This window comes from Rhodovulum steppense (genome assembly GCF_004339675.1).
GTDB lineage: Bacteria > Pseudomonadota > Alphaproteobacteria > Rhodobacterales > Rhodobacteraceae > Rhodovulum > Rhodovulum steppense.
Genome location: NZ_SLVM01000024.1, coordinates 1 through 51,638, shown reverse-complemented (window position 1 = coordinate 51,638; position 51,638 = coordinate 1). Strand labels below are relative to the sequence as shown.

Below are 51,638 nucleotides of genomic sequence, written 5' to 3'. Positions count from 1 at the left end.
CTCCGCGCATAAGGGACGTCGTTACCGACGTCGCTATGCACGTGTCTTAGGCCATCAAGCCCCACGCAGGCAGGCGGTGGCAATCGGGCGGTTACAAGGGGCTTGAAAGGCGGGCGCCCCCGCGCATGCGGGAATTCGAGGCAAGAAGGCTCAGAAGGGCAGGTTTGATGGATCGGGACGAGTCGAGCAAAAGTCGGCCTACAATGCCCGCGCCCCCTGGAATGACCGACTCGGAGACATCTTCCATGTCTGCGGCACGGGGCAATGCCAAGGCAGGGGCTGAGCGGCCCGATCCTGGGACCTCGCCGGGATGCGTTCTGGATGACGCCGACATCACGCCGCATCTTCTTGACCATCAGACCCGAGAACTTGCGAACGCACTTGCTACTGCGGAAATCGAGAGCGAGTACTATCGGGGCCTCTTCGAAACGGCTCCGCTGCCAGTCCTTGTTCTGGACCGCTCAGGCGTCATACGCCGGGCCAACCTCACGGCAGAACGTGTTTTCGGTGTCCGCGACCCTGCCCCGCTCGTCAACCGTTCGATCTACCGCCTGATCGATACCGATTCGGCAAACGGGCTTCACCAGTACCTCTCCGGAGGCGCGAGGCTGACCACCAGCCCGCGCGATACGCTGCGGCAGCACTTCATGATCGACATCTTGCCAAAGGGAAACGGCACTGCCCATCTCACGATGGAGGCTCACCTAGCCTGGCTTCCAATCATCTCGTCGGACGTCGGAGACGTTCAGATGCTGCTCGTTGACCGCACGAAAGCCGCCGAGCGGGAAAAACAGCAAATGTTGAGTGAAGCCTTTCTCAAGGAAGCCTCATCGTTGATGCATGCCTTCGATCGCGAAGGAGAACTTACTTTCGCAAACGCCATGACCGAGGCACATACGCAAGGGATTGAATCGGATATTCGCAAGGTGCGCAGCAGGTTCAACGGCCTTCTTGGCTCGCGCGCGATGGATATAGAGGTCCTGACCTCGGGTCGGCCCTGTTTTGCGCCGGGCATTCACGTCACGCCTTCTGGAGAAAGACGCAATGTCATCATCGGAAAGTTCCCGATCCGCGACGAGAGCGGCTCCCATGTAGCCGTCGGCGGAATTTCGACAGACATTACGGAATTGGTAGAGCCAAAATCCGATCTCGAAAGGGTCTTCAATCAAGTCACGGCCAGTGCCGGACGAGACCCGCTGACGCGTTTGCTGAACCGTACAGGGTTCATGGAACAAATCAATGAAGAGATAAGACGTGCAGAAGCCAGCGGATCGGAACTTTTCCTGAGCTTCATCGACATTGACGGCTTCAAGGAAACGAACGACGTCATGGGACACGAGGTAGGCGACGCCCTGCTTTGTGCCATTGCACGGCGCATGGAAGACGCAATCGGAGAAACGGGCCATGTAGCGCGTTTTGGCGGCGACGAGTTCGTTCTTCTTCTGGCCAACCGCACTGTTAATGAGGCCGAGGCCTGTCTGGAGTGTGTCCTTGATGGCATTCGCATGCCATATGAAGTAGCGGGGACACAAATTATCCTTACATGCAGCGTCGGGCTCAGCACCTTTCCCCGTGATGGCACGAGTGCGGAAGAACTCTTGCGGGCAGCCGATCTCGCGCTTTACGCCTCCAAAGCGGGAGGTCGCGACCGTATCACGCAATGCAGCGATGCTTTACGAACCGACAGTGAGAGGCGGTTAAGGATCCTCAGCTCACTCCGCAAGGCGCTATCCGAAGATAGTTTCCGGCTCGTATTCCAGCCAAAGGTCGATCTCCACAACAGTCGGAGGATTGTCGGTGCAGAAGCTCTTCTGAGGTGGAAAGATCCGCTTCTCGGCGAAGTCGCGCCACTGGAATTTGTGCCGCTCGCAGAGCTAAACGGGCTGAGCAACGCGCTGGATCTGCGCGTCCTGAAGCTCTTCGTGGAACAGCAGAAAAGCCTTTTTTCAAGAGGCGTCTTCCTGCCGATATCGGTAAATATTTCGGCGCGATCTCTTTATGCGGCAAACTTTGTAAAAACGGTTATTTCATTTCTTGATTTTAACGGAATACCAACAAAGTATCTGATCATGGAGATAACCGAAACATCACTTTTGCGCTTTTCGTCCGATATAATCGAGCGCCTCGGGCAGCTTTCTTCCGCGGGCATCCGCCTCTCGATCGACGATTTTGGAATGGGGTATGCATCGCTTTTGTATCTTCAGAAAATGAACACGAGCGAACTCAAGATAGATCGCAGCTTCGTCGCGAATCTCGGAATTGGTGAAACGCAAACGGAACGGATTGTGCAGGCAATTCTTATTATGGGTCGAGGTCTTGACATCGATGTCGTCGCAGAGGGAATAGAAACAGAGACGCAGAGGGAATGGCTTGTGAATAACGGATGCGCAGTCGGACAAGGCTTCCTTTTCAAGAGGCCACAAGAGCGCAAAAGTTTCGAGAGGCTGCTGATATAGGGAAAATGTCCCTGGAAATACGCATCGATCGCCCGAATTTTATATCATCTTGCCCTCCCGCTCCGGGGTTTGGCAGCTCGCCTTGGAAAGCCTGCAGGCGATTTATGGCATCTGCCCTGAACAACTCCAGCTACTTGCTCTTTTTCGTCGCATCACACAGACTGAAAGCGGTGTGCTGGATTTGCATCGGAAAGCCCCCTAAAATCGAAGCACAAGAATGCGAAAAAACTTTCTCGACTTTCCTGCGCTGCGCAATTCCTAATCTATTGGAGGATGGCTTTGAGCCTTCAGGAGCTCTTCAATTGCAGCCTTTACGGCATTGAGCCCTTCTTCCTCGGCAAGATAGTAGCAAAGCAGCAATGATCTTCGTTCAAGAATCATGTTCTTGTCGGACGCTGCGCTTTGGCAATTTTGCTTCGACTCCGTCAACTCGAAAAAATCCTTTGCACTGACGGGCTAACTGGTGACTGGAAACACAGCAACAGCGCCCCCACCGAAGAAAATTAAAGCAATGCGGTCATTGTAGCCCAATATTGGCGGCCGGTAAAGCCCCCAGTTCGTCTGCATGAATTTCGGCGGACGACCTCAATTATCTTGTATCGATGCTCCTCATTTCTTCCTCAAATGCAATAATCAGGCCATTAATCGCTATCCTGAGTTTCGGATCCTGTGTCTCTTTGATGGTTTCCTTGGCCTGCCGATATAGCTCTTCAAGTATAGCCGTCGCGGGGGTGCCTTGCATGTGGTGGCTCCTTGATATGGCCGCTGGCGTCTGTCGCAGACCGGTCGAACGCGACCGTATACTTAACACATCCGTCGCTCCATTCGCTTGTTTGGTTTTCCCAGATTCGCGTAGTCCATCAGTCCGTAACCCATTGAAATATATAACTTGACCCCGCACGATTCATCGTCAACTGACGTTGGAGCCAGGGCGCAGCTTTGTGCGCTTGGGGTTCCCGTACCTGGACGGACGTGGAGGTGATCGCCTGTGGCAGGTTTTGAGTGCCGCCGCGCCTCTCCTGCTGCGCTACGTTGTTCGGGCCGAACGCCACCAGGAGCCAAGGGGCAGCGACAAGCTGTATGCCCTGCACGAGCCCGCGGTCGACTGCATCTCGAAAGGCGAGGCCCGCATCCGGTACGAGTTCGGCTGCAAGGTCGGCTTGGCCACCACGCTCGACAGGGGCTTCGTGTTTGGCATGTGGTCCCCGCCGGGCAATCGCTCGATGATGGCCACACCCCTAGGAGGCCATTGAGCAGGTGCCGATCCTGACGGGTCGCACACACGCCCAAGCTAGCTGTTGTCGACCGCGACTATCGCGGACATGGCATCACCAGCACCCGCCGAGGCCAGACGCCGTCGCTGACCAGACTCCTCCGGCGACGAAGCGCCATCGAGCCGGAGACCAGGCACATGAAGACCGGCGGACGCCTCGCTCGCTGCCCCCTCAAGGGCACCATCAGCGATGCCATCTTCGCCGTCCTCTACGGCTGCCGCCAGAACATCCACAAGATCCTCGCCCACCTGAGAGCGCTTCTTCCCTCCGTCGTCACCCTCGTCCTGGCGTTGCTCCAGCAGGAGAAATTTCGGCAATACAGCCCCCCGGCCGCCGGACCGCGCTGTTCAGGCTGAACCAGCTACCCTTCGCGCCTGCGGGATGCGCAGCTCGCCCGACTCCAGCGCGGGTCTGCCAATCCATGTCACGGTAGCCGGTTACAGCGGGGCCAAACGCGGAGCCCTCCCGCCATAGGTCGTGCCCGTCACGGAATTGACACTCAGGTCCATCAGGCGCTCGACCGCAAACCGATCATCTCATGCAAATCAGCGTCAGGGATTCTCTCGACGAGGTTGCGCGGCTTCATTATGATCGGTGATCATCGGTGAAATCTCCGAGCCGGTTCAAACCTTAACCGGAGAAAGATGTTAAGCCATTCGGATCACTCGACGTAAGGTTGAGCTTCCAATGGATCTTTCCATGTGCTAGCCGTCTCCTTGGAGTTAGCGGTGATCGTGAGTGCGTTGAAGGCCGCATGTAGAGCGATGAGACCATTGTGAATGGGATACTTGTTGCGCGGCAAGCAGGTGCTCGGGTCGGCAGATGGGCGCCGGACAACGAGCAGATACTACGGTTGAAGACGAGGAGCTTCCGATCTTGGAGGTTGGATCAGATAACAAGTGGGCGCTGCCGTTCCTGGAGTTTCTTCAAAACGCTTCGAATATGGAAGAACTGCAGCTTTCTGCCCAACGGCTCCGAGACGACCTGTCTGTGCTTCATGTTGTTTATCATTGGGTGAACAGTGCGGGGCGGCGTTTTGGGGTGGGAACGTATAGCACGGCCTGGGTTGATCGATATTTAGATCGTAACTACGTTCATATTGACCCGGTAATAGCTGGATGCGCTCAGCGCAGCGGGATCACAAACTGGAAAGAATTCGACTGGTCGAGCAAGACTTCAAGAGATTTTCTTACAGACGCCCTTCAGCATGGCGTTGGAAACCAAGGCCTTTCCATTCCAATACACGGGCCCAGTGCGAGGTTTTCAATACTTACCATAAATGATTATTGTGATGACATGGAGTGGGAGGAGTTTACTCAAACCAATGGACGCCCCCTTACTCTCATCGCGCATGAAATAGATCGAAAAGCACAGGAGTTGGACGGTGGTTACGGGCCTTCCCGCATAGTGCCTCTCTCTCCTCGAGAATTGAGCGTCTTGACTCTTCTTGCGCAGGGACAAAGCCGAGCACAAGCCGCAGCTGAACTCGACATTTCGCAACACACTCTACGCGTATATATCGAGACAGCCCGAAATAAACTCGGCGCAACGAACACCACGCACGCCGTTGCCCGCGCCTTGCGAAACGGCCTTATCGTGCTTTAGGAGAGCGTGATGGTAACGGAGTATCGTAGACATTCCGGCCATCCATGAACTGACCACGGGTACAAATTTCGACCAAGCGCCCGGACATAAAAGACGAGATAGGCGATTGGTTCGCCAGAGATCAACCCATATTCATGATTCCCGAAAGGCCCGGTCGAAATATATCGCCAGCGGACGCATGAGATAGGACAAGGCCGTACGCTCGCTGGTTTTCAAGAATGTCTCGACCGGCATGCCAGGTAGAAGCCTGAGATCTGGACGGGTGGCCAGGATCGAAATGTCGGGTTCTATAATTACCTCGTAGTATGTGGCCCGCGTTGCCGCATCGGTCAGGGCGTCGGGCGAGACCCGCAGCACCTTACCGTCGAATTGTGGCGTGATACGGCTGTCGAATGTAGTCAGCTGCAGCGACACCATCTGCCCTGGGAACACCTGATCGACATCCGTGGTCTCTATTCTTGCTGAAATCAGTAACCCCTGATCGCCAGGCACCACATACATCATTGGTTCGGCTGCTTTCACAACCGAACTGATCGCGAACACGGTGGATCCGAGCACAATGCCATCGGCTGGGCTGCGCACGTCCAGCCGCGCGAGTTGCTCGGTAAGGCTCAGGCGTCGCTCACGCAATTCGATCTCGGAATATTGTAAGTCGCGCAGTTGGCTGATGGCATCTTCGCGACGGTTCTCTTTCAGACGTAAACCTTTGATCGCCTGTTCCGATATACGAGCACGCAACTCCGCGGCCTGTGATGTGAGCCGACCGATATCACCTTCCAGGCCGGCCTGGTTGCGCTGCAGTTCGAGGACCTGCCCTACCGGAATAAGGTTCTGCTCATATAATGTCATCTTGCTTGTCAGTTCGCGCTCTATAAGGGTGAGCTGCTTGTTCAGTGCTGTGACTTGAGCGCTCGTGCCCTGAATCTGCTTCTCGATCTGCACTGCCTGCTCGTGTAGTTGTTCCGTCTCTTGGACGAGGGCGAGCCTGCGCGCCACGAACAGGCTCTCCTGGCCTTCTATTTGGCCCTGAGTCCAAAACAGATCGAGATGAGAAAACTCTTCAGGAACCTGCAAGACCATTTTTTCAGCGCCATCACGCTCTGCTTCGAGCCGGACTTTGCGGGCGTGGAGTTCCATCAGCTGTTGTTCGATGATGGCGAGTTCCGAACGAATGAAGGTTCCATCCAGACGAACCACGACATCGCCAGCTTTTACTTTGTCGCCCTCCTTCGCCAGAATCTCGCCCACAACACCTCCGTGGGGATGCTGGACCACCTGACGTTCTGACTCGACCTTGATTGTCCCGGAAGCGATGATGGCCCCCGAGATATTGGCGGTTGCGCCCCAAACCCCGACCCCGCCGACGAGCAGAAACATGGCTATTGCGCCAAGGGCAAGAGGTAGTTTGGCGGAAGGCATGTCGGAGTTATTCACGCCGCAGCTCCTTCCGGCAGAGTTTCTTGTTTCGGAAGAATGGGTTTTTTGGGTTCATAGGAATTACGCCCGGGAGGTTGGACCATTTTGTCTCGCGGACCGAATGCTTTCTGACTACCCTGATCCAGCACCAGAAGGTTATCGCACACTGCGATAGCGGAAGGCCTGTGCGTCATGATCAACACCGATTTCCCCGCTGCTTTCATGTCGGCCACCACGTTGTTCAGTGCCTCGGATCCGGCGGCGTCGAGGGCTGAGTTTGGTTCATCAAGGACCAAGAGAACCGGGTCATGGTAGAGTGCCCGGGCTAGCGCCAGCCGTTGGCGCTGACCGCCCGATAGCAGCCGGTCACCCTCTTGAAGCAAGGTGTCATACCCTTTCGGCAGTTTGAGCACGATTTCGTGGGCCCGAGCGAGCTGAGCTGCCTTTATGACACGCGTGGTGTCGGGCTGCTGCGCCATGTGTGCGATGTTCTCTGCCACCGTGCCGTCAAAGAAGCGCACATCCTGGGGCAGACAGCCTATCAGCCGACCAAGCCGTTCTGCCCCGTACTGATCCAGCGTAGCACCCCCTAACCGTACATCTCCAGTCGATGCCGGGCACAGGCCCTGGATCACGCTTGCAAGACTGCTTTTTCCCGCTCCAGAGTTGCCGATGACCCCAAGAACTTCGCCTGGATTGATGTGGAAACTGATACCTTGAAGAATAGGCGGCGAGCCCGGAGCGCCCCGCAGACCGACATTGGAGATCACCAGCCTGGCGTCAGGCTCGGGCAGTTCAATCGGTGCATTTCGCGTTGGTATCATTTCGAGAAATGCGTTCAGCGTTTTCCAGCCCGAGCGCGCTCTCTGGATCATCGCCCACTGGCCCAGAACCTGTTCGACAGGTGCTAGCGCGCGCCCCAGCAGAATGGAACCTGCAATCATCGCACCCGCGGTCATCTCGTGTTTCAGAACCAGCCAAGCACCAAGAGCCAGCATGGCGGATTGCAGATACAGACGAAACGCTTTGGTAAAGCTCGTAAAGGTTCCTGTCTTGTCGTTTGCAACGAGGCTCTCTTGACCGGCGCGGCCCATAAGTCTCTGCCAACGGTCGGTCATGGCCCTGGTCATCCCCTGCGACCAGACCAGTGCGGCACTCTCCTCAGCTTGCCGGGCAAGCCGTTGAGCCTGCGTTGAAAGCCCCTGTGCCCCTTCGAGGGACTTCCTGGTCAAGACCCGGTTGAGCAACGTAACGGTCAACAAGATGAATGCGCCCGCCAGCGCCAGCCAACCCAGGGAAGGGTGGAAAAGAAATATGGCGAAAAGAAAGAATGGCGTCCACGGCATGTCGAAAATCGCCAAAAGAGCCGGAGAACTGAAAAGGCTGCGCACGGCGTCCAAATCCTGCAAGGCGCCATCACCCGGACCGCGCCCCCTGCGCAGAGCGGCACGCTCGATGAAAGCTGCGAAAATACGTTGACCCATTGATGCCTGAAGCCGAACGCCGATCCGCGCCATTACCCGGCCACGCGAAAACTCCAGAATCCAGTAAAAGAAGTAAAGCGCCGAGACCAGGATCAGAAGCGCTACCAGGGTTTCCTCGGATCGAGACCCCAGAACCCGATCGTAGACCTGCAACATGAAAAGTGGCCCTGTCAGCATCAGGAGATTAGTGAAGACGCTAAAAGCCATTATTGCGAGCAGCAGTTTGCTGCTGTGTGCGCTTGCCAAGGTGAATTCGTGCTGTCCGGACTGACTTTTCATTGGAGATCCCCTGGCAGGTCTGGAGTGAACGCGCGCAAGGGTGAGACCCGAAGCCACCCGAGGCATGCCGCACGACACGCGAAGTCTGAAGGAAATTGGCAAACAAATCGTAACCGCAGGCCGAGTTGGGGCATCCCGACATGTCGGCTTTGACTCCGCGGCCGCGTCCCACATGAAACGCCCTGTCGGGGGGCGACCGGCCGTGGCTCGGATGTGGCTGCACGAGCTGCGCTACCAGGCCGAGACCCAGGGCAATCGCATATGGGCTCAGGTTTCCGCTAAGCCTTTGAGAACGTTTCGGAGGAAGTCATCGTCCCAGCCTGCTCTCTTGAGCTTGATGGAAAGAGAGCCCTTTGACGTGTCCCTGCGCATGACATCGAGAGCGCGGCGGCGCAGGATGGCGATGTTGCCCGGACCGTTATCCTTTCGGTTGCGCGCGGCATCTTCGCGGAACGACACGTCCAACTGCCAGTGCAGGCTGTTCTCGATGGCCCAGTGGGCGCGTACGGTCGCGAGCAGGACCTCTGGCGTCGGCACCCAGGACAGCGCAAAGTACCTCGTCTCCGAGGTTGTGCCGTCGGTCGTCTTGCGGGTGGCCTCTACCCGGCCAAAGGCCTTCAGGCCCGGGAATTCGTGATGTTCAGCCAAGCCCTTGCTGGATACGACAACCGACTTTCGGGTCTCGGTCCGACCGTGGCCGACGTCCTCGGCAACGGCGCTGGGGTGCGCATCCGGCTGTGGGCCGAAGCAGGCCCGGGCATCGGACAGGAGCGAGTCCTGGTTGGCCTTGAGCGCCAGGCACCAGTCGCCACCGCCGACGTTGATCTCCGCAACCGTGCGGCGATTGCAGTGCAGGGCATCGGCGGTCACCATCTTTCCCTTGAGCGCGATCAGGCCGAGCGCTTCGATCGCGGCCTCCAGTTCCGAGCCCCGATCGGCCGGCACGCTGGCCAGCGTCAGGCGCAGCCGCGCCGCGTAGGCCGAGACCATCATCCGGGTCCGCACGCTCTCGCCCGCATCGCGGGCACCGCGCAGGGCCTTGCCGTCAACGGCAATCACATCGCCGTCCTGAAGGAGAGCCGCGACATCGGCCAGCACGCGCCCGAAGGCCGCGTCGAGCGCCTTCGGATCGATCATCCGGAACACGACCGAGAAGGTGTCATGCGACGGCACCGCGTGCTTGAGCTTGAGGAAGTGCCTGAAAACGCTTTCCTTTGCGCGCCCGAAGGCCGCCATCTCGGCGCAGGAGGTTGCGCCGCAAAGCACCGACACGAAGGCGATGACGAGCAGCTCGCCAAGGTCATGTCGGGCGTTCTCGGCGCGGGGATCGGGGACATCTTCGAAGCACTGAGCCTGCAAACACCCATCTGAAACGGCCATGTTGTGGCAAAAGCGGGTATCCCGCTTCAACAATATCAATCGTTTACGCGTTTAGCTGTTGAAGTTGGGCGGCGTCGATGCCTTCGCGTACGACGAGGTTCTGCTCCTGATCTCGCTACGCGCCTATGAGGTCATGCACATCGCCCGCCGCGCCATGGCGGCTGGCACCGGGGCTGGAGCCTGCACCGCCTGCGCGAACGCGTGCTGCGCGCCGACGCCCGGCTGAACCTGTCCCCGGCCGCCGTATGATGCTCGCATCGTCTGCCGTCGCCGCACCGTTCCGGAGAATCCTCTGGCCCAGGATCAACGCCTTGCACTGGTCCGGCCCCTGAGCCGGACCGCCTCCACCCCGACCCGATCGTCCGCCGGACGCTCCAGCAACCGCTCCCGCATGGCTGACCCTCGGAGCCAACACCCGCCCGGGAGTCGTATCGCCACCAGAACACAAGCCAGAGAAGACCGCCCTCACGCCCAGCCGAGCGGCGGCCCCCCAAACCGCCCGAAAGCAGCACCTTGGTTCCAATGCCAGCCCGCCGGTGAATATCGCGGGATCACGCAGGAGCAGTACGAAAATTGCTCGACCCACGGCTTGATTTCCAGATCACAAATGTCCAATAACAAAAGAAGATGAGCAATGGCAGGGTAGCGTGGATGAGGTCCGGCAGTCCGGGGGAGATGAGACGGAAAGCCGATACTGCGGGCAGAACGAATGCATGAGCAACATAAATTGCGAGAGGATTGCGTCCTGTATGCTCAAGAAAAAATGAGAAAAATGGAATTCGTACTCTGTCGAAACAGGCGATTATTGCAAACATCACACCGCAAACGGCGAAAAGATACCAAATTTGTGGCGGCGCATCATAGCCGCTGTGCAGTTCAGCCAGGCTCCGCCACCCAACAATTCTGCCAATACTAAGAGATAACAGTAATAATACGACACCGGACACAAGAAGTGTCGGGCCCACGTCGCGATCAGAAGACTTTATTTTTCTAATGTGCCACCCGAAGGCAACAAGCATGAGTGCCAATCCAAAGTTTACAAAGAACGCATATTTCCCGGAAACCAAAAAAAGCCTCAAAAGTTCTGTTGTGGTTTTGCCTTGGTACGACCATGCATCATATCCGAGATAGGTTCCAAAAAAAACCGCCATTCCGCCAATAATGATCGGGAATATATAGGGAGAGCGGGCAATCGGCGCAATTAATAGTCCGGCGGCAAAAATAGCCAGGCTATAGAAGAGCAGCACGCCATAGGTATTGAGTATTATATTGAGTGGTATTGAATCCCCCCAGTGTTCTGCTGACAGCATCGTGGTTACATAACTCGGAAAAGATACCACAATTGCTGCGAGCAGGACAAATCCCGATCTCCGAATCAATTTTGCGCGCACCTCCGCAGGACCAATCTCTGCTTTTGATACGTAGGCAAACGCAAGTGTGAAGCCGAAAATCGCAATAAATGTAGGAGTTGCGAACCGTCCGATGAGCAGAAAGACATCCAGTAATAGGCCTTCAAGCCCTAAACGCTCCCAGACCCCCGGCCCAAAGTGCGCCATAATCATTGCAGCAATCGCTAAGCCGCGCGTCTGGTCTATGGCGACAAATCTCACAGGGCAAGTCTCCATGTTTCCGGTGCATATACCGACTGGTCGAAAATTTGGCGTACGCGCTCAACTGCTTTCGTATCTTGTGTCCCCGAAACGCCTGATTCGTCCATTTTTTCTGTGATGCGATCAAGCGCGCGACCCACGGAAACCTCGCCCAGTGCGTGGTGCCTTTAGCAATCCGACAGTTTCCGAAAATGGACTGTAGCCAGATCCACTTCGTACTACTAGTTGGCTCTCTAATCTTGAATTTCAGGTGAGAGGCATTGTATTCTGGACGAGTGTTCACCGTCAAGGACGCCTTACGCTGGCGTAACCGCGTTCGCTAGGATCAGGACTTCGGTAACGGGGCGATCTGGGTCAAGCCCTTTTGGTCGAACGATGTCAGCCGCCGATAGCGGTCCGGAAGAGATCCATCTTTCGTCGACGTGCTTCGCGCATGCCTTCGTCTGAGATCACCCCGGGTGCATGCTTCGGTCCATGGTCGGCGCGTTGGCCGCCAACATGATGCTGCTCACAATGCAATTCCGATCTGCCCATCTGAACTGGTGAACTGGTCCCCGTTTCGACCGGGCACTAGGCATAGCCATGGAGGTTTGGGCATATGTCTGCCACCGGCACCGGGGCTGGAGCCTGCACCGCCTGCGCGAACGCGTGCTGCGCGCCGACGCCCGGCTGAACCTGTCCGGCCGCCGTATGATGCTCGCATCGTCTGCCGTCGCCGCACCGTTCCGGAGAATCCTCTGGCCCAGGATCAACGCCTTGCACTGGTCCGGCCCCTGAGCCGGACCGCCTCCAGCCCGACCCGATCGTCCGCCGGACGCTCCAGCAACCGCCCCCGCATGGCTGACCCTCGGAGCCAACACCCGCCCGGGAGTCGTATCGCCACCAGAACACAAGCCAGAGACGACCGCCCTCACGCCCAGCCGAGCGGCGGCCCCCCAAACCGCCCGAAAGCAGCACCTTGGCTCCGATGCCAGCCCGCCGGTGAATATCGCGGGATCACACCACGATCATGCGGCCTGGCGGCGGAAGACGGAGAGCCCGAATAAAGCCGAAGCAAGTAATGCAAGCGCAGGCGGAACAGGAACTGAAGGCATACTGAGACTCGTAATCGTGAAATCTGCACCATACCCTGAATAGTCACAAAAATAGTCTACGATCGGCGTGCAGCCAGGTTCAGCGAAGGGACTATAGTTACCAGCTTCACCGAAATAGGACATCTTCCGTTCATGAAGGTTAAACCAAATGCTTGACGTCGGGTTTGTTGAGAAAATCTCACCCGCAAAAAAATCATCTCCGGACATAAAGCAATCGTAGTCCCAGCTGCCAATGCGACATTCCGAGCTTATAATGCCATAATTCGGAAAATCGAATCTGAACAGCGCAGAAATTTCATCGCCAGGCTGGAGAGGACCAAAGGGGCCTCCAGCCGAAAAACCCTCTGGATAGCAATCTTCACCAAATCGGCAGAGTTCCTGAACCCAATCCTCGTCATCATGCTCCGAAGGCGTCCAGACCAGTTCCGAAACGTAAGCACGTTCGAGACGCAGTACCAGTTCATAGGTCATCGTGGCAGCCGAGACAGGGCTCAACGAGAGTCCTAGAAAAGCCCCTGAAAATCCAATCAAAACGGGGAAAGAACGACTTTGGGCTTGAACCATCACCATGCTGTATACTCCATTCAAAGCACTCGCCACTAAGGTGCGCGCAGCAAGCCGATTCGCGCAAGTTTTCCCACTTCCGGTGCATCCACGTTCTTCAGGGTGCTCTACCCCCAACCTGAACAAGTGCTCACTTGGCTTCCCTCGGCGAACTGCGTTTGCGGCGCGCCGTGAACGGCTCCATGAGGCGCAGCCCAGTGTGATCGCTTTCGTGATGATGGCCACCGGGGTCGATGCCTGGGCACCGTTGTCGAGGTTCACAAGCGAAGTGCGTTTGGGAAATCGCGCTCACTGTGCTAGCGTCATGATGTTGCAGGTACCTTGCAACTGGATGAGGGGGATCATCTCATGACGACATTTGTGAAGGCAACGGCTCTCGCCGCAGTGGCCGCGGTGGGCCTGGCGGGCGCGGCTTCGGCGGCGACCTTCAGCGTTCTGGATTGGAGCGAACAAGGCACGGAGAACAAGGCAGGGATCGACTTTGCCGTGGGTTATGGGGCACACACACCCATTGGGGCCAGCTGGGACAAACCTGACGTGGTGATCAACGTGCCGCCCGGAAATGACCCGGGCGACTTCCAATCTCCGTTCAACAGCAACGGATTGACGGAGACGGTTGACTACTTCTCGACTCAGCCGGGCGGCGGTCCCGGTCTGGGTGCGGTTTCGCCCGTTACCTTGAGCTTTACCGAGGTGCAGCAGGCCTTCACCATGCTCTGGGGATCGATCGACAGCTACAACTCGGTGACGTTCAAGCTTGGCGGCTCCGACGTCTACACGCTGGGCGGCAACGCCGTTGCCGGCGCGATCGGTCTTGATCCGGCGACGAACTACGAGGTGGTTGCACTGGTCAAGTTCCTCGATTTCGAGAGCGGCTTCGATTCGATCACCTTCGCTTCGACTTCGGCCGCACTCGAGTTCGCCCTCGCGCCGATCCCGCTTCCGGCGGCCGGATGGCTGCTGCTGGCTGGCCTCGGCGGGCTTGGCGTGGTTGCGCGGCGCAAGAAAGCGTAGACTGGTCGATGAACCCGTCGTAACGGCGGCCTGAAGGCCGCCGTTTTGGTTTCTGGTGTACGTCCCCGCCCTCGGTTCCAGGAAGACGTGCATCGAGCATGGCCGGTATCGCCCGGCGTTGCGCGCACCGGCGTCAGCTGCAGCGCGGATCCGTCGCCCCGAAAGAAATCAATCCGCGGGCTCCCGCTCCACCGGCCTGGGGTCGATCAGCAACGCCAGCACCCACCCAACGACGAAACCGCCCAGATGGGTTTCCCAGGCCAGTTGCCCGTGCATGGCCCACCAGAGTACCACGTTCAGCCCCACCAGCAGCAGCACAACGCGCGCTACCGGCCAGAGCCGCTCACGATGGGTGAAGCGGTCGACATAGGCCCAGGCGAGAATTCCCCCCACCAGCCCGAACAGCGCCCCCGAGGCACCGACCATGGGACGCAAGCCCGAGGCAAGAAGCGCAAAACCTGCCGCGCCGCCCAGGATCGAGCCGGTATAGAGCAGTACGAAGCCGCTCGCCCCGACCCGGTCCAGCACCGCGCGCCCCAGCGACCAGAGCGTGATCATGTTCACCACAAGATGCGCGAGCCCGCCATGCAGGAAGCCATAGGTCAGGAACATCGCATAAGGTTGCGCGGGATAGTTCGGCTTCCAGCCCTTCAGCAGCCCAGGCCAGAAGCCGCCGTAATCATAGGCGATCTGGCGCAGCCGGGGGGGCTCGATCAGCCCCTTGTCGGCCAGCCACAGGGCCAGTTCGATCCCGCTGCAGGCCAGGATCAGCCCGAACAGAAGAAGGCTACCGCGGCTCAGAACCGCCACTGGACCCTCTTCTCGAGGCCGATGAAGACCTCGTCGGAATGCGTGCGGGAGGTCCCTTCCTTCTGGGACACCGTATGGCTGTAGCCGCCCAGCATGTCCCAGTCCCCGGCCAGCGCGTGGCGATAGACCAGATCGAGGCTGGTCTTGCGGGTATCCGCCCCGGCGCCCGAGCCCAGGAAGTCGGTGTCGCGTAGCCGGATGCCGGTCTGCAGGCTGGACAGCGGCGTCAATTCCCGCCGCCAGGACAGGCCGATCTGGCTGTTGAGCGCCTCTTCTCCGTCGGAATCGGTGGTGAAGGCCTGGTCCAGCGTGATCCCGAAGGATCCCCGGGGCAGATCCTGCGTCCAGGCGAGGCTGACCAGCGGGCGTGTGTCGCCATCCGTGCCTTCGCTGACACCGACACCTGCCCGCAGCCTGCCCGCGCGCAGCTCCAGATCGCGGTCGATCCGGGCGGTGGTGCGTCGTCCGACCTCGTCGATATCCGAGACAAGGCTGCCTGATAGCGTACCGTTCGGCCGCACTTCGGTCAGCGACAGCCGATAGGCCAGCCCCTCCTCGATGCTGCGCGGTCCTGCCCCGCTCTCCACGATGCGGGTCTGGCCAACGAAGAGCCCGGCCGTCAGCGTCTGCGTCACCGAAAGATCGAGCCCGGCACCGAGGCTTTCGTTGCGGATGTCGCGCCCCGCCCCATCGCGGTCGGTCTCGTCCACCGAGGCACGCAGGCTGGCACGGATGCGCGGATCGATATCGAAGCGCAGCGCCAGTGCGGCGCTGGTCCGGTCCTCGTCCACAAGCGAGGGATCGGAGGTTCCGGAATAGCGGCGCGTGCTGTAGCCCAGATCAAGGCTGCCGCCGAAGGGCGCATCGCGTCCGAAGACGAAACCGAGGCTGCTCGAGAGATCCTTGCGGGTGCCTTCGTCGAAGATCAGGACGTCCTGTCCGAACACATCCTCCTCGAACAGCGTGTCGACATCGGATTCGCGGTAGCGCAACGACAGGTCGAGCGCACTGGACGGGGACTCGTGGCCGAAGGTCAGGCGCAGGATCGGATCGGCAAGGGTGATGCCCGACTCGCCCTCCGCCCCAAGTTCCAGCCCGCCATCGAGGAAGAGACCGAACGAGGAGGTGCGGGTCCCGCTGGTGAGCGCCAGCCCGATCCCGGTCGTGGCGTAGAAATCGTCATCCTCCCAGGTCAGGCGCTGCGAGAAACGCAGATCGGCCACAAGGCCGCCCGCAGCCTCCTGGGCAGATGCCTGCGGGGCCTCCACGAGGACGAGGCTCGCCGCGGCGAGCCCCCCTGTCAGACCGCGTGCCCAGAAACCGGCCATCGGATCACTCGAACAGGCGCCGCTCCGGCACCAGGATCACGTCGCCATCCTGAAGCCGGATGTCCTGCTTTAGCGCGGCCCCTGCGCTCAGCGCCCGGTAGTCGATCCGATAGACCGTCTGCGCGCCCGAGCGCGGATCGGTGCGGCGCAGCTGGATACGCTTGGTCGCGGCAAAGCGGGTCACCCCGCCCGATTGCGCCAGAGCCTGCAGGAAGGTCGTCCCGCGCGCGACCTCGATCAGGCCTGGCCTGTTCACCTCGCCCAGAAAATAGATGCCGACGGCCGCCGGGCCCGAGGCATAGGCCGCGCGGTCGCCGGGCTGGGCCGAAACGAAGACATTCGGCGTGACCGCGAAGTTCGGGCCGATCCCCGCGATGATCGCCTGTTCGATCTCGGAGATCGTGCGGCCCGCGACCAGGACAGAACCGGCGAAGGGAAAGCTGATCCGCCCGTCAGGCAGCACAACCACCGCGCGGTTGAGGCTGGTATCCTCAAGCACCTCGATGGCGAGCGTGTCGCCGGGCCGGACCCGGTATTCCTGCTGCGCGACCGCCATCGTCGCCGTAGCCGTCGCCATCAGGGCCAAGACCAGACCGGACGCGATACGTTTCAAATACAGCATGCTCTCTGCCTTCCTGCCAGAATTGGCGTCATTCTCGTCGGCATGGCCGGGCAAGAAAAGGCCATAATGCGCCGCCCGCCGTATCGCACGGCGAGGTGTAGTGCCGCTGTCACGCACGGGGGGCAGCCGCCCTCCCTTGCCCGCTTCAGTTCTCGGAGGCGCTTCCGGACGCCTGCAGGGCATGCATCTGACGCCGAGCCTCCTCGATCTGCGCGCGGCTGTCACCGGGACCAGCGATCTCGACAGCCTTGCGGAACTGGTCCAGGGCCTCGTCCTGTCGGCCGAGCGCCAGATAGGCCTGGGCCAAGTGATACTGGACCAGCGCATCGCCAGGCAGCCCCCGGGCCGCAGCCTCGAGATAGGGCAGCGCCTCGGCGCTTTCGCCGCGCCTGTGGGCGATCCAGCCATAAGTGTCCTGAACCGCCGGCACCTCGGCGTCGCGCAGGCGCCGGGCGATGGTCCAGGCGCGTTCGAGGCTCGCCTCGTCCTGGCGATAGGTGGCCAGAAGGCTGGCAAGGTTGTTCGCGATGACCAGCGACGAGGAATTGCGCTCGTAAAGATCCTCATAGATCGCGATGGCCCCGTCGATCTCGCCATCCTGTTCCAGGAAGGAGGCCCGGGCCCACAACAGCTGCCCGTCTCCGGGCGTGTGGCCCAACCCCTCGTCGATCGCGGCCATGGCACCGGCCCGGTCGCCCTGGCGTTGCTGAACCCGCGAGATTTCCAGCCAGACCCCCGGCCGGGCCGGGTTGGTTGCGACAAGGTCGCGATAGATTGCCTCAGCCCCGGCCAGATCGCCGTTGACTGCATGCGCCGTGGCCAGCACGAAATCCAGCGCCTCGTTGCCGGGGTTTTCCTGCTTCAGGACCTGCGCCTGTTCCAACGCACCCGCGGTGTCGCCGGTCGCCATCCGGGCTCGGATCAGGGCGATCCGCGAGGCCAGTGTCGCGTCCGCACTGCTCGCCAGCTGTTCGAGGAAGGCCATGGCCTCTTCGGTGCCGCTCTGTCGGTTGATCCGTTCCGCATCAAGCCCGTTGGCGGCCTGCAACGCCGCCGGATCGTCCAGACGCCGAAGCGTGTCGGCGACCTGCTGTGCCCGGGGAAAATCCTCCATCCGCAGGTAAAGCTCGCCCAGCACCACCAGAAGGTCGGGATTGTCGGGCGTGGACCGGAGCGCCTTGATCAGGATGTCCTCGGCCGACAGGTAGCTTTCACCACCGATCAGGACCCGTGCATAGCGGATGGTCTCAGCGGGCGCGTTTCCCGAGGCCTCAACGGCCAGCGCCAGAAAGTCGCGCGAAAGCTCGGCTCGGCCCGAACGGGAATAGGCCTCAGCCATCAGGGACATCGCCTGCGCGTCTTCCGGGGTGCGGTCGAGTGCAGTCCGAAGCGCCGCGATCGCGGTATCGGTATCGTCGGCCTCGATCAGCCAGGCCGCACGCATCTTGAGCGCCTCTGGATGCGTCGCCTCCTCGGCAAGAACCTCCTCGACCCGGGTCCGCGCGCCCACCTCGTTGCCAGTGGTCAACAACATGCGCGCCAATGCGACCTTGATGTTTCGGGTCTGTTCGGACGGTTCCGCTCCCTTCAGGACCTCCTCAAGCGTGGCGATCGCCCCGTCGCGTTTGCCAGCGGCGAAATCGAGCCCCGCGCCCAGCACCTGGAACGGCACCGGGTCGGGCCGTTCAGCGATCGCCTTGTCGATCTCGGCCCGGGCAGCCTCGGCGCCGCGCACCTCGGCGAGGAAGCGGATCAGGTCCACCGTGGGACCAGAATCCTCGGGCGCCGAGGCTGAAGCAAGCTCGCGCAAGAAGGCCTCGGCCCCATCAGCATCCTGTTGCGAGAGGTAGAAGCGCACCAGCATCGCCTTGTTGTTCACGTCGTCGGGAAAGCGCTCGATCATCTGGCGCAACTGTGCCTCGATCGCCCCCATGTCACCGAGTCCGCCGAGAACCCGCAGCCGCTCCTGATAGTAGCGAGGATCGTCAGGCTGTTGAGCGATCACCTTGTCGATTTCGGCCAACGCTCGGGGCAGGTCGGACTCTCGCAGCGCATTGTCGATCATGACATTGCGCAACAGGAAGTTGTCGGGCTGTTCGGACAGCAGGGCATCCGCACGACGCGCCGCCTCGCTACGGCCCGCACCGTTCTGGGCCAGGATAGCAGCACGATAGGACCGCATCACGGCGATGGCTTCGACCCGGGGATCCTCCGGAGCCAATTCCTCCGCCTTGCTGCCATGGCGCTCCACCTCGTCCCAAAGATTGGAGCCGAAGGCAAGTTCGGTCAGGGCGATCCGCGCTTCCAGATCGTCCGGGTACTGTTCGGCGAGGCGCAGGTACTGGCTGTAGGCCTCCTGCCGGTTGCCGCGGTGGTTCAGCATCAACTCGGCGAAGCGGTAACGTGCCTCGCGATGGAAGCCGTCGTTCTGGAAAACGTTGCGCAGCTCGACGATGGCGCGGTCGTAGTCGCGCTCCGCAATCAGGTCGAGGGCGGCCTGGTAATGGCCTTCGGCCTTGTCCTCGGAGGACTGGCAGGCCGAGAGCATCAGCGTGGAGCCCAGAAGGGCGGCGGGAAGCAGTCGGGTCAGAACACGCACGGGACAGGATCCTTCGTTCAATCGAAGTGCCGCAGAAGGGCAGGCCACGAGTGGCCTGCCCTTCTATCTTTCGAACCCACGGCCTGCACGCAAGCCATGGATCGTTCAATTGCCGGTCAGTAGCCGGTCCCGCGCAGCACGACCGCGACGGTCCGGAACAGGACGACGAGATCGGTCCAGAAGGACAGGACCCGGTGATATTGCTCGTCATAGGGCGCGCGGCCGACGAAATCGCACTCGTTGCGGTCGGAAATCTGCCAAAGTCCAGTGATGCCGGGGCGCAGATCGTAATAGGCGGTGCCGGGATAGAACGGCTTCTGGGCCACCATCATCGGTCGCGGGCCGACCAGCGACATCGTTCCGTTCAGCACGTTGATGAGCTGCGGCAACTCGTCGAGCGAGGTCTTGCGCAGGAAACGTCCGACCGGGGTGATCCGTGGGTCGCGCTTGAGCTTCTGCGTCGCGGTCCATTCCAGCCGGGCCACCGGGTTCCGGGCGAGATAGTCCTCGAGGATCCGGTCGGCATCGGGAACCATCGTGCGAAGCTTCCACAGCCGGAAGGCCTTTCCGTTCCGACCGACGCGCAGCTGTGTGTAGAACGGTCGGTGCCCGTCGGTGGTGACGAGCAGTGCCATGAAAAGGATCAGCGGCACGCTGAAGGGCGCGGTCAGGATGACCAGGACCAGATCGAGCATGCGTTTGAGGATGGCACGATAGACCCCGGCAGGGCCTTTGTGGTGGCGGGGTACGGGTCCGAATACCGGCCTCGCCTGCCCGTCCGCGTTCAAGTCGTTCAAATACAATGTCATAGGCAGCAACCGGCCGAAGCCGATCCTTCAAAAAGTTGCACCCCGTCACCCGCGGCACGCGGGCCGCCAAGTCTTTCCCCCGGAGCCAGACAATCGCCTAGCCCACATCGAATACGGTAACATTATGGCCGAAATGAATCAAAGCCCCGATTGGGGCCGCCTTGATTTTCCGATGATTTTCTTGCCAATCAGGCGAGTTTCAGGCGTGTACACGGCGCCACCGCAACCTGCAGGAGCAACAGGCAGGGACAGCCCGGCTGACGCGGCAGGATTGTCGATCTGGCGGAAACGTCAAGACACCTCAAGCCCCGGAATCGTGCGCGATCCCAGCGAATCGACGCCTCATGAGATAGAGTGCAGCCCGGGGGGCAGCCACGGGATTGCCTTGAAAATGACGCAACTTGTCACTACCGCCAAAAGAGGAGGTAAAAGTTACCCTTCATTCGCACCTCGTGACCGGCAGCGCCGCACCCGGGGCCAAGGACATCGCGAGAGCAGGTCATGAGCAGCTCCCTCTACAACGCCCATTTCGGCTTTACCGAGCGGCCCTTCTCGCTGGTGCCGGACCCGGACTTCCTGTTCTGGACACGGGCCCACGCCCGGGCCTTCTCGGTGCTGGAATACGGGCTTGTAACGCGTGCGCCGCTGACCGTGGTCACCGGCGAGGTGGGAACCGGCAAGACCACGCTGATCCAGGCGCTCCTGCGGCGGGTCGATGACGAGGTGACCGTGGGCCTGATCTCGAACGCCCAGGGCGGGCGGGGGGATCTGCTGCGCTGGGTGCTGAACGCGCTGGACGTCGCGGTGACGCCGGGGGCCGACTATGTCTCGCTGTTCCAGCAGTTCCAGGGTTTCGTGCTCGACGAATACGCCGCCGGGCGCCATGTCGCGCTGATCGTGGACGAGGCGCAGAACCTCGGCGCCGAGACGCTGGAAGAGCTGCGCATGCTCACCAACATCAACTCGGGCAAGGACGAGCTGCTGCAGATCATCCTGGTCGGCCAGCCCGAGCTGCGCGAGTTGATCCGCCGCCCCGAACTGAGGCAGTTCGCCCAGCGGGTGATGGCGGTTTACCATCTCGAGCCGATGGATATCGCCACGACCCGTGACTATATCGCACACAGGCTGCAGCACGTTGGCGGGACGGGCAAGGAATTCACCCCCGAGGCGACCCGCTGCATCTTCGAGGAATCCGGAGGCATACCGCGCGTGGTGAACAAGCTCTGCGATCTGGCGCTCGTCTATGCCTCGAGCGCAGACCAGGACAAGGTCGGCGTGGGCACGATCCGCGAACTGGTGCGCGACGGGCTGATCCTCAAGCCGCTCGGCGATCCGCTGTTGCTGGCCGAGCCGCTCGACAGTTTCGGGAAGGCCGCAGAATGAATTTCGACCTGCAGCTCTACTGGGCCCTGTTCCTGCGCCGCCTGCCGGTGATGGCGCTCTTCGTGCTGATCGGCGTGGCTGGCGGCATTGTCGCGGCATTCAAGCTGCCCGAGACCTACGAGACCTCCGCCCGCCTGCTCGTCGAAGCCCCGCAAATCCCGGACAACATGGTCGTCTCGACGGTGCAGACCGGGGCGACAGAACAGCTCGACATCATCGAGCAGCGCCTGTTGACCCGAGCGAACCTCATAGACATCGCCAACCGCTTCCGCGTCTTTCCCGACATCCGGCAGATGGAGCCCGACGCGGTGGTGAGCAAGATGCGGTCCTCGACGCGGATCCGGCGCAGTGCGGGGCGCGAGCAGGCGACGCTGATGACGATCAGCTTCTCTTCGCATTCCGGCCGGATCGCGGCGGATGTCGTCAACGAATATGTCACGCTGGTGCTTCAGGAAAACGCGCGCTTCCGGACCTCGCGCGCGGAAAGCACGCTCTCGTTCTTCGAGCAGGAAGTGCAGCGACTGGGCCAGGAGCTCGACCGCCAGAGTACGGCGATCGCGACCTTCAAGTCCGAGAACGCCGAGGCCTTACCCGAGGAACAAAGCTACCGGCTCGGCCGACAGACCCTGCTTCAGGAACGGCTGTCCCGGCTGGAGCGTGATCTCAGGGCGTTGCAGTCTCAGCGCCAGGATTTCCTGCGCATCTTCGAGACCACCGGCCGGATCAGCTCGATCGAGGGGATCGGGCGTCGCCGCTCTCCAGAGGAGGAACGCCTGATCGTGGCCCGGGCAGAACTCGAGAACGCGAGGTCAGTCTATTCCGACCAGAGCCCCCGGGTGATCCGGCTGCAGGCAATGGTTGACCGGCTGGAAGCCGTCGTTGCCGCCCAGACTGCGGCCGGGCTGACCGGCGAGGGCGGAGAGGTCTCGCCGGAACAGGCGCTGCTCGATGCAACCCTCTCCCAGATCGACAACCAGATCGCGACACTCGATAGCGATATAGCAGATACCACAGAGGAATTGGACGGACTGCAGCGCGCGATCTCGCAAAGTGCGGCAAACGGCATCCAGCTGGCCAGTCTGGAACGTGACTACCAGATGATCCAGACCCGCTACAACGCCGCTGTGGCCAACCTCAATCAGGCCAGGATGAGCGAACGGATCGAAAGCACCGCCCAGGGACAACGCGTCAGTGTGATCGAGAATGCCAGCGTTCCCCAAGTGCCCACGGGCCCCAACCGGTCAAAGGTGGCAGCCCTGGGGGCGGTGGCAGGCATTGGGCTTGCAGCAGCCTATTTCGTGCTTCTGGAACTCCTGAACCGGAATATCCGTAGCCCGGGCGAACTGACCGGCCGATTCAATATCACGCCCATCACCACGATCCCCCATATGCGCGCCAGGGATGGCAGATTGGTGCGGCGTCGGCGGCTTCTGGGTGTGTCCTTCGTCCTGGCGACCGCGCTGCTGCCCGCACTATGGTCCAGTCCCGGTCTGGATCGTTCCCAGTTCCCGGCCGGGCAGATGCCTGGCGCGACCGGCACGAACTGACCCCGGCGCCGTACCGAGAAAAAATCATGGAAAAACTTCAGGCAGCTCTCGAGAAGGCCCGAAAAACCCGCACGGGACAGGGGGCGATGGTTCCCGCCCGACACCAGCTCCAGGCCCGGCCCGCCGAGACCGTGCCCGAAACCGATGCGCTCTGGCAGGCGCTTGCGCCCTTCGAGGTCGACGAGCGGCGGCTGATTGACCATCTCGTGGTCACGCGCGAGGCGGGAGCAGCAGCAACGCCCTTCGATATCCTGCGCACCAAAGTGCTGCTGCAGATGCGCCAGAACGGCTGGAAACGGCTGGCGATCACCTCGCCGATGCCGGGATCGGGCAAGACCACGATTGCCTGCAACCTGGCGCTGGGACTCGGCCGACAGCGCGACCTGCGCTCGATCCTTCTCGATCTCGACCTGCGCGACCCCTCGGTGCACCGCTTCTTCGAGACCGAACCGCCGCATGGAATCGGCGAGGTGCTGACCGGCGCAGTCCCCTTCGCCCGCAACGCCCTGCGCTATGGCGACAATGTCGCTCTCTCGATGGCACGCCACCCGGAAACCGATCCGACCCGGCTGCTGCTGGCCGAGGATACCGTCGACATGCTCGATGCGATCGAGGCCGCCTACAAGCCGGACGTGATGATCTTCGACCTGCCCTCGGTGCTGGTCAACGACGACACCCGCGCCTTCCTGAAGAATGCCGATTGCGCGCTGATCGTGATCCGCGCCGAGGATACGCGCTTTGCCCAGTTCGACACCTGCGAGCGTGAGATCGCCGAGCACACCAATGTGCTGGGTGTGGTGCTGAACGCCTATCGTTATGGGGACTCGCCTAGGGAAGCGAACTGAGTACCGGGGAACGGCCAGTCATGGCCAAAGCCCCACCGAGCCGAAGCCGAGGATCAGCAAGAAACACAGCAGGCTGATGCGGTCCTTGGCGGCATAAACCACAGGATCATCGTGCATCTGCCCACGATGGGCCAGCAGCACCGTACGCGAAATCCAGTACAGTAACACACAACAGATGCCCCAGAGCGCCTCTGGGCGGGTGTAGAGTTCCTGCGTGGAGGGGGCGTTCACATAAAGCGCCATCACCAGCACCGAAACGTAACCAGCCCCGATCGCCATCATGGAGATCACCGGCAGGTCCTCGACCGCATAGCCCCGCCCGGAAGCGGCGAGCTTTCCGCGGCGTCCGCTGTCAACGAGTTCAGCCTGCCGCTTCACTGCGGCAAGCGCAAAGAAAAAGAAGATCGAAAAGGCCAGAATCCAGACCGAGAGCGTCAGCCCCGTAGCAACACCACCGGCAATGATGCGCAGGGTATAGAGTCCAGCCAGAACGCAGATATCTATCACCACTCGGCGCTTGAGCGCTAAAGAATACGCGGTGGTCAGAAGGTAGTACCCTGCCATCACCAGAAAAAAGGCAGGCCCTAACGCCAGAGAGACCACCGCTCCCGCGAGGAACAACCCTCCCGCCAACCACGTACCATGCGCGATAGGAATCCGCCCGGAAGCAAAGGGGCGCTCGCGCTTGCGCGGATGGGCGCGATCCGCAGCAAGATCAAGCAGATCATTCAGCACATAGACGCTTGAGGCTATCAGGCTAAAGGCCATGAAGGCCATTAGAGAAGCCGCGAAGGCTCCAATCTCGACGACATGGGCCGCCAGCATAGGCATGAAGACCAGAATGTTCTTAAGCCATTGGTGCGGACGGATTGCACGAAGGTAATCGCTCGGTACTGTCGGCATCGAGGACAGGTGTTCTGCTGCGGGCTTCATGGCGGCAACTGCATCGCGCAGGGAGCTGGGAGCGTTAACTGTCACCGCATGGCCAGCCTGTGCCCAGACCGCGAGATCGGCCCTGGAATCTCCCATGTAGGCATAGCGCCCAACGCCATATCGATCATTCAGGAAAGCAGCCTTCCGATCAGCCTTGAGATTGATCACGCCATCCGAACCGTGGACCTCATCGAAGATTCCAAGGTGATCGGCGATGCGCCGTGCAAGAAGTTCATCAGCGGCTGTAACCAATACGGTACGCCCGCCGACATCCTGAAAACGACGGATGTATTCGATGACGGTCGCATCATAAGGCAGGGTGGCGACATCAATGCAGGCATGCTCTGCCAAGTATCGCTTGAGCCCGGCCCGCCCTCGGGCAAGCGCACGCAGAGTGGCGAAGGGTTGCCACCAGCGCCGACCGCAGGCCGACCAGAAACTCTCGAACAACATGTCGCTGCGTAGGAGTGTACCATCGAGGTCGACGGCAAGGAGGGGCTGATCATAGCGCGCCATTGCGTTCCCAATAAGCTGTATCAGTCAGGAGCAGCGTCCTCTGCACGTCGAGCAGGCGCGAGCCTCACGCGGGCGCGGGCGACGTAATGCTCCAGGACAGCGGTCAGGAACATTGCGTTGCTGGCGATTACCAACCAGTCGAAGGGTAACCGAAAACGCACCCGAGTGAAGTAGATCGCATAGGCCAACCCACCTACAATCCACAATACGAGAAAAAGGAGTTCTACTCGCCGGAATGGGAAACTCCGGCAAAATACGAGATGCAGCATGAGAGGGCCAACGATCACAGCGGCCCAGGTAACAAAGAGCACGGCCTCCCGTGCACTCCCGCCAACCGTAGACGCACCGCCTTCAACCACCTCGTCCGACAAAAGCTTGTTGCTGTAATCGAACCAGTGAGCGAACTTTGCCAGGTAGAGCTTCACCGCCCGGCCAGGATCATCAGTGATCTCGCGAAGCGCAGCCTGGGTGAAGATCCGGTTGCGTTCCACCTCTCCCTTCCCGGTGATCTCGGTATAGACGTATTCGGGGAAACGAACATCGAGGCTCGAGTTATAACGCGCCTCGGCAGTATTGCCGGCTAACAGGTTATAGCCGGAACTGGTAGCCACCGGAATGAAGGCATCGAAAACGATGTAGTTGCGCACAGTCCACGCTCCAACCATCGACGCGGAAACAGCGCAGAAAATCGCGGTGTGCGTGAGCCGACGTTTCGACTGGAGCAGAACCCAACCGAGCAGGACTGGCCCCAGCAAGAGTATGACTGGTACCGTAAGGACCAGAAAACCATAGACTGCTGCACCGGATGCAACCGCGCGGAACGATTGGTCTTCTCGAACCCGATCCAGAAACCAGAGCATCAGAACCAGCAGGAATGCCGCCAGAGTCTGGGGGTAAATCGTCGATGCTGCGTAAATCACCACCGGCCAGAGTGGCACAAGAACAACTGCAAGAAGCCCTGCGCGGGGCCCGGCGTGCCGACAAACCAGATGGAACAGCACGACGAGTCCGAAGCCAACCAGCGTCGCATTCACAAGACGCATTTCAATCAGACCCGCACCCATCCGCGCGAACGGAGCCAGGAAGAAAACCAACCCTGGCGCGCGGTAGGCGGTAGGCATACCCGGCTCCACCGCAAACTCGCCATTCAAGGCGAGGTTCTGAGCGAGGGCAAAGAAATCAGGTTCATCCATCGACTTCACCCGATCTCCGCTCAGCAGAATCACCCCCCAGCACGCCACCACGGCCAACATCGCGATTGCGTAGGCGAAAGCCCTTTCCCGACCGGACAGGGCATCGAACAGCCGCGCCGCGATATCCCCCATCATTCTTTCCCCGTGCATATGAAGTACACCCTTCTGTAACACGACATCGACAGGGCTTCTCGGTCGCGACCCCGGGAGTCCGCGGGATCAGGCCAGAGGCCGACAGGTTTCCCGACACTCCTTAGTATTCAAACATGCTTTATACACACAGGGTCACTTGTATTCGATAAGACGGGTCCTGGCCCGGGTCAGGCGCCGCCAGAGATAGGTGAAGACGCCCTGCGCCTCGGGCAGTTTCGCAAGCGTCAGGAAAACCGCCCGCGCCCAGGGCATGCCGCGCAGCCGCAGGCGCAGCGCTTGGGCTGGCCAGGCAAGAAGCAACACCAGAGCCCAGGGCGTGAAGAAAGCCCCCAGAAGGGTGACAAGCGGCAGTGCAATCCCCCAGGCCAGCGCGCGGCGCAGCTGGGGCACATAATGGCGCTCGGGGGGCGCACCATGCATTGCAGCGCCCTGAGCAAAGGCATGGCCGCCGCGCCGGGTGCGCTGCCACCACTGGCCGAAGCGGGTCATCGCCGCGTCATGCAGCGTCATCTCGGCATCGAGCCGCCAGATCTCCCAGCCCGCCGCGCGCAGCCGCACGCAAAGCTCGGGTTCCTCGCCCGCGATGAGGGTCGGATCGTAGCCCCCGACCGCGGCCAGAGCCTCGGTCCGGATCAGCGCGTCCCCGCCGCAGGACCGGGCTTGACCGACCGGCGTATCCCATTCGGCGTCGATCAGGCGGTTGTAGACGGATGCCTCGGGAAACCGCTCGCGCCGTCGGCCGCAGGCCACGGCGACCCTGGGCCGGGGGTCGAGGAACGCGGCTGCCGTTTCGATCCAGCCGGGTTGCAGCGCGCAATCGCCGTCAAGGAACTGGACATAGGCCGGGGGCGGACCATCCGCGGCCAGCCGGGCGAAGCCTGCATTCCGGGCGCGGGCGGCGGTAAAGGGAATGGTCATGTCAAGTTCGACCACCTCGGCGCCACGGACCCGGGCTGCCGCGAGGCTGCCATCGGTCGAGCCGCTGTCGACATAGACGATCCGACCGACCTTGCCGACCAGGGAGTCGAGACAGGAGATCAGGCGCACGCCCTCGTTCCGGCCGATCACGACCGCAGCGATGTCAGTACGCCCGGTCATGAGCGCGCGAACGGGTAGCAGAGATCGAGGGCGGGATGGCCGGGGAAAAGCTCGGCCAGCTGCGTCCGGTCCTCAAGGAAACGCGCCTTCATCCGGTCCTGAATGTCGGCCGGGATCTCGGGGCGCGCCTTCATGGTGCGCGCCTCGCGCACCCAACGGCGCACCGCCTTGGGAACGAGCGTGCGGCGCAGCGCACGGGCCACCGGATTGTCGATCAGCAGCCCCTGCATCGGCAAACGCCGCATCCGCTCGGCCGAAATGTTCTGTGCCGGTAGGTCATGCACCCAGGCGGCGCGCCCGGACAGGCCCAGAAACCGGGCGATCCGCGAGAATTCCGCATCCGGATCGGCCTTGAGCTGTTCAAGGCTGGTCAGGAGAACGCGATCAGCCCCATAGGCCCTCACATAGGGGGCGATCTGCATGCCATAGCGGCCGTAATCCACAAGTTCCGGGTGGGCGCGGAACGCCTCGGCCGGATCGGCAGACATCACCCCTTGCGACCATTCGTGGATGTAATGGGAGACCGCCCGGGCCAGCGGATTGCGGATCATGTAGATCAGCCGGGGCGGGTGGGACAGCAGCGCCTGCATTCGGGCGAGGGTCGCGGGATGGGTCGGCAGCTTCGTGTAATGGGTGCTGGCCTCGCCCTTGATGTCGTCCGGCCCGGCGGCGGCGAACAGCCCCTCATACCAGCCCTGTCCACGGGCGAAGACACCATCGTCCGAAAAGTAGTTGGGTTCCTTGGGCGTGGTCATGAACACGCCATCCTGCAGGGCCAGCTGCCTCTGCAGGGTCGAGGTGGCGCATTTCATCGCGCCGATGATCAGGAAATCGGGCAGCGCCATGTCATTCACCGGGGGCCCGCCGCGGGCCCAACGGCCGGAAGGCGTTGATCCAGATATCACGCCACTCGGCGGCAACGGCCCGCGGAACAGGCTTGCCGAACAGGCGGCGCGACTGCGCTAGGGCGCGCCCGGCATGCCAGAGCAGGTTCGCCGCAATCACGCCGTCCTGACCGTAGGCCTTGTAGAGAAACCGGGTGCGCGAGGCATAGTAATAGGCCGGAAGGCGCTTGCGCGCCTTCTCGAGCGTCTTGACCGGGCCGCTGCCGCCGCGGAAATGGACGGCTACGGCCCGGGGTTCCTGAACGATCTTCCAGCCTGCGCCGCGCGCTTTCAGCGAATAGTCGCAATCGTCAAAATAGAGGAAATAGCCCTCGTCCATCGGGCCGATCTCTCTCACCATCCGGCCGCGCAGCAGGATACAGCAGAAGCTTGCCCATCCGATCTCGCCGGGGTCGACGGGTGGCGTGAGGGCGACGACATGACGGCGCAGGAGCCGGGTGACCGGAGCGCTGCTCGCTGCACGAATGAACTCGCTCCAGGGGCTCTGAAAGCGGAAACAGCTGACCTGAATCTCTCCCTCATCGGTCTCGATCAAGGGTGCGATCAGGCCGGCTTCTGGATGGGCCTCTGCTGCGGCCAGGATCGTCTTGAGAAAGCCCGGCCTGAGTACGGCGTCGGAATTGAGGATGAGGTAGTGATCGGCCTCGACGGCGGCCATGCCCTGGTTGTGGCCGCCCGAGAATCCCGTGTTCGCAGATGATCGCACAAGCTCTACAGGCGCCCCCGCAGGCTGAGCGGCGATCCAGGCTGCGATCTTGTCGGCTGAACCGTCACCGGAGGCATTGTCGACAACGACGATACGCGCGTCGATGTCGCCGATATCGTGGAGCACCGAGCGGACGCAGTTCAACGTGAGTTCGGCGGTGCGGAAGTTGATGATCGAGATGGCAATATGACAGGTCATGGAAACTCTTAACGGGGAGATCGTTTCTGGCGATATACGCGCTGGGTCTGCCGCGTATAGACAGTTTCGTGAGCAGAGGGGATGGTCGGCATCTCTGCCAACGCTGCCGTCGGCTCGGAAACGGGTCGGCGATAGGCCGAACGGAGCGCTGAGGCCGGTTCCCTTTCGGTTTGGGCCACTTCCTGCCCCTGCCATTCGAGCCGTCCCCACAATGCACCGGCGAAAAGCCAGGTAAGAACCGTCATCGTACCGTTGGGGATCATGTCCATGAGGTTTCCGGCCATGATCAGCGCCAGAACAGAGGTTTCCATCCCGACTCCGGAGCGGCGGCGCCCCAGAAACAGGAGCAGTATGGGCACGGTCAGCAAACCGAACTTGCCAGCATAACCCATCCAGCCGCGGGCACCGATCTCGATGATCCAGGCCCCGTCCGAGATGGTGATGTCCACACCGTCCTCGTTGAAGACACGCCACCGCGACCAGCCGCCCCATCCAAACAGGGGGCGCTCCTGCGCCTTGGCCAGCAACCGGTCCTCGTTCACCAGCCGGGTCTGGAGAGAGCTTGCACGCTGTTCATCAATGCTCGCGGCCGCATCCATGATCCGGTCGAGGGGAACGAGGTTACTTGCCCGGACCATCGGATAGGTCAGGAACAGCCCGGCAATGATTGCAGCCACCAGGAGCTGGCCGCGGATACCGAGGAAGAAAGCGAAGGGGATCAGGGCCAGGGTGATCGCAAGCGCCCCGAGCGACTTGCACAGGACGAGAGTAAGCAGAAGCCAGACTGCCGCTGCCAGGAAGAGGCCACGCCGCTTCGGATCGACACGGGCGAGTCCCAGCGTCGCCAAGACGGTCGCCGAAAAGAAGATCGCCAGCCAAAGGCCATGTCCGAGAAAGACCACGGGGCGGAACCCGCCTCCGCGGAAATGCTGCGCCCAGCTGTGCGGGAAGAAGCCATAGACCCACCTGTTGAGCTGGGGCGACATTCGCACCTCGAACAGCGCGAGAAGCGAATAGGCCAGACCGGCAATGCAGAGCACCAGCAGGAGCAGGCGATGCGAAGCGGGATCGGCGAGGTATTTCCGTGCCACCAGCAGCGGCAGGATGAGCATGATCGCGGTCAGAACCTCCGAGAACCCGTCATAAGGGCGCAATCCCGGAATAACGGTTGGCCCGTAGACCAACGTTTCGCCATTGGTGATCACCGTCAGGAAAGCCCCGACAGCCACAAGCAACAGGAACAGGCGGGCCAGGGGATGGCGAGGTAGCAGACCCGGCACATGGTGCGCGGTCCGGTCCCGCGCAGCGACCAGCACGATCATGAGAAGGACGCTCAGAACCGGTACCGTATGCTTGTTGAGCGCCGGCAGCAGGGGTAGGTCGATCTCGGTACTCGAAGGCAGCAGCAGATAGCCCGCAACAATGGCCACCAGAATGGCCAACGGCAGGCGCAGCCTCTGGAACAGGATGGCGACTACTACAGGCCAGGCAAAAAGGGCAACCAGGGGCGGCATGGGTTATCTCGTATCAGGATCCGGCTGAAGCGGGATCAGGACCGGGCTTCGTGTCAGGCTCATCTTGCACAGCGTCGCGCAACACATAGCAAACCGCTCTTGGGAAACACAGCGTTTCAGGCCATTGCGCTCCGGCGCGACCACCGTCCGTCAGAATTACTCTTCTTTCGGCAATCATTTGGGTAGTTCGGACCACCTTCCCGGGTACGGCCCTGACGGCTATCGATGGCGACCTCAGCGGCGGCGGCAGGGCGGGACTGATGATATATGGCGCCGACAATCGTCTACCGAAACGGGGCGACCGGTCTCGCCGTCGACATCGTGCCGATCTACGTCCAACTGATAAACAATACCGGTGTAGAGTTTACGGCGTAGAAAGTCGTTATGATCCTTGATCGGTATGGTCCAGCGTGCGCGATCACCGGGAGCATGCCATCCCGTGTCGGCTGGTTCGATCTGGTTCGGCAAGTCGACGAACGATCCGGGGCGCGCGGGGTGTCGTCGGCCATCGGCGCGCGGCCTTGACCAAGTTGGTGTCTTACAGTGACATCCGCATGAGACCAAGGTCGGTATATCCCTCGGTGGGCGCCTGAGAACTTTAGTCCACCGACGTCGCCCGGCCCGATCCCTGGATCGCAACAGACAGGCGAGTAGACATTTGAGCACGAAGACACACGGGCCGGGCGACGATCCCTCCATTGCCTACCTGACGGGCTACTACCCCGCGGTATCGCATACCTTCATCCTGCGCGAGATCGAGGCCTTGGGCGACCAGGGCCTCGACATAAGGCCCTGTGCAATCCGCCGGGCCGACCCGAAGACCCTGCTCGGCCGGGCCGAGCGACGCGAGGCAGCCCGGACCTTCTATGTGCTCCGGGCCGCGTGCAACCCGCTGACCCTGATCACGGCCCAGGGGACGGCGCTGCGCGAGCCGGGGCGCTACCTGCGGACCTTGGCACTGGCGCTACGGCTGCGCGCGCCGGGATTGCGGGCGCTGCTCTATCAGTTGATCTATTTCGCCGAAGCGACTGTGCTGGCGCGGCAATTGCGCAAGGACGGGGTCAGCCATCTGCACAATCATTTCGCCTCGGCCAGTGCGACGGTGGCGATGCTGGCCGCCAGGCTTGCCGATATCGACTTCAGTTTCACGCTGCATGGCCCCTCGGATCTGTTCGAGGCGACGCATTGGCGGCTTGACGCCAAGGTGGCTGAGGCGCGCTTCGTCGCCTGCATCAGCCATTTCGCCCGCAGCCAGGCGATGTACCATTCCGCCCCGGAACATTGGGAGAAGCTGAAGATCGTCCATTGCGGCGTTGAACCGGAACTTTACGGTTCAACGGATGGGGGGACGGACCGGGACAGCGGGCTGCACATGGTCTTCATCGGCCGCCTTGCGCCGGTCAAGGGTCTGCGCGTGCTGATCGCCGCCTTTGCCGAGGCGCTGTCGCAAGAACCCGGCCTGCGGCTGACGATCGTGGGCGATGGCGAGGACCGGACCACGCTCGAAGCCCTGGCCGCTCCCTTGGGCAATGCCATCCGCTTTACCGGCTATCTCTCGCAGCAGGAGGTCACGGCGCTTCTGGCGCGCGCCGATGCGCTGGTTCTGCCAAGCTTTGCCGAAGGCGTCCCGGTGGTGCTGATGGAGGCGATGGCAAGCGGCAAACCGGTGATCGCCACCCAGGTGGCGGGGGTTGCGGAACTGGTGGAGAACGGGGTGAGCGGTTACCTAGTGCCGCCAGGCGATGCCACCGCGCTTGCCGACCGGATTCTGCGGCTTGCCGCCGATCCCGAGGCACGCCGCGCGATGGGCCGGGCCGGCCGCGCGTATGTGGAACGGGAATTCGACATCCGGCGGGAAGCGGTGTGGCTTGCATCGCTGTTCCGGGGAATGGAGGATGAGGGTATCAGGCCGTCAGGATCGTGACTCGGGTGCGGCACCCGTATGAAACCAGGGAGCACCGCACATGATCCAGGAGCCTTACACATTGTTCACCCGGATCCCGCTGTTCGAGAACAGCGGTGGCGTGCTCTATACCGACAGGCTCTGGGCCAAGGACCTGCTTCTGCATCTGGACTATCTGCCGGGGTTCCGTATCTGCTGCCCGCTTCTGCCCAGGACCGAGGGTACCAAGGCCGACACGCCGCTGCCCGGGCTGAGCCGGAAACAGGTCTTCGCGCTGCGTCTCGACCGCGGATGGGGATCGGTCTTCGCCAACCTGATGCCAAATTTCCTGACCGTGCTGCGCGCGGCACGGCAGGGCGGAATTCTCCATACCAGTGGGGCGGGCTGGGCCTTCCCCCTCGGCTATTACCTCTTGCCCCTGCGCCCCGTGCTGGCATTTCGCTGGGTCATGGTGATCGAATCGAGCTTCTGGATGGCCCCGGAAAACGGCCGCGCCCGGTTCCGGGCGCGTCTTGCAGAGCGGCTGCATCGCACGCTGATCCGGCGCTGCCTGAAGACGGCGGATGCGCGGATCTTCACCCAGGACTGGTACCGGGAGACCCTGTTCGGCGGCACGGAAAACTGCCTTATCGCACCGGCCACCTGGATCGACGACTCCGCGATCCTGGACGCGGCTAACCTCGCCCCGCGCACCCCGGGCGCGCTGCGACTGATCTGCCCCACACGGCTGGAACAGGAGAAGGGCGTGGAGACGCTGATGGCGGCGGTAACAGCCTACGAGGCAATGCCGGACTGTCCTCCGCTCATGCTTGATATAATGGGCTCGGGCGCGATGGCCGAGAGGGTAAAAACCTTCGTGGCCGCTCATCGAGGCGCGGTTGAGATGCGTTTCCTCGAGCCCTTGCCCTATGGCGCACCCTTCTTCCAGCTTCTGCGCCGCTATGACGGCGTGGTGATCGCGAACCGGACGGAGGAACAGCCCAGGATCGCCTTCGATGCCTTTTCCCAAGGACTGCCCTGCCTCGCCTCCCGTACCAACGGCAACGCCTCGGTGATCGAGGAAAGCCGGACCGGCCTTTTCTTTACTCCCGGCGATGGCACGGAACTGGCCACGCGGCTGGCCGAACTTGCCGCCGCACCCGAGGCCTTCGCGCAGATGCGTCCTGCCGCACTGGCCGCCGCTCGACGCCACACCCATGAAGAGATGCACCGCACGCGCGAGCGGTTTCTCAGAAAGGCACTGGAGTTGAAGGAGACATGAGTAGCCTCTTGATCGTCAGGCGCACGGCCCAAGAGCTGTTTCCCGGACACTCTCCGGCGCAGGTGACGCTCCGGGCCAAGATGCTGCTGGCGGCGGCGCGGCGGCGATCATCGCTCCGCCCGCTTCTTAATGCCGCCCCCGGCAGTTGTGCCCATATACTCATCGCCGAGCGCCCGGAAATGCTGGGCGCCCTGCTCTGGCCCTATCAGAACGCCACCTGGCCCGCCGCCAAGCGGTTCGACCGGATCCTCGCCCATTGCCGCGAGATCGACCGCCTCGGCCCGCCCTTCCCGTTTTCCACCGGGGAACGTCTGGTCCTGGCCGATCTGGGGGCACATCACCCGGGCTGCCGCCTCGTTCTGGACCAGCCGAAATGGTTCATGCGCGAAGGCGGGCTGACGCTGAACCTGTTCGTCGACAGCTTTCGCGCCTATTCGCTGGCCTTCTCGCTCTTTCGCAACGGGGCTGGTGAGCTCTGCGCCTATATCGGCGCGTTGCAGGGCCGGAACACCGACAATGCACTTGATCTCTACCGCGACCTGACGCGCGCCCTGTTCGGCATCCGTCCCCGCGATTTCCTGATCGAGACCCTGCGCATGCTGGCCCGCCGCTTCGGCATCGCCGAGCTTCACGCGGTCAGCGATGCCGCCCGTCACCACAGGCACCCGTTTTTCGGGGCCAAGACGATCGCGCCGCAGGATTACGACACGGTCTGGCTGGAACGCGGCGGCACGCAGGTCTCGGATGACACATTCGCTCTGCCGGTTTCGTCCGGACGCAGGCCGCTCGACGAGATCAAGGCCAAGAAACGGTCGCTCTACCGGCAGCGCTATGGCTTTCTGGATGCGCTGGAGGAGGAGATCGCCCATACCCTGCCCAGCGTTCGACCGGTGCGTTTTCCCGATTCCTGAGCAGGCCCCGCAATGTTTCTTCTTCACGGCCAGGACCGCCACCTCATCGCCGCGCTGCACCGATTCCAGAACACCGCCGGGCACAGGGGTCTGCGCGCCCGGATCGCCGGGGCAAGGGGCAAGCTTGCCCATGCTTTCTGGACAATCCTCAGCGGATCGGACATCGCGCGCGAGGCCAAGATCGCCCGATCCGTCCGCTTCCCCCATCTCAACGGCGTGGTGATCCATCGCGAGGCCGTCGTCGAGGAGGATTGCCTGATCATGCAGCAGGTCACGCTCGGCCAGACCGCCAAGGCGGGCGCCCCGCGGGTGTGCCGCGGCGCCTATATCGGGGCAGGCGCCAAGGTTCTGGGCCCGGTTACGATCGGCCACGGGGCGCGGATCGGTGCGAATGCCGTTGTGCTGACCGACGTGCCCGAAGGCGCCACCGCCGTCGGCGTGCCCGCGCGGATCGTGGAACGCGACCGGGCCGACCCGGAGCGTGGCGGCCGAAGCAACACGGCCACCGCGCCCGACTCGTCTTCAAGCTAGCAGCTTGAATCTACAGCGCTTTCAGGCGCACGCAACTTTCCCGGCCGAATTGGACGAATAAGGCGGGGTCAACGCGAATCGGCTCTGATGATGTGACCGCCCCCCCTGCCCCGAAGCTTGCGGCAAAGTCATTGCGATGGTCTAGTTCCGGGGTCGAGACCCTCGTCTCGACCCTTTGCAGCATCGGATTCCCTTTTCATAAAAGGCCCACGTCAATGCAGACATTCAAGGACGCCATCAGGGGCGCGTTGGGACGCCGGGGTTACCGGCTTGTCAAGGTCGGCCGGGACATCCCCGATGTCTGGCTTCTGAGCGTCTACGAGTTCACGACAAAGGGCGTCGATTTCGCCTTTGCAGTCGACAACCGGTATGACCTGATCCAACGGGAACATGCGCAGGGGCAACTCTACGAGCCCGAAGAACTCGACATGGTCGCCCGGGTGCTCCCGCCGGGTGCGACCGTCATGGATGTGGGGGCGAATGTCGGGAATCACACTGTCTACTTCGCCAAGGCCCTGGGCGCCCGGCGCGTGATCGCGGTCGAGCCGGGCGCCCGGCAACATCGCCTGCTTGCGGTGAACGTCGCCCTCAACGGTCTGAACGACCGGGTCGAGCTGCACAGGGTCGCGCTCTCGGACAGGGACGGAAATGCAAATCTGGTTCGGCAGCGCGAACACAATCTCGGCTCGTCACGATTGGCGACAAGCGCAGACGGCGAAACCGCGTTTTCCGAGGGCGTCACGCTCGTTCGTGGCGACACCTACTTCGCACAGACCGATATCGACTTCCTGAAAATCGATGCCGAAGGCCATGAACTGTCGGTCCTGGCGGGCCTTTCCGGTCTCATCGACAGATGCCGCCCGGATATCTTCGTCGAGGTCAATCCCGATAACCGGAACGACATGCGCGCCTGGTACGAAAGGACGGGATACGAGGTGAAGGACAGCTTCTGCCGCTATAACGACATGGAGAACCTGCTGCTTGCTTCCCGCCAGCGGCCCGCCTTCTCGCAATCGGCGTCGTGACGCTCAGCCCGGCAACGCGGGCGACCACAGGCTGGCGCGCTCGCCCTCGATCCGGGCGACGGTGCGCCGCTTGCCCTTGAGCAGCACCTCGCGCTGATAGGCGCGCACGAAACGGCGCAGTTCGCCATCGCCATGCTGCGGCGCCCGCCTCAGCCAAGCACCCAGATAGCCCTGCAACGTGGCCAGCCCGCCCAGAACATAGGGCGGGTGGGCCATCTTGCGGATCGCGGTCACGGTGAAGTAGAGCGGGTCCGAGCCCATGTAATATTGTCCCGCGCCGTGGCGACGGCGACCGACATAGATGTTGGTCTGCGACGACCCCATCGGGCGCAGATGCTCGAAGGCAAGCTCCGGGTCGCGCCAGCTGACCGCCTTCCAGCCCAGCATCCGCGCCTTGTGGCAGTCGATGCCGTCCCACATCACCTCGCGCACGAAGCCGCCGATCTGGCGGAAACAGGCCACCCGCATGAACTTTGACGCGCCGATCGACATCTCGTCGGAAATCTTCTCGCTGATCTGCCGACCCGCCCCGTCCACGTAATAGGTCTTGCCCGAACAGGTGCCGACGCGGGGATCGGCCTCCATCCGGTCCATGAGCCCGGCGAAATAGCCCGCGGGCAGATCCAGATCGAGGTCGAGCTTGCAGAGATACGTGTAGTCGTCCAGCGAAACGGCCTCCAGCCCGGCATAGAACGCCTCGATCACGCCGGGGCCCACGGCGCGGTGGCCGCGATCCTCGCGTCGGATCACGGTGATCCAGTCATGGGCCGCGGCATATTCGGCCAGGATCGCGGGGCTCTCGTCGGTCGAGCCGTCATCGACGATCACCCAGGCCGCCGGGCGCTCGGTCTGGGCCACCACGCTGTCAAGCGTGCGGCGCATGAATTGCGCCTCGTTGCGACCGGGCGAGATCACGACATAGGCGCGGGGGGCGGGGGCGATGCTGGTCATGCGCCGGTTCTGCCCGAGCGCCGTCATTCAGGCAAGCATCCGGTGGCTGTTGTCCCAGAATGTCCACAATCGGTTTGCAAAAGAGACCCGGAACGGTTTTCTGCGGGAGAAGGCAACTGCCGGATCGCATGAGGCCGGCATGTGGTGGAGATTTCGAGAACATGTCATTGATGCGTGCGATCACCGATCGGACCGCCCGGGTGGGCGTGATCGGGCTGGGCTATGTGGGCCTGCCGCTGGCGGTTACCGCCGCGCGCCGCGGCTTTCCGGTCACGGGCTTCGATGTCGATCCGGGCAAGATCGACAAGGTCATGGCCGCGACCAGCTATATCGACGCGGTCAGCCCGCAGGCGATGCAGGAGGCCTGTGCGAAGGGCATGGACGCGACCGCCGATTTCGCCCGGCTTTCGACCTGCCAGGTCATCGTCATCTGCGTGCCGACACCGCTGAACCCACAGCGCGAGCCGGACCTGTCCTATGTCGAGAAGACCGGGCATGCCATTGCCGCCCATATCCGCCCCGGTACGCTGGTGGTGCTGGAATCGACCACCTGGCCCGGCACCACGGACGAGGTTCTGGGCCCGATCCTGGGGACAAGCGGCCTGACGCTGGGCGAGGAGATCTTCCTGGCCTTCTCGCCGGAGCGCGAGGATCCGGGCAACACCGCGTTCAACACAAGCTCGATCCCCAAGGTGGTGGCGGGGTCGGGCCAGATCGCGGGCGATCTGGTCGAGGCGTTCTATGCCCGCGTCGTGGATCGCACGGTGCGAGTGTCCACGACCCAGACTGCCGAGGCGGTCAAGATCACCGAGAACATCTTTCGCGCGGTCAACATCGCGCTCGTGAACGAACTCAAGCTCGTCTACGACGCGATGGGCATCGATGTCTGGGAGGTGATCGACGGCGCCGCGACCAAGCCCTTCGGCTTCATGCCGTTCTATCCCGGACCGGGCCTTGGCGGGCACTGCATCCCGATCGACCCGTTCTACCTGACCTGGAAGGCGCGCGAATTCGAGGTGCCGACCCGGTTCATCGAACTGGCGGGCGAAATCAACACGCGCATGCCGCACCATGTCATCGACCGGCTGCGCGCCATCGTGGATGCCGACAGCGGCCGGGGCCTGAAGGGCACCGAGATCCTGCTGGTGGGTGTGGCCTACAAGAAGAACGTCTCGGACATGCGCGAAAGCCCGGCGATGAAGCTGATGCAATTGCTTGACGAGGCGGGGGCGAAGGTGAGCTATATCGACCCGCATGTGCCCGAGATCCCGCCGATGCGCGAATACCGCCAATATGCCGCCCGCCAGGCCACCGACCCCGCGACGCTCGCCCCCGGCCGCTTCGCCGCGGTGCTGATCGCGACCGATCACGACGCGATCGACTATCCGGCCCTGCTGGCGCTCGATTGCCCGGTGATCGACACCCGCAATGCCATCACCCGGCGCGGGCTGGCGATGGAAAGGGTGGTCAAGGTGTAGACCGCGGCCCATACGAGATTCGGACAGGCTGTCCCGCGTACCGGTTCAATGAGGGATGTCACATGGCTTTGTTCAAACCTACGCTATCCCGATGACCATATCCGTCCCGGTCAGGCCCTGAGCGGTGGCATGGCGATATGGCATCTGCCATAATGCGGCACGTTTGAGACAAGCATCCCGAACAGGTCCCCAATGCCCGCATTTCCGGCCTCGTCACGAACCCGGCCAAATCTGAGCGCCTTTGCCAATTGGGGCCTGTTCTGGCTTCTGCTCGCCGTCGTCGCCGCGGGCATCTTCTTCTCGAGCGGCCTCAACGCGCTGCTCACCGCTTGGCAACTGCCCGAATACAGCCACGGGCCGCTGATCCCGGTGCTGTCGGCCCTGATGTTTCTGCGCGAGCTCAAGCAGTTCCCGCCCGAACCGGGTCCGAAATCCGACCGCTGGCCGGGTGTGCTGCTGGTCGTCTTCGCGTTGCTGCTGGGCACACTCGGCATCCTCAGCAATATCGACGACATCGTAGCCTACGGGCTGATCCTGTGGGTGGGCGGGGTACTTCTGATCAGCTTCGGCTGGAAGACGGGCAGGCATTTCTGGCCACCGGTGCTACACCTCGTCTACATGCTGCCGCTGCCCGACACGCTCTATTACAAGGTTTCGACCTATCTGCAGTTCATGTCCTCGGAACTGGGGGTCTGGTTCCTGCGGCTGATGTCGGTGCCGGTCTTCCTGGACGGCAACATCATCGACCTGGGCGTGACCAAGCTGCATGTGGCCGAGGCCTGTTCGGGGCTGCGCTACATGTTCCCGATCCTCAGCTTCTCCTACATCTTCGCGGTGCTCTATCAGGGCCCGAAATGGCACAAGGCGGTTCTGCTGGTCTCGGCGGTGCCCATCGCGATCGTGATGAACTCGATCCGGATCGCGGTGGCCGGTGTCATCGCCCAGCTCTACGGGGTCGAATGGCTGGAGGGCTTCACCCATTTCTTCGAAGGTTGGGTGATCTTCCTGTGCTCGATCGTGATCCTGTTCGGTCTGGCCCGGCTGATGCTGTTCTTCCATCCCGGTCGTCCGGGGCTGGCCGAGGCGCTCGATCTCGACACGACCGGACTCGCCCAGCAGGTCAAGCGGCTGCAATATGTGCGCCCCTCTGCGGCGCTGATCGCGGCCGCCGGCATCGCGCTGGCCGCGGCGGCCGCAGTGCAGGCCATGCCCGAGCGCGGCGCCGTTGCACCAACCCGTGACGGCTTCGCGCTGTTCCCGCGGCAACTGGGCGCCTGGGAACAGCGTGGCCCGCGCGAAATGCTCAGTACTGGCGTCGAACGCAGCCTGGGTGCGGACGATTACCACCAGGTCTCCCTGGTCAGATCGGACGATAGCGCGCGGGTGGGCCTGTTCATGGCCTGGTACAACGACCAGAGCAAGGGCGGGGTCCATTCTCCCGAGATCTGCCTGCCCGGCGCCGGCTGGGAAATCGCCTGGCTGGAGCGGACCGACATCACCGAAAGGATGGGGAGTACCACCCCCTTCAGGATCAACCGCGCGATCATCCAGAAGGGTGAGACGCGAATGATGGTCTATTACTGGTTCCAGCAGAAGGATCGCCGCCTCGCCTGGGATTTCGCGGCCAAGTTCTGGCTGATGATGGACGGCGTCCGCACAGGGCGCACCGATGGCGCGCTGGTGCGGCTGACCACGCAGATCGGTCCGGGCGAAAGCGATGCGGCGGCAGAGGCACGGCTGATGGAGGTGCTGGAAGCAGTGCACCCTGCCCTTCCCCGTTTCATTCCGGCAGGGTAAGATCTTTCCCGCGCAGGACATTCGGCAACTGGCGCTCCATCCAAAGCGATCATGATGGCCTTTTTCTTCCTTCGCCCGCCCCACAGGCTCAGCAGTCTTCTGCGCGGCGACAGCCTCAAGGCCCGTGCTGCCAGAAGCACGCTCTGGACGCTGGGGGAAATGCTGTCTCACAACGTTCTGCGCCTGGCCTCCAATCTGGTGCTGACGCGCCTGCTCTTTCCCGAGGCTTTCGGGCTCATGGCCTTGATTCAGGTCTTCCTGACCGGGATGAGCATGATGTCGGATACAGGCTTCGGGCCGTCGATCATTCAGAACAACCGCAGCCGCGAACCGGCCTTTCTCAATACCGCCTGGACGTTGCAGGTGCTGCGCGGCTTGCTGTTGTGGCTTCTGGCATGCGCCTTCGCTTGGCCTCTGGCCGCGTTCTACGACGACCCGCGGCTCGCGCAGATGCTGCCCGTAGCCGGCCTTGCCATCGTGATCAGCGGCTTCAATCCCACGCGAATCTACACGGCCAACCGCGATCTGGTCATGGGCAGGCTGACGATCATCAGGATCACCGCCCAGGTTCTCGGCATCCTGATCATGGTCGCCCTGGCCATCCTGCTCCACTCGGTCTGGGCGCTGGTCATCGGCTCGCTCGCCAGCGCCGCAATCAGCCTGGCCCTGTTCCACTACGCCCTGCCGGGTCATCGCGACCGCTTCCAGATCGAGCGCACGGCATTCGGCGAACTCTTCCACTTCGGCAAGTGGATCTTCATCAGCAGCGCCGCCGGTTTCATGGTGAACCATGCCGACCGTGCGATCCTGGGCAAGTTCATCACCCTGGAGATGCTGGGCATCTATACGGTAGGGTTCTTCCTAGCCAGCGTGCCGCTGCTTCTGGGTCGTCCGCTGGCCAGCAAGATCGTCTTTCCTCTCTACAAGCAGCGGCCGACTTGGGAGAGCGCGGAGAACCGGCGCAAGATCTTCTACATACGCTGGCGGATGACCGGTGGGCTTCTAGGGCTATCGGCCATCCTAGCCATGTCGGGCACTCTATTGGTGGATTTGCTCTACGATCCGCGCTATGCGCTGGCGGGACCAATTATGGTTCTGCTGTCGATTTCACAGATGCCTATGGTGATCCTGAGCAGCTATGGCTCGCTGATGCTGGCAGCCGGAGATTCCAGACGCTATGCTGATAGGATCATCGCTACAGCAATTGTTCAGACCACGCTTCTGATCGTGGGAGTCAGATATTTTGGGATTGTCGGCGCAGTTGCCGCTCCGGGCTTGGCGGCGCTAATCGTTTACCCGATCTTGGTCAACGCGACACGCCGTTATGCCGGCTGGGACCGGACCCATGATCTAGTTTATGGCGCCCTTGCGGTCGCGATCGCAGCCATCGCCATCTGGCTGAATGCAGATTCAATAGGGAATTTAATCACGTTCTCCCAAATCTGAACGCCGAGGCAGCTCACTCTGCCTCGTCAGAGACCTTCACCCAAGGCGAAAAGTCCAGCCCGGTGAGCACCGACAATCTCTGGAATTGCGAGCGATACTGACTATACAACATATCACGCGTTCCGGGCTCCATCGGCAAGGGCATGCTCCCCCTCTCATTACTCTGGCACAGTAATCTTATCAAAGGAGCGCGCATGTTTTTGGGTAGTGCCTTCCGTGCAGGCCAAAGAAATCCTAACTTATCCCGCAACTTAGAAAGGCTTCTCGCGGCCTCCAAATCTTCAAAATGCCGATTGGAAACGTTCCGAACCAGTGCGTCATCTCGCAGTATCTGTTCATCGAGTGGCGCCATACCGAGAAAATCCGTTATCTTTCGAACCACCGAACTGGGATTGGCAGAGAACTCCTCAAAAAGTAGAAACAGCATCTGCGATCTTGGGAAATGCTCTAGATAGGCATCGATCTGACGCACATAGTCGCTGCCAGCCAGACAGAGATCGGGCACGTCCGGCAAATGAGAATTGGTGGACGAGAAGACCAACTCGCGGGGTGCTGCCGAGGCGTGCCGCTCTGAGATCACAAACTCCTCAAATCTCCGATTTACGCGCATGTCTCGGGTGACATTCTGATAGTTCTTGATGATCTGCAAATAATAGGAATAGGCGCGCGAAACCGGTTCACGCATAACATAGATGATCTTCGCATCTGGGATATGGCGCGCAATGCGGCTGGCGGTATGCGGGAACAGTGGAGACAGCGAATAGATGGTCGATGCCTCTCCAACAAGCTGATTGGGCAAGGCATTCTCGAAATGCCTTGCATACTCAGACAATCCCTTCTCATAGAGCTCGTCACGCGCGAAAAATTCCGGCTCTTTTCGGTGGGACATGAATATGCCCGGATGTCTATCGAGCATAGCATGTAGGGTTGTCGTCCCAGCTTTCGCTGCCCCAATGATGAAAAAGTCTGGAAGCCTCATCTGTGCAGCATCCGACATGTGTCGCGAATCGAAGCGGCCATCACGAACCTGCCCTCCCACCCACGAACGGATTCCGGTAGAGCCCCAGCCTCTGCTTCAGCACCGCCCAGAGGAAGGGCGGCTCGTGGATCACGTAGCGGTGGAACCGCGCGCGGGGCTCGCGCAGCAGCCGGTAGAGCCATTCGAACCCCGCCTCGGTGATCCAGGCGGGCGGGCGGGCGAAGGTGCCGCTTTCGTAGTCGATGGTGCCGCCCAGGGGCAGCCAGAGCCGGACATTCGGCATCCGGTCGCGGTATTTCACGATGAACTTTTCCTGCCGTCCGCCGCCCAGGCCCACCAGGCAGACCGTGGCGCCGGAGGCGTTGATCGCCTCGATCATCCGCTCGATCTCGCCCGGTTTCGTCTCGAAATCGAAGGCGGGCGCATCGGTGCCGACGATCATCCGCCGGCCGACCTTCGCGTTGATGTTGCTTGCGGCCAGATCGGCGATCCCGGGCTTGCCGCCGCACAGGAACACCGTGACCTCCGGGTTGTCCTTGTGATGCATGTAGAAGCGCGGGAAATAATCCGAACCCGAGACCCGTTCCCGAACCGGCGCGCCGAGGAATTTCAGCGCGAAATACATGATCTGGCTGTCGCAGGTGACCAGGTCGAACTGCTCGAGGATCGCGTGGAAATCGCGATCCTGCTGCAACTTCATGATCATGTCGACATGCAGCGTCAGCAGCGCGCCTTCGGTGAAATCCGCCACCACCTCGTCCATGCTCACGTCATGGACCCAGGCGTTCAGGATCGGCACCTGCCGCAAGGGGGTGGACGGCTTCAGGAAGGTACTGTTCAGGCCGGTCTCATGCTTCATGTCAAATGGCTTCCTTTCTGATGACGACACGCTGCATGTCCCGCAGGTTGAGGGTGAACCGCAGGCGGTTCAGATGCAGGGCAGAGGAAAGATTGCCAAGGGCCGTGCGCAGACCGGCGCGACCGGACATGGTTCCGACATTCCACAGGAATCGCTCCATCGACAGCGTGCGCCCCACGGCGCGCGTCTCGACCTCGGCAAAACCGGCCTTCTCATAGGCCCGGCGCAGTGTCTCGAAGGTGAAGAAATAGATATGCCCGTCGCACTTCACGCTGCGCTCGCGATGGCGCATCACCTTGAACATGAACGTGTCATAGCGCGGGGTTTCGATGACCGCATGACCGCCGGGTTTGAGAATGCGGTGAATTTCGCGCAGTGTCGCGATCGGATCGGGAACATGCTCGATGACATGCAGCATGACGACGACATCCACGGATCTATCGGGAAGCGCGGCCTGTTCCAGTGTTGTCGCGATGGTCTCGATTCCGTGGACTTCCCTAGTATGGATCGGCAATTCGCGCCACGGGTCGATGCCGAGAACATCCCAGCCCTCATCCTTGAAGCTGCGCAGCAGATAGCCCAGACCGCTGCCCACCTCGACCATGCGCCCCCCATTCGGGTAGAGCCGTTGCAGGGTACGCTGGGTTGCGGCGAAATCGCGGATCTGGCCGGATTCCTTTTCATAGCGCCAGCGCCACCGGTGGCCCGGATCGGTCGTGACGCCCCCGAGCAGGCCCGCGGGCTCTTCCCATTGCTCGTAGAATTCGTGATCCACGAGGCGCGCCCGGGGACTGGCATACATCAACCCGCACCGCCTGCAGCGCACGATCCGCGCCTTCTGCGCCTGATCCTTCTCGAACACGACTTCGGCATCGTCGACACCGCAGAGCCTGCAGGGGATGATCTCTTCGATGGTCTTGGCTGGTGCATCCATGCTGTCTCTCCCCGTATGGGATCATGCCTTCCGAACCCGACCCCGCGTCCGCTCCGCGGATCGCAGTTCACACTCCCTGGACGGCATATCACATGGTCAGGCCGCAACACGCATGTATCTGTCCACCAATGCCTTGGTCCCGCGTATATTGCCCGCCGAGGATGCGCCGAAGACAATGGATTCCACACCGGGCAGTTCGGAAATCCAGTGGATCGCCTCGTCGGGCGGGATCGCGCCGCTGGCATAGACCGACATCGCGATGGCGCGCACGCGCCCCGATTTCAGCGCGTCGAGATAGGCATCGAAGCCCCCCGACATGCGGAAGCCGATCTTGTTGATGTTGGCGCAGATGATCGGCCGCTCGATGCCCTCTTTTGCCAGCGCATCCAGCAGCATCGGCATGTTCATCGTGATATAGGCCGGCTCCGCTCCGTATTTCTCGACGATATGGTCGTGAAAGATGCGGAAGGCGCGCGTGAAGCCCATGCCCAGCAGCAGGTCGGTGAACACGTTCTGCACGAAGATCACGGGCGTCTTGGTGCCCGCGAACATCTTCATCTCCATGTCGATCAGCACCCGCGCCATGCCGTCGACCTCGCGGGTCGCCAGCGCCTTGCCGCCCGCCAGCGCGGTCGCGAACAGCCCGTCCTCGGGCATGAAATGCTTCAGCGCGCCGACCATGCCATGCTCGGTCACGGCATTGGCGTATTTGTGGGCATAGGGCATGCAGGGGTAGAAGGTGAAATCGCGGTAGCGCGCGGGGTTGGCGCGCACCCGCTCGGCCACCTCGGCGATGCGGTCATGGGTGGTGCACATGAAGGTGCGGATGCCCTCGTCATAGGCGATGTCCAGTACCTCCATGATCGCGTCGGTCTTCCGGAAGCGCATCGCCTGGGCGCGGGCCTTTTCCTCGGACATGTGGTTGATGCCGAACAAGAGCCTGTCCATCGTCATCTCCCTATCGCCCGAACCAGCCGCGCCGCTTCGCGGGTTCGGGCGCACGGGCGCGCGCCGCGCCCACGGGCAGCCCGGTTTCGGCATTCTCGATGATCATCGCCAGCGTACGGTCGGTCTCGGTCGCCGAGGCGAAGCTGTTTTCCGCCGCCGCCCCCTTGCCGTCGCGCACAGCGGCGATGAACTCGGCCAGTTGCGCCGAATATTCCTCGCCGCGCAGGTAGAACCAGGCATCCTCGGTCAGTTCTGTGGTGTATTTCACCGTCCAGCCCGGCCCATAGCCCGGCAGCGCGTCATGGGGCTCGCGCAGGTAGAGCTGGCATTCCTGCCGGTCCGCATAAAGCCGCCCGTTGGTGCCGATCATCGCGATCTTCGTGGACATCTTGCGATAGCTCTCGTCCGACCAGTTCACCGAAAGCTGCGCGGTCGGCCCATCGTTCCAGCGCAGCGTCGAGAACACCTCGTCATCGGTGCCTTCGGAAAACACCTGCCCCAGCACCGAGCCCGTCACCTGGTCGGGCGTGCCGAAGAACCAGTTCAGAAGGTTCAGGGGATGCGCCGCGTAATCGTAAAGACAGCCGCCCCCCTCCTCCTTGCTGGTGCGCCAGGTCGCGCGCTTGGGGCGCAGCACGACGGGGCCGTAAGCCTCGGCCAGGACATGGGTGACACGCCCCAGCGCGCCGCTGTCCAGGATGCGCTTCATCTCGCGGAAGGCACCGACATAGCGGTAGTGATAGCCCACCTGCGCCACCCGGCCCCTTTCGGCGGCCAGCTCCGTCAGCGCCGCGCTGTCGGCCCAGTCGAGGCAGAAGGGTTTCTCGCAGAAGACATGGATATCCCTGTCCAGCGCCGCGCGCACCATCGGCGCATGCAGCCGCGAGGGCGTGGCGATCACCACGGCATCCAGCCGCTCCTTTTCCAGCAGCACGGCGTAGTCCTTGTGGATCGGCGTCGCGATGTTCCTGGACAGCACATCCACCAGAAAGCCCGACCCGTCACAGGCAAGCGTCTCGGCATCGGGGTGCGCATTGACCATCGCGAAATGGCTGAGCCCCATCTTGCCGAGCCCCACCACGGCGATCCGAACCTTGCTGCTCATGCCTGAAACCTTGCCTCTGCCCGATACCTGACGGATTTGTCATGATCGGCTGTAAAAACCGCGCGACGTTAGTTCCGTTCCGGCCAGAGGTGCAACAGGGATGGGGCAGGAACACGACAAGAATCGAAGGATTATAGGACCATCATGGGCATCGTTCCCGAAGTCGGACCGATCCACCCTACGGCCGAGTAGAATCTGCCCTCCAAAAAGGTAACCCCGCCGATCAGCCGCACGCCATAGACATCTGCCCACACAGTCGGTTGTGCCGACTCGTCAGTTCGTCCATCCTTACGGCACACGACACATAAAGCCGCGGCTGACGCAGCCGCCGCGACACTCAAGGCAGACTGTTCATCCATAAGGATCGGTGCTTCGATGGCCCCATCGGTAAGTGTCGTCGTCCCGGCATTCAACGCGGAAAAATACCTCGAAGAAACGGTGCACTCGGCCCTGGGACAATCTGTGCCGCCCATCGAGATCATCATAGTCAATGACGGCTCGAGCGATGGGACCGCCAAGGTCGCCGACCAGCTGGCCGCCACGCATCCCGAGGTCACCGCCACGCACCGCCCCAATGGCGGGGCCGCCGCTGCGCGCAATACCGGGCTATCCCGGGCACGTGGCGAATTCATCCTGTTCCTCGATGCGGATGACCGGTTGACCGAGGATGCCATCCGGCACCATCTGGAGGTCTTCGAGCAGCATCCTGACGCCGCCATGGTCTTCGGGTCGAACAACGTCATCGACGAGACCGGCACATTCCTTGGAACCAACCCGGTCCCCCAGGAGAATGTCACGATTGCCGAGCTGGCGATGCGCGTGACCCCCTCGCAATCCCAATGTCTTTATCGAAAATCAGCCCTGGAAGCGATCGGGGGATATGATGAAGCGATACGGTATTCCCAGGATATCGAAGCGAACCTGCGGCTGATCCAGGTCGGCGGGATACACAGCCATGATCGCGTGGTGATGGATTATCGTCGCCACCAGGCGCAATCCACCCGCAAGAGCGGGCGGATATTCCCGCCTTGGCATATCATCGTTCTGGAGAAGCACTTCGGCCCCGCAGGCCTCACCCCGGACCCCGATCTGCTGCGCAAAGCCAAAGCGCGCTGGTACTCGAAATACGGCTACAGGCAGCATCGCGTCGCGCTTGGCGCCCTGCGTCGTGGCCGGTTTTCCGAGGCCATTGTCGCCTCGAAATTCGCATTCATGCGCCTGAAGGCACGCTTCCAGGGCGAAAACTGGCGCCCCGGATCCCCCCGGGGCAACTGACCGCCGGATCTGCCCGTTCAGTCAGGTCGACGCCTTCAGGGAACAGAGACCGCCTATGGCGGCTGCGGCGATTGACAGGAAGACGCGGGATCGGGCATCCGAGCATGTAACCGCCAGGCAAAGGGCACCCGCACCGGTCCCAGCCGACAAGAAAGTGTCCCGATGCCATCGCCGAACGTGATCGTCTTCTATCCGGCCAGTTTCTGGGGACGGGGGTCGGGCGAGACCTGTTACCGGATCTGCTCGCACTGGCCCGATCAGGGCCTGCCGGTCACGGTGCACACGGCCGCCTGCCTGCGCCCGGACCCGGCGGGGATCATGGCTCCGGCCCTGCCCGCCGGATTGCCCGGCCCGATGCGGCGCCGACTGGCGGCCCGGCCCCGGATTGCGCCTTTTCTGGAGCGACGCAGCCAGGCGCAGGCCCTGAAATGCGTCCGCCCCGGGGATATCTGCTATTTCTGGCCCGGCGCACCGATCGAGGCGATGGCGGAAGCCCGCGCCCGCGGCGGCCGCATCGTGATCGAGTTCATCAACACCCATGTGGCTCATGCCAAGCGGATCCTCGATGTGGAATGCGACCGCATGGGCATGCCCCACTACCCCTATTACACCGAAGCAACCCTTCGACAGGAAGGCGACCGGGTCCGGCAGGCCGACGCGATCTTTGCCCCCGGCCCCTTCGTGGAGCCTTCGATCCGCGAGAGCGAAACCGCCGTTCCCGCGATCCTGCCCGCAAGCTACGGGGCCTTTCAGCCCCCTGATCCGCCCCACCGGCGGCCCGGCGGCACCGCGGGCCGACCCCTGCGGTTCCTCTATGTCGGGCTCATCGCCCTGCGCAAGGGCCTGCACACGCTGATGGAGGCCTGGCGGCGGGCGGCGCTTCCTGCCGAGCTGTGGCTGGCGGGTCCGGTCGAACGGCCCTTCGCCAGCGACGAGATGCGCGCGCGGCTGCTGGGGGACATCCCCGGCACCGTGCGCCTCATGGGGCTCGTCAAGGATATCGGCCGGGTCTATCGCGAGGCCGATGTCTTCGTCTTTCCCTCGCTCGAAGAAGGCGGCCCTCAGGTCATCTACGAGGCGGCCGGTTACGGCTTGCCCCTGGTCGCGACCCCGATGGGCGGCGGCTGGATCGCCAGGGACGGATCGAACGCGCTGGTCGTGCCCCCCTCCGATGCCGAGGCCCTGGCCGCAGCCCTGACCCGGCTGCACGAGACCGAGGATCTGCGCCTTGCCCTCGGCGCCCAGGCCCTGGCGGATGCACCCTTCTATGGCTGGGATCAGGTCGCGGATCGCCGCCGGACAGCCCTGCTGGACTTCGTCGGCACCGGGGCATAGCCGCGCCGGTACCCTGTGCGCCCGGTAGGATTCAGCCGGAAGCGGAGTTCCTCCCTTCCCATGAAGGCTTGTAAGGCAAATCCCCGATAGATACCCTGTCCCATGGGGTGTTGTGGTTTTCCGTGTCCGCATCGGGACATGTCCGATGGGCGCCTTCCGGCGGAACGCCACAGTACGAGATTTTGGGGGTAGACATGATTAGGACGGCTGTGCTCGCCGCGGCGGGCTTTTTGGTGGTTTGCGGCTCTGTCGCGCAGGCAGCAACCGTCAGCATCACGCGGACGGTGACCGGAGCGGGCGGTTTCGCGAACGATCTCGCCTTCGAGTTCACCGGACTCGCCCCGAGCGACGGCACCGGGGGCATCCTGACCATCGCGACCGGGCCCGCTCTGACCACCCCGCAATTCCCGGGTCTGGATATCACGGACCCGGGCGAGTTCTTTACGCTGCTGGCGGATGAAGAGTTCCTGGGCAGCTATACCTGCACGATCAGCACCGCAGCGACGACCATTCCGGGCGTCACCTTCTCCTCACAGGACGATTGTATCTTCTCGTTGAGCCTCGGTCTTCCGGGAGGCCTCCTCGACACGCTTCTGGCTGACGGCAAGACGGTGGTAGAGATGCTCTTCAGCGAACTCGTCGACGATTTCGGGGATGGAGATACCGTGACGGCAACACTGTCCTATACCGAAGCCAGCGTGATCGAGGTGATCCCGCTTCCGGCTACTGCCTTGCTTCTGTTGGGGGGGCTAGGCCTCATGGGCGCCGTGCGGCGGCGCAACAGGCCTACCAAGCACTAAAAAGGCAGGGGGACCGGATAGCATACCAAATCCCCAAGCTCTTGATCCGCACGGACTCACCAACCGGACCTGAAACGTTCGGCAAGACTTTGCCACCTATCCGGCGAGTTCATGCCACCAGATCGTGAGTGTCGTTGTATTGAGACCGGCAACCTGTAGGTTCAGCCGCGCTAACCACTGGACCAAAAGCTTCCCCTGACACAGCCCGGCATCGTCCCGAAGCGGGCACCCTGGCCGGGCTGTGTCAGGGAGCCAGACCGATCCACATGTGGTTTAAACCGATGAAAAGGAACGAAACGGCATTACGCGCCGGAGAGGGATGGGTGAGGCGCTCGGCCGCGGTTTGGCTGCTGTGCATGGTTGGATTGTGCTTTGACATGATAATCCCTTTCGTCGCGGTGGCCGACCAGGAGCACAGCATGCAGGACGCCCCCTTGAGACTTCGCACCGACAGCACGAGAACAGAAACAGAAATCACCTTCTCCACGCCTCCGACCCGATCCGATTGGGACATCGTCATTCTAGACCCCAGCACAACCCAGAACGTTCAAACCGAAAGCTCGGGAACCGGAACAGTCTACCGTGACAACGAAACCTTGGTCCGGCGCGACCCCAACCGGGACACCAGCCCCGAGACCGGAACGCCCGATGGCGATGATCGCCCCGGGATCTGGGCGTATCAGGCCTTCGACTTCGATCAGGCCCTGAGCAGAGGGCATGCCTTCCGCATCGAGACCGGCGCCCTGGTCGGCAGCGGGACGACCG

Annotated in this window: 42 protein-coding genes and 1 pseudogene; 20 read left to right on the top strand and 23 right to left on the bottom strand. The window is 62.0% G+C overall.

Features of this window, described 5'->3' with window-relative positions; genetic code table 11:
- The first annotated feature begins 221 nt into the window (after positions 1 to 221).
- Positions 222 to 2,456: a putative bifunctional diguanylate cyclase/phosphodiesterase gene (locus tag EV216_RS14415; RefSeq protein ID WP_165899263.1), complete on the top strand. Its 2,235-nt coding sequence runs from the start codon at positions 222 to 224 to the stop codon at positions 2,454 to 2,456.
- Between the two features lie 589 nt (positions 2,457 to 3,045).
- On the opposite strand, the gene EV216_RS18320 is transcribed toward EV216_RS14415, so the two are convergent.
- Positions 3,046 to 3,198, bottom strand: a complete 153-nt coding sequence (locus EV216_RS18320) for a hypothetical protein (RefSeq protein WP_165899262.1) — start codon at positions 3,196 to 3,198, stop codon at positions 3,046 to 3,048.
- A gap of 307 nt (positions 3,199 to 3,505) precedes the next feature.
- Here EV216_RS18320 and EV216_RS18690 point away from each other — a divergent pair.
- Positions 3,506 to 4,086, top strand: a pseudogene (locus EV216_RS18690) (transposase family protein); the annotation flags it as partial.
- Between the two features lie 466 nt (positions 4,087 to 4,552).
- Positions 4,553 to 5,335 (top strand): helix-turn-helix transcriptional regulator, encoded by a 783-nt coding sequence (locus tag EV216_RS14400; RefSeq protein WP_132696228.1) that lies wholly within the window; start codon positions 4,553 to 4,555, stop codon positions 5,333 to 5,335.
- A gap of 132 nt (positions 5,336 to 5,467) precedes the next feature.
- On the opposite strand, the gene EV216_RS14395 is transcribed toward EV216_RS14400, so the two are convergent.
- The 4 genes from EV216_RS14395 to EV216_RS14380 form a co-directional block, all read right to left on the bottom strand.
- Positions 5,468 to 6,769 carry an HlyD family type I secretion periplasmic adaptor subunit gene (locus tag EV216_RS14395; protein WP_243642090.1) on the bottom strand — a complete coding sequence of 434 codons (1,302 nt, stop codon included), beginning with the start codon at positions 6,767 to 6,769 and terminating at the stop codon, positions 5,468 to 5,470.
- The gene (locus EV216_RS14390; protein WP_132696227.1) at positions 6,766 to 8,514 is read right to left on the bottom strand and encodes a type I secretion system permease/ATPase; all 1,749 of its coding nucleotides are present in this window, start codon (positions 8,512 to 8,514) and stop codon (positions 6,766 to 6,768) included. Before EV216_RS14390 ends, EV216_RS14395 begins: the two co-directional genes overlap by 4 nt.
- Positions 8,515 to 8,781: 267 nt before the next feature.
- On the bottom strand, positions 8,782 to 9,924 hold the full coding sequence (locus EV216_RS14385; protein ID WP_424511188.1) for an ISAs1 family transposase: 1,143 nt from the start codon (positions 9,922 to 9,924) through the stop codon (positions 8,782 to 8,784).
- A gap of 521 nt (positions 9,925 to 10,445) precedes the next feature.
- A complete protein-coding gene (locus EV216_RS14380) occupies positions 10,446 to 11,504 on the bottom strand; it encodes a heparan-alpha-glucosaminide N-acetyltransferase domain-containing protein (protein ID WP_165899260.1) in 1,059 nt (352 codons plus the stop codon).
- 582 nt (positions 11,505 to 12,086) lie between these two features.
- Here EV216_RS14380 and EV216_RS14375 point away from each other — a divergent pair.
- Positions 12,087 to 12,281, top strand: coding sequence for a hypothetical protein (locus tag EV216_RS14375; protein ID WP_132696225.1), 195 nt, complete (start codon positions 12,087 to 12,089; stop codon positions 12,279 to 12,281).
- A gap of 230 nt (positions 12,282 to 12,511) precedes the next feature.
- Here the strand turns inward: EV216_RS14375 and EV216_RS14370 are convergent, their stop codons facing one another.
- Positions 12,512 to 13,168, bottom strand: coding sequence for a hypothetical protein (locus EV216_RS14370; RefSeq protein WP_132696224.1), 657 nt, complete (start codon positions 13,166 to 13,168; stop codon positions 12,512 to 12,514).
- Between the two features lie 342 nt (positions 13,169 to 13,510).
- Between EV216_RS14370 and EV216_RS14365 the strand changes: the two genes are divergently transcribed.
- A complete protein-coding gene (locus EV216_RS14365) occupies positions 13,511 to 14,176 on the top strand; it encodes an Npun_F0296 family exosortase-dependent surface protein (RefSeq protein WP_132696223.1) in 666 nt (221 codons plus the stop codon).
- Positions 14,177 to 14,344: 168 nt separating this feature from the next.
- Here the strand turns inward: EV216_RS14365 and EV216_RS14360 are convergent, their stop codons facing one another.
- The 5 genes from EV216_RS14360 to EV216_RS14340 all read right to left on the bottom strand — a co-directional run bounded on the left by EV216_RS14360 (position 14,345) and on the right by EV216_RS14340 (position 20,230).
- Positions 14,345 to 14,986 (bottom strand): rhomboid family intramembrane serine protease, encoded by a 642-nt coding sequence (locus EV216_RS14360; protein ID WP_132696222.1) that lies wholly within the window; start codon positions 14,984 to 14,986, stop codon positions 14,345 to 14,347.
- The gene (locus EV216_RS14355; protein WP_132696221.1) at positions 14,974 to 16,314 is read right to left on the bottom strand and encodes a hypothetical protein; all 1,341 of its coding nucleotides are present in this window, start codon (positions 16,312 to 16,314) and stop codon (positions 14,974 to 14,976) included. The genes EV216_RS14360 and EV216_RS14355 overlap by 13 nt, the downstream gene beginning before the upstream one ends.
- A 4-nt stretch (positions 16,315 to 16,318) precedes the next feature.
- Positions 16,319 to 16,891 (bottom strand): polysaccharide biosynthesis/export family protein, encoded by a 573-nt coding sequence (locus EV216_RS14350; RefSeq protein ID WP_243642089.1) that lies wholly within the window; start codon positions 16,889 to 16,891, stop codon positions 16,319 to 16,321.
- 190 nt (positions 16,892 to 17,081) lie between these two features.
- Positions 17,082 to 19,535, bottom strand: a complete 2,454-nt coding sequence (locus tag EV216_RS14345) for a tetratricopeptide repeat protein (protein WP_243642088.1) — start codon at positions 19,533 to 19,535, stop codon at positions 17,082 to 17,084.
- A 116-nt stretch (positions 19,536 to 19,651) separates the two neighbouring features.
- Entirely contained in the window at positions 19,652 to 20,230 is a 579-nt protein-coding gene (locus EV216_RS14340) for a sugar transferase (RefSeq protein ID WP_341539365.1), read from the bottom strand.
- Positions 20,231 to 20,845: 615 nt separating this feature from the next.
- Between EV216_RS14340 and EV216_RS14335 the strand changes: the two genes are divergently transcribed.
- Genes EV216_RS14335 through EV216_RS14325 form a run of 3 tightly spaced genes read left to right on the top strand, consistent with a single transcriptional unit; the run spans position 20,846 to position 24,119 of the window.
- On the top strand, positions 20,846 to 21,727 hold the full coding sequence (locus tag EV216_RS14335) for an ExeA family protein (protein ID WP_132696218.1): 882 nt from the start codon (positions 20,846 to 20,848) through the stop codon (positions 21,725 to 21,727).
- A complete protein-coding gene (locus tag EV216_RS14330) occupies positions 21,724 to 23,274 on the top strand; it encodes a GumC family protein (protein ID WP_132696217.1) in 1,551 nt (516 codons plus the stop codon). The genes EV216_RS14335 and EV216_RS14330 overlap by 4 nt, the downstream gene beginning before the upstream one ends.
- 26 nt (positions 23,275 to 23,300) lie before the next feature.
- Positions 23,301 to 24,119: a CpsD/CapB family tyrosine-protein kinase gene (locus EV216_RS14325; protein WP_132696216.1), complete on the top strand. Its 819-nt coding sequence runs from the start codon at positions 23,301 to 23,303 to the stop codon at positions 24,117 to 24,119.
- Positions 24,120 to 24,137: 18 nt separating this feature from the next.
- Here EV216_RS14325 and EV216_RS14320 read toward each other — a convergent pair whose 3' ends face one another.
- The 6 genes from EV216_RS14320 to EV216_RS14295 all read right to left on the bottom strand — a co-directional run bounded on the left by EV216_RS14320 (position 24,138) and on the right by EV216_RS14295 (position 31,335).
- A complete protein-coding gene (locus tag EV216_RS14320; RefSeq protein WP_132696215.1) occupies positions 24,138 to 25,568 on the bottom strand; it encodes a UbiA family prenyltransferase in 1,431 nt (476 codons plus the stop codon).
- A gap of 20 nt (positions 25,569 to 25,588) precedes the next feature.
- Positions 25,589 to 26,893: an ArnT family glycosyltransferase gene (locus tag EV216_RS14315; RefSeq protein WP_165899259.1), complete on the bottom strand. Its 1,305-nt coding sequence runs from the start codon at positions 26,891 to 26,893 to the stop codon at positions 25,589 to 25,591.
- Positions 26,894 to 27,046: 153 nt separating this feature from the next.
- Positions 27,047 to 28,012 (bottom strand): glycosyltransferase family 2 protein, encoded by a 966-nt coding sequence (locus tag EV216_RS14310; RefSeq protein ID WP_132696213.1) that lies wholly within the window; start codon positions 28,010 to 28,012, stop codon positions 27,047 to 27,049.
- Positions 28,009 to 28,857, bottom strand: coding sequence for a sulfotransferase domain-containing protein (locus EV216_RS14305; protein WP_132696212.1), 849 nt, complete (start codon positions 28,855 to 28,857; stop codon positions 28,009 to 28,011). Before EV216_RS14305 ends, EV216_RS14310 begins: the two co-directional genes overlap by 4 nt.
- A 1-nt stretch (position 28,858) precedes the next feature.
- The gene (locus EV216_RS14300; RefSeq protein WP_132696211.1) at positions 28,859 to 29,821 is read right to left on the bottom strand and encodes a glycosyltransferase family 2 protein; all 963 of its coding nucleotides are present in this window, start codon (positions 29,819 to 29,821) and stop codon (positions 28,859 to 28,861) included.
- An 8-nt stretch (positions 29,822 to 29,829) separates the two neighbouring features.
- On the bottom strand, positions 29,830 to 31,335 hold the full coding sequence (locus EV216_RS14295) for an O-antigen ligase family protein (protein WP_132696210.1): 1,506 nt from the start codon (positions 31,333 to 31,335) through the stop codon (positions 29,830 to 29,832).
- Between the two features lie 658 nt (positions 31,336 to 31,993).
- Between EV216_RS14295 and EV216_RS14290 the strand changes: the two genes are divergently transcribed.
- The 5 genes from EV216_RS14290 to EV216_RS14270 all read left to right on the top strand — a co-directional run bounded on the left by EV216_RS14290 (position 31,994) and on the right by EV216_RS14270 (position 36,966).
- Positions 31,994 to 33,259 carry a glycosyltransferase gene (locus tag EV216_RS14290; protein WP_132696209.1) on the top strand — a complete coding sequence of 422 codons (1,266 nt, stop codon included), beginning with the start codon at positions 31,994 to 31,996 and terminating at the stop codon, positions 33,257 to 33,259.
- A 40-nt stretch (positions 33,260 to 33,299) separates the two neighbouring features.
- Entirely contained in the window at positions 33,300 to 34,499 is a 1,200-nt protein-coding gene (locus tag EV216_RS14285; RefSeq protein WP_132696208.1) for a glycosyltransferase, read from the top strand.
- Positions 34,496 to 35,410, top strand: coding sequence for a VirK/YbjX family protein (locus EV216_RS14280; protein ID WP_132696207.1), 915 nt, complete (start codon positions 34,496 to 34,498; stop codon positions 35,408 to 35,410). The genes EV216_RS14285 and EV216_RS14280 overlap by 4 nt, the downstream gene beginning before the upstream one ends.
- Before the next feature lie 12 nt (positions 35,411 to 35,422).
- On the top strand, positions 35,423 to 35,941 hold the full coding sequence (locus EV216_RS14275) for a serine O-acetyltransferase (protein ID WP_132696206.1): 519 nt from the start codon (positions 35,423 to 35,425) through the stop codon (positions 35,939 to 35,941).
- A gap of 215 nt (positions 35,942 to 36,156) precedes the next feature.
- A complete protein-coding gene (locus EV216_RS14270) occupies positions 36,157 to 36,966 on the top strand; it encodes an FkbM family methyltransferase (protein ID WP_165899258.1) in 810 nt (269 codons plus the stop codon).
- A 3-nt stretch (positions 36,967 to 36,969) separates the two neighbouring features.
- Here EV216_RS14270 and EV216_RS14265 read toward each other — a convergent pair whose 3' ends face one another.
- Positions 36,970 to 37,917, bottom strand: coding sequence for a glycosyltransferase family 2 protein (locus EV216_RS14265; protein ID WP_132696204.1), 948 nt, complete (start codon positions 37,915 to 37,917; stop codon positions 36,970 to 36,972).
- A gap of 170 nt (positions 37,918 to 38,087) precedes the next feature.
- Here EV216_RS14265 and EV216_RS14260 point away from each other — a divergent pair, with 170 nt between their 5' ends.
- From EV216_RS14260 to EV216_RS14250, 3 genes are all read left to right on the top strand, one after another.
- Entirely contained in the window at positions 38,088 to 39,395 is a 1,308-nt protein-coding gene (locus EV216_RS14260) for a nucleotide sugar dehydrogenase (RefSeq protein WP_243642087.1), read from the top strand.
- 192 nt (positions 39,396 to 39,587) lie between these two features.
- Complete coding sequence (xrtD, locus tag EV216_RS14255; protein WP_132696202.1) at positions 39,588 to 41,192, top strand: VPLPA-CTERM-specific exosortase XrtD; 1,605 nt, start codon at positions 39,588 to 39,590, stop codon at positions 41,190 to 41,192.
- A 54-nt stretch (positions 41,193 to 41,246) separates the two neighbouring features.
- Positions 41,247 to 42,638 carry an oligosaccharide flippase family protein gene (locus EV216_RS14250; RefSeq protein WP_165899256.1) on the top strand — a complete coding sequence of 464 codons (1,392 nt, stop codon included), beginning with the start codon at positions 41,247 to 41,249 and terminating at the stop codon, positions 42,636 to 42,638.
- Between the two features lie 13 nt (positions 42,639 to 42,651).
- Here EV216_RS14250 and EV216_RS14245 read toward each other — a convergent pair whose 3' ends face one another.
- The 5 genes from EV216_RS14245 to EV216_RS14225 form a co-directional block, all read right to left on the bottom strand.
- Complete coding sequence (locus tag EV216_RS14245) at positions 42,652 to 43,617, bottom strand: sulfotransferase domain-containing protein (protein WP_165899255.1); 966 nt, start codon at positions 43,615 to 43,617, stop codon at positions 42,652 to 42,654.
- A gap of 40 nt (positions 43,618 to 43,657) precedes the next feature.
- Positions 43,658 to 44,476 carry a WecB/TagA/CpsF family glycosyltransferase gene (locus EV216_RS14240; RefSeq protein WP_132696199.1) on the bottom strand — a complete coding sequence of 273 codons (819 nt, stop codon included), beginning with the start codon at positions 44,474 to 44,476 and terminating at the stop codon, positions 43,658 to 43,660.
- A gap of 1 nt (position 44,477) precedes the next feature.
- The gene (locus EV216_RS14235) at positions 44,478 to 45,410 is read right to left on the bottom strand and encodes a class I SAM-dependent methyltransferase (RefSeq protein WP_132696198.1); all 933 of its coding nucleotides are present in this window, start codon (positions 45,408 to 45,410) and stop codon (positions 44,478 to 44,480) included.
- A 96-nt stretch (positions 45,411 to 45,506) separates the two neighbouring features.
- Entirely contained in the window at positions 45,507 to 46,358 is an 852-nt protein-coding gene (locus EV216_RS14230; RefSeq protein ID WP_207894012.1) for a hypothetical protein, read from the bottom strand.
- A 10-nt stretch (positions 46,359 to 46,368) separates the two neighbouring features.
- Entirely contained in the window at positions 46,369 to 47,463 is a 1,095-nt protein-coding gene (locus tag EV216_RS14225) for a Gfo/Idh/MocA family protein (protein WP_132696196.1), read from the bottom strand.
- A gap of 375 nt (positions 47,464 to 47,838) precedes the next feature.
- On the opposite strand from EV216_RS14225, the gene EV216_RS14220 reads away from it, so the two are divergent.
- The 4 genes from EV216_RS14220 to EV216_RS14205 all read left to right on the top strand — a co-directional run.
- Positions 47,839 to 48,738 (top strand): glycosyltransferase family 2 protein, encoded by a 900-nt coding sequence (locus tag EV216_RS14220; RefSeq protein ID WP_132696195.1) that lies wholly within the window; start codon positions 47,839 to 47,841, stop codon positions 48,736 to 48,738.
- A 162-nt stretch (positions 48,739 to 48,900) separates the two neighbouring features.
- Positions 48,901 to 50,073, top strand: a complete 1,173-nt coding sequence (locus tag EV216_RS14215) for a glycosyltransferase family 4 protein (RefSeq protein ID WP_132696194.1) — start codon at positions 48,901 to 48,903, stop codon at positions 50,071 to 50,073.
- A gap of 194 nt (positions 50,074 to 50,267) precedes the next feature.
- Positions 50,268 to 50,873 carry a VPLPA-CTERM sorting domain-containing protein gene (locus tag EV216_RS14210; RefSeq protein ID WP_132696193.1) on the top strand — a complete coding sequence of 202 codons (606 nt, stop codon included), beginning with the start codon at positions 50,268 to 50,270 and terminating at the stop codon, positions 50,871 to 50,873.
- A gap of 419 nt (positions 50,874 to 51,292) precedes the next feature.
- A partial coding sequence (locus EV216_RS14205) for a hypothetical protein (RefSeq protein ID WP_132696192.1) occupies positions 51,293 to 51,638 on the top strand: 346 nt, incomplete at its 3' end.

Coding starts and splice junctions, on each gene's coding strand:
- EV216_RS14415 (WP_165899263.1), top strand. CDS start 222: ATGACCGACTCGGAGACATCTTCCATGTCTGCGGCACGGGGCAATGCC.
- EV216_RS18320 (WP_165899262.1), bottom strand. CDS start 3,198: ATGCAAGGCACCCCCGCGACGGCTATACTTGAAGAGCTATATCGGCAG.
- EV216_RS14400 (WP_132696228.1), top strand. CDS start 4,553: ATGGGCGCCGGACAACGAGCAGATACTACGGTTGAAGACGAGGAGCTT.
- EV216_RS14390 (WP_132696227.1), bottom strand. CDS start 8,514: ATGAAAAGTCAGTCCGGACAGCACGAATTCACCTTGGCAAGCGCACAC.
- EV216_RS14375 (WP_132696225.1), top strand. CDS start 12,087: ATGGAGGTTTGGGCATATGTCTGCCACCGGCACCGGGGCTGGAGCCTG.
- EV216_RS14370 (WP_132696224.1), bottom strand. CDS start 13,168: ATGGTGATGGTTCAAGCCCAAAGTCGTTCTTTCCCCGTTTTGATTGGA.
- EV216_RS14365 (WP_132696223.1), top strand. CDS start 13,511: ATGACGACATTTGTGAAGGCAACGGCTCTCGCCGCAGTGGCCGCGGTG.
- EV216_RS14355 (WP_132696221.1), bottom strand. CDS start 16,314: ATGGCCGGTTTCTGGGCACGCGGTCTGACAGGGGGGCTCGCCGCGGCG.
- EV216_RS14350 (WP_243642089.1), bottom strand. CDS start 16,891: ATGGCGACGGCTACGGCGACGATGGCGGTCGCGCAGCAGGAATACCGG.
- EV216_RS14340 (WP_341539365.1), bottom strand. CDS start 20,230: ATGCTCGATCTGGTCCTGGTCATCCTGACCGCGCCCTTCAGCGTGCCG.
- EV216_RS14335 (WP_132696218.1), top strand. CDS start 20,846: ATGAGCAGCTCCCTCTACAACGCCCATTTCGGCTTTACCGAGCGGCCC.
- EV216_RS14330 (WP_132696217.1), top strand. CDS start 21,724: ATGAATTTCGACCTGCAGCTCTACTGGGCCCTGTTCCTGCGCCGCCTG.
- EV216_RS14325 (WP_132696216.1), top strand. CDS start 23,301: ATGGAAAAACTTCAGGCAGCTCTCGAGAAGGCCCGAAAAACCCGCACG.
- EV216_RS14320 (WP_132696215.1), bottom strand. CDS start 25,568: ATGGCGCGCTATGATCAGCCCCTCCTTGCCGTCGACCTCGATGGTACA.
- EV216_RS14315 (WP_165899259.1), bottom strand. CDS start 26,893: ATGGGGGATATCGCGGCGCGGCTGTTCGATGCCCTGTCCGGTCGGGAA.
- EV216_RS14310 (WP_132696213.1), bottom strand. CDS start 28,012: ATGACCGGGCGTACTGACATCGCTGCGGTCGTGATCGGCCGGAACGAG.
- EV216_RS14305 (WP_132696212.1), bottom strand. CDS start 28,857: ATGGCGCTGCCCGATTTCCTGATCATCGGCGCGATGAAATGCGCCACC.
- EV216_RS14300 (WP_132696211.1), bottom strand. CDS start 29,821: ATGACCTGTCATATTGCCATCTCGATCATCAACTTCCGCACCGCCGAA.
- EV216_RS14295 (WP_132696210.1), bottom strand. CDS start 31,335: ATGCCGCCCCTGGTTGCCCTTTTTGCCTGGCCTGTAGTAGTCGCCATC.
- EV216_RS14285 (WP_132696208.1), top strand. CDS start 33,300: ATGATCCAGGAGCCTTACACATTGTTCACCCGGATCCCGCTGTTCGAG.
- EV216_RS14280 (WP_132696207.1), top strand. CDS start 34,496: ATGAGTAGCCTCTTGATCGTCAGGCGCACGGCCCAAGAGCTGTTTCCC.
- EV216_RS14275 (WP_132696206.1), top strand. CDS start 35,423: ATGTTTCTTCTTCACGGCCAGGACCGCCACCTCATCGCCGCGCTGCAC.
- EV216_RS14270 (WP_165899258.1), top strand. CDS start 36,157: ATGCAGACATTCAAGGACGCCATCAGGGGCGCGTTGGGACGCCGGGGT.
- EV216_RS14265 (WP_132696204.1), bottom strand. CDS start 37,917: ATGACCAGCATCGCCCCCGCCCCCCGCGCCTATGTCGTGATCTCGCCC.
- EV216_RS14260 (WP_243642087.1), top strand. CDS start 38,088: ATGCGTGCGATCACCGATCGGACCGCCCGGGTGGGCGTGATCGGGCTG.
- xrtD (WP_132696202.1), top strand. CDS start 39,588: ATGCCCGCATTTCCGGCCTCGTCACGAACCCGGCCAAATCTGAGCGCC.
- EV216_RS14250 (WP_165899256.1), top strand. CDS start 41,247: ATGGCCTTTTTCTTCCTTCGCCCGCCCCACAGGCTCAGCAGTCTTCTG.
- EV216_RS14245 (WP_165899255.1), bottom strand. CDS start 43,617: ATGAGGCTTCCAGACTTTTTCATCATTGGGGCAGCGAAAGCTGGGACG.
- EV216_RS14240 (WP_132696199.1), bottom strand. CDS start 44,476: ATGAAGCATGAGACCGGCCTGAACAGTACCTTCCTGAAGCCGTCCACC.
- EV216_RS14235 (WP_132696198.1), bottom strand. CDS start 45,410: ATGGATGCACCAGCCAAGACCATCGAAGAGATCATCCCCTGCAGGCTC.
- EV216_RS14230 (WP_207894012.1), bottom strand. CDS start 46,358: ATGGACAGGCTCTTGTTCGGCATCAACCACATGTCCGAGGAAAAGGCC.
- EV216_RS14225 (WP_132696196.1), bottom strand. CDS start 47,463: ATGAGCAGCAAGGTTCGGATCGCCGTGGTGGGGCTCGGCAAGATGGGG.
- EV216_RS14220 (WP_132696195.1), top strand. CDS start 47,839: ATGGCCCCATCGGTAAGTGTCGTCGTCCCGGCATTCAACGCGGAAAAA.
- EV216_RS14215 (WP_132696194.1), top strand. CDS start 48,901: ATGCCATCGCCGAACGTGATCGTCTTCTATCCGGCCAGTTTCTGGGGA.
- EV216_RS14210 (WP_132696193.1), top strand. CDS start 50,268: ATGATTAGGACGGCTGTGCTCGCCGCGGCGGGCTTTTTGGTGGTTTGC.